Genomic DNA, 55,987 nt, shown 5'->3' with positions numbered 1-55,987 from the left:
GCGTCCAGATCCTCGGCGCTGCCCATCCGGGTGCCGTGCGGATCGGCGGGCCGCAGCGCCCGGGCCAGCCGGGTACGGGTGTCGGCCTCGATCCCGCCGGTGAAGGTGCCGGGCACGCTGATCACATAGGTCGTCATGAGACGGTCCTTTCCTCGGGCGTCCCCTCGTCTACCCCGATTCCCCGTCTTCGCACGGCCCCGCTTCGTCACGGCCGCCGTCCCGCGGTTCGCGCCGGCTCCGTACGACCGTGCGCCGTCGCCCGGACGGCGCACGTGCCCGTGTCGGCTCCGGGGCCGGACGGGGCGGAAGTGGCACATTACGGGTGCGGCGCCGGTCCCCCGCTCCCCTGGCTCCGGCCGGCGCTTCGCACAGCCCTGTCCGCCGTCACCCTGTGCGCCCGTCTCCCCGTCCGCCACCCGCCTCATCCACCCGTCTCCGCGTCCACCTGTCTCCGTATCCGTCCCCTCCCCACCCGCCCCTCTCCGTATCCGAAGGACATGCCCATGCGCCTGCGTCGTCCGCTCGCCGCCGTGCTCGGCGGCCTCGCTCTTCTCCTGACCACCACCACGGGTTCCGCGTACGCCGCCGACGGCACGTTCGTCTGGATCGGGCCCAAGGGCAAGGCGTACGCCCTGGAGAACCCGCCGGACCACAAGTGCCTCGACATGGCCCAGGAGGCGCGCGGCGCCCGTAACGGGACCAAGAAGCCGCTCGTCGTCTACACGAAGAAGAAGTGCAAGGGATCGGCGCGGCGGCTGGCTCCCGGCCGGTCGGCGCCGAGCGGCGCCCGCTTCGCGAGCGTGGTCTTCAACCCGCGCTGACCGTCCCGGCCGAGATCCGGGTTCCCCACCCGCCGATCGCCCGCCACCCGGGAAAACCGGGTGGCGGGCGATCGGGTCCGCGCGTTAGCGTGCCGGGCATGTCCAGCCCCGAGGCGTCCAGACGCTAGCCACCGGCCGTCCGGTGGCTGCTGCGCCGTACGCACGCGGGTGCGTACGCCACCACCGGGCTGCCGTCCCGCGGGTTCCGGACCGGCACGCACCTCTTCCCTTCCGTGCCTCCACCCTGTCCGTGTGACGCGCCGCCCCCGTCCGGGCGGCGGTGCCGGCCGGACCCGTGCGCTCGCTTCCCGTACGCGACACGGTGTGTGGAGTCTGGATGCCTTTCGCTCTCTATCTGCTCGGGCTGGCGGTCTTCGCCCAGGGCACGTCCGAATTCATGCTGGCCGGCCTGGTGCCGGACATCGCCCGGGACCTCGGGGTCCCGGTTTCCACAGCGGGGACGCTCACCTCCGCCTTCGCCGTCGGCATGGTGGTGGGCGCGCCGCTGACGGCGCTGCTCGCCCGGCGCCGGCCGGGCCGGCGGTCGCTGCTGGTGTTCCTCGGTGTGTTCCTGGTGGTGCATGTCGCCGGGGCGCTGACCGCCGACTTCTCCGTCCTGCTGGTGACCCGGGTGCTCGCGGCCCTGGCCAACGCCGGTTTCCTGGCCGTCGCCCTGTCGGCGGCGGCCGGCATGGTGGCGCCGGACGCCAAGGGCCGGGCCACCGCCGTGCTGCTCGGCGGCACCACGCTCGCCTGTGTGGCGGGCGTGCCGGCGGGTGCCGTCCTGGGGCACCTGCTCGGCTGGCGCGCGGCGTTCTGGGCGGTGGCCCTGGTGTCCGCGCCGGCGCTCGCCGCGATCGCCCGGTCGGTGCCGGGCGGTCCGGCGGCCGAGGGTCCGGGGCCGCGCGCCGCCCGGGAACTGCGGGCGCTGCGCCGCCCCCGGCTGCTGTCGGTGCTCTGCCTGGCCGCACTGGTCAACGGCGCCACCTTCTGTACGTTCACCTACCTGGCGCCGCTGGTCACGGAGGTGGGCGGGCTCGGCGCCGGATGGGTGCCGGCCGTGCTGGCCCTGTTCGGCGCGGGCGCGTTCGCCGGGGTGACGGCGGCGGGCCGGCTGGCGGACCGCGTCCGGGCCACGGCGCTCCGGGCCGGCCGGGAGCGCGGCCGGCCGGCGGATCGCGTGGCGCGGTCGGTGCTGCCGGCCGCCGGGGCCGCGCTGCTCGCCGGCTGGGCCGCGCTGGCCCTGGCCGCCGGGGAGCCGGCCGTGGCCGTCGCCCTGGTGCCGGTGCTGGGTCTGCTGGCCTTCGGTGTCGGCTCGACGCTGGTCATGCGGGTGCTGTACGAGGCGGTGGACGCGCCGGTTCTCGGCGGCGCGTTCGCGACGGCGGCGCTGAACGTGGGTGCCGCGCTCGGACCGCTCCTGGGCGGTGCCGCGCTCGACGGCGGGTTCGGCCTCCGCTCCCCGGTGTGGATCAGCGCGCTGCTGATGGCCGTCGCGGGTCTGGTCGCCCGCTGCCGGACGCGCCGGCCGGCCCGGCTCGCGTGAGCACGGCGGTGGCTCACAGCGGGGAGTGGGACACCGCCGTCACATAGGCGCCGAACAACAGCGAGACGAGGACGAGGGCGCCGTAGACGACCAGCGCCCGGGCCCGGTGCGGCCGCCAGGCGCGGACGAGCGCGCGGGCCATCGGGATGAGCAGCGGGAAGGCCGGCAGCAGGAACCGCGGCTTGGAGGAGAAGGAGCCCGAGCCCCCGACCACCAGCAGGACCAGGACACCGGAGAAGACCAGCAGGGCCAGCGGGACGCGTTCCAGGCACAGCAGCGCGAAGAGCAGCAGGCCGGCCGCGACGATGAGCAGGGCCGCCGGGTAGACGACGTTCCCGCCGTGCAGGAGCAGGCCCTTGAGGAACCGGAGCGAGCCGGCGCCGAGGTCGAAGCGGGAGTCCCAGGCGCTCTGGACCGTGAAGTAGCCGTTGAGGACGTCGCCCGTCCGCGCGCCCACCCACAGCACATAGCCGAGCCAGCCCAGCGGGGCCACGACGGCGCCGGCCCACAGCCGTGCCGGGACCCGGCCGCGCCCGCGCCACGCCTCGTACCCGGCGGCGGCGCAGACGGCGGCCGCCACGGCGCAGCCGGTGGGCCGGGTCAGGCCCGCCGCCGCGGCCAGCGTCCCGGCCCACAGCCAGCGGCCGGTGAGCACGCAGTACAGCGACCAGGCGGCGAGCGCGGCGAACAGCGACTCGGTGTAGGCGACGGTGAGTTCGACCGCCTGCGGTACGGCGGCCCACAGGGCGACCAGCGCGGTGGCGACCGCCCGCCCGTACAGGTGGCGGCCGACGCGGTGGACGCCGTACGCGGCGACGCCCGCGGCCGTCCAGGCGAGGAGCAGCGCGGCCTGGCCCGGGGTGAGCGGCAGGGCGGTGGTCAGGACGCGGATCAGCGCCGGGTAGAGCGGGAAGAACGCCCAGTCGGTCTGGACGGTGCCCTGCGGGCTGATCCAGATGAGGTGGCCGTAGCCGTGTGCGGCGATGTGCAGGTACCAGCGCGAGTCCCAGGAGTGGGCGAGGCCGCGCACCAGCGGCTTGTCCGCGAGGGCGTTGGTGAGGACGACCGCGAGGAGTCCCGCGAGCCGGACGGCCGCGAACAGGGCGAGGGCCGGCAGGGCGTCCCGCGGCGCCCCGGTGCCGGGCGGCCGGACGCGCAGCGGGGGTCCGGCGGGAGCGGCCGGCCGGGACCGGGCGAGGGAGCGGATGCGCACGTACCCGACCTTGGGCACGGCCGGACGGGCACGCAATCGCCGACCCGGGTTTCGCGTCCGCTTCCACCCTGATTCAGGAACGCGGGGGACCGTTCGCGTACGCCGGAGGGGGGCCACGACCCCGCCAAAACAGTGTGGTTATCATATGAGCGCTGCCTAGCTCGAAAGATGGATCTGTGACTGTCAACGACGACTCGTTCACCAATTGGAAGATCCGCGAGGAGATCGCGGAGTCGATGATCCCGCTCATCGGGAAGCTGCACCGCGAGCGGGACGTGACCGTCCTGCTGCACAGCCGCTCCCTGGTGAACAAGTCGGTGGTCAGCATCCTCAAGACGCACCGCTTCGCCCGGCAGATCGCCGGCGCCGAGCTGTCCGTCACCGAGACCATGCCCTTCCTCCAGGCCCTGGCCGCCCTCGACGTCGGGCCCTCCCAGATCGACCTCGGCATGCTGGCCACCCTGTACAAGGCCGACGACCGCGGCCTGAGCGTGGCGGAGTTCACCGCCGAGGCGGTCGCCGGCGCCACCGGCCCGGACCGGATCGAGCGCCGCGAGCCGCGCGACGTCGTCCTCTACGGTTTCGGCCGCATCGGCCGCCTCGTCGCCCGGCTGCTGATCGAGAAGGCCGGCTCCGGCAACGGCCTGCGGCTGCGCGCCATCGTGGTGCGCGGCGGCGGCGCGCAGGACATCGTCAAGCGCGCCTCGCTGCTGCGCCGCGACTCCATCCACGGTCAGTTCCAGGGCACCATCACCGTGGACGAGGACAACAGCACGATCGTCGCCAACGGCAACGCGATCAAGGTCATTCACGCCGACGACCCGGCGTCCGTGGACTACACCGCGTACGGCATCCGGGACGCCATCCTCATCGACAACACCGGCAGGTGGCGCGACCGCGAGGGCCTCTCCCAGCACCTGCGCCCGGGCATCGGGAAGGTCGTGCTGACCGCGCCGGGCAAGGGCGACGTCCCGAACATCGTGCACGGCGTCAACCACGACACGATCAAGCCGGACGAGCGGATCCTGTCCTGCGCCTCCTGCACCACCAACGCGATCGTCCCGCCGCTGAAGGCGATGGACGACCAGTACGGCGTGCTGCGCGGCCATGTGGAGACCGTCCACTCGTTCACCAACGACCAGAACCTGCTGGACAATTACCACAAGTCCGACCGCCGTGGCCGCTCCGCGGCGCTCAACATGGTCATCACCGAGACCGGTGCCGCCTCCGCGGTCGCCAAGGCGCTGCCCGACCTCAAGGCGAAGATCAGCGGCAGCTCGATCCGGGTGCCGGTGCCGGACGTCTCGATCGCGATCCTCAACCTCCAGCTGGCCCGCGAGGCCACCCGCGAGGAGGTCCACGACTACCTGCGCGAGGTGTCGCTGACCTCGCCGCTCAAGCGCCAGATCGACTTCATCACGGCGCCCGACGCGGTCTCCAGCGACTTCATCGGCTCGCGCCACGCCTCGATCGTGGACGCCGGCGCGCTCAAGGTCGACGGCGACAACGCGATCCTCTACCTGTGGTACGACAACGAGTTCGGCTACTCCTGCCAGGTGGTCCGGGTCGTCCAGCACGTGTCGGGCGTGGAGTACCCGACGTTCCCGGTCCCGGCGGTCTGACCGCGCGGGCCCGGGTACGGGCAGGGCCGCCGGCCGGGGTTCCGGCCGGCGGCCGTCCGCGCCGGCGCGCGTGCGGTCAGACCGCGGCGGGCCGGGCGCAGCCGCCCGCGGCGCACGCCGTGAGCCACTGGTCGAAGTCGGCGTCGTAACGGGTGCCGATGCCGTCGTGGTACACGGCGTAGCCGCCGGTGTAGTCACCGGTGCGGAAGCGGGCGAGCATGCGCCGTACGTCGTCGGGGTGCCGTTCGGACATGTAGCGCACGGCGAGGTAGCCCCAGGGGTAGGTGCGGGTCACGTCGCTGTTGTCGTAGGTGCTCTCGAACAGGGTGCTCAGCCGGTACGTGTGCCGGCCGGCCTCCCGGACCGCCTGGTCGTAGCCGAGGCCGCGGTAGCCGTAGGAGACGTACTCGGCGACGCCCTCGATCCACCACACGTCCGGCACCGAGATCTGCCGGCCGAAGTCGCCCGCCAGGTCGTCGCGGGCGTCCAGGAAGTGCGTGTACTCGTGGTTGAGGTTCCAGATCCGGGCCGGGAAGCCGTCGTCGCCGTCCTTCTGGTACATGACCGACATCGGCTGGTTGGCGGGGTCCGAGGGGTCGCCGCCCAGCGTCATGCCGCCGTTGTCGGTGCCGATGCCGTACATCGCGCCGGCGTAGGTCTGGTAGTCGGCGCGGCCGGCGAAGACCACCAGCCGCAGGGTGGAGGCGTACTGGCCGGGTATCGGGCCGGCGGCGCCCACCGCCGAGCGGAAGTAGGCGTCCTGGCGGAGCACGCTCGCGCAGGCGGCGTCCAGGTCGGCGGCGGTCAGCGCCTGGGCGCGGACGGTGATGTGCGCGTCGCAGTGGCGCGTGACGGGCAGGACGGCCCGGTCGAGTCTGGCCGGCAGGTCGCAGACGTCGTAGTACGCGCAGCCGGCGGTGTCGTACGCGGCGGTCTGGGCGGCCACCGCCACCCACAGCCCGGCCGTCGGGCCGGTGATCGCGGTGTGCTCCAGCAGGTCCTTGGCCAACGGCCGTACCGTTTCCCGCAGTTCCGGGTGCCCGACGTGACGGGCCAGGGTCGTCCCGGCGTTGGAGTCCAGGAAGCCCCGGCCGGTGCCGAGCAGGCCGGTGTGGGCCAGCGCGAAGTCGTGCAGGGTGCCGAGGATCCGCGGGTCGGCCTGGACGGCCCGCACGTACGCCGGGTTCCAGTTGCCGCGCCACAGCGGGGTGTGGACGTCGTTGACGGCCCTGACCATGCTGTCGACGGTGTCGTAGGAGCTGTCGTAGTCGTCCAGCAGCCGCCGGTAGACGTCGAGATAGCGGTCCTGCCGGTCGGCGCTGTCGGTGAGGATCACGCTCTCGCCGAGGATGTCGCCGTTGGCGGCCGTGACGTCACGGGAGTGCGGGCGGGCGAAGAAGGCGTCCAGGCCGCTCGTGACGGCGCCGGTGAGCCGGGAGGTGTACGTGCCCACGTCCGCCGGGTGGTTGAACTGAACGTAGTATCCGGCGCGCAGGAACAGGACCAGTTGCAGCAGGCTGCCGGAGTTGTCGCCGCGGTACTGCCCGGCGGTGTCGCGGAACGCGTGCGCCACCGTCAGCATCTGGGCCTGTCGGAAGACGGCCCCCGCGTCGGCACCGTTGACCGCGAACAGGGTGTCGACGCAGTCCGGGGTGGCCGCCTCGACGTAGGCGACGAGCGCGGAACCGGTGCGGCTGCCGAAGTCGGCCGGCACGCAGGAGGCGGCCCGCGCGGCGGGACCGGCCGTCCGGCGCAACTCGCCGTGCAGCGGCGGGAGCTGGGCCGGACTGAGCGGCCTGTCCTGGGTCGCGGGACGCTCGGCCGCCGTAGCGGTGGACGCGGCGGCTGGTGACGGCACCGGGAGGCGGGCGGCGGCGGGGGCCGGCACGGGGAGGCGTGCGGCGGCCGGGGACGGGTGCGGCCGGGGTGCCGCCGGCGCGGGCGTGGACAGCAGACCGGTCAGGACGGCGCAGACGGCGGCGACACCGGCGACACGGCCGGCCCTGCCTCTCGGCGCGCGCCGGTGCGGCGCGAAGCGGTAGCGCATCGGGATTCCTCCACGAACGGGTGCGCCTCTGTGGGGTGTCGAGGCGTGGGAGGACTGTCTCAGCGTGCCGCCCGTCCAACAATGGTGTGTGACATAGCACATGACACCGGTCGCCCATAACACCGGCTGCCAGGGTGTCTCCGGTCCTGCCGGGGCGGAGGGACGTGACACATGCCCCGCCCCGGCAGGACCGGGGTGTCAGCCGGCTAGCCGCGCCACGGCCCGGTCACCGCGAACGTGGTGCCGGGCGTATAGCAGTTGACGAACATCGTCTCCCCGTCCGGGGCGAAGGTGACCCCGGCGAACTCGCCCCACGCCGGCTTGTCCGCCGTGCCGATGTTCTGCCGGCCCCGGGCCATCGCGTAGACCTCGCCCGTGCGGGTCAGCCCGAAGACGTGCTGCGCGCCGTCGCCGTCCTCGCAGACCATCAGACCGCCGCTGGGCGCGAGGCAGATGTTGTCCGGGGACTCGCCGGGCAGCCGGACGTCGGTGTCCGGGCCGAACACGACGACCAGGGTCAGCCGGCGGCGTCCCGGGTCGTAGCGCCAGATCTGGCCGTAGTGGTCGGCCCCGGAGCCGTCGGCGCTGCGCGCGAAGGACGACACGAAGTACACGCTGCCGCCGCCCCAGTAGCAGCCCTCCAGCTTCTGCGCGTGGGTGATGCCCCGCGGGCCGTAGTCCTGCAGCCGGGTGGGGGTGGCGGCGGCCAGCGGATCGGGTACGTCGACCCACTCGACGCCGTCGAACCGGGCCCCGGTCTCCTGGATCGTCGACAGGTCCGGCACGCCGGGCACCCGCATCGCCTGGAGCCGGCCGCCCGCGCGCAGCGAACCGACGCCGCCGAGCGGCTTGGCGGGCAGGAAGCGGTAGAAGAGCCCGAAGGGCTTGACGAAGGCGTCCTCCGTCTCGTAGACGACGCCGTGGCGCGGGTCGATCGCGATCGCCTCGTGCGGGAAGCGGCCCATCGCGGTCAGCGGGACCGCGCCGGTGCGGTGCGGATCGGTGGGGTGGACCTCGAAGATGAAGCCGTGGTCCTTGGTGTAGCCGTTGGTGCCCGCGGTGTCCTCGGTCTCCTCGCAGGTCAGCCAGGTGCCCCAGGGAGTCGGGCCGCCGGCGCAGTTGACGGCCGTACCGGCGATGGCGACCCGTTCGGAGAGCACGTGGTGGTGCCGGTCGAGCGTCAGGGCCGTGCAGCCGCCCTTGCCCGCCGGGTCGTAGGTGAGGCCCTCGACGGTCGGGACCGCGACCTGTGCGGTCACCCGGTTCTCGTGGTTGCGGACGAGGTGGGTACGGCCCCCTCGGCCGGCGAAGGCGGCCATGCCGTCGTGGTGGGAGGGCACCGGGCCCTCGCCCGAGCGGAGCTGGTCGCCCTCGCGGGAGAGCACGGTGTAGCGGAAACCTTTCGGCAGGTCGAGCAGGCCGTGCGGATCGGGAACGAGCGGGCCGTAGCCGGTGTGGCCCGCGCTCTGGGCGGCGGCGGTGCCGGCGAAGACCTCGGACAGGGCCCCGGTGAAGGCGATGCCCGCTCCCAGGGCACCCGCTGCGGACAGGACCTGACGGCGTGTTGCAGACATGGGACGGTGACCTTCCTGCTGGCGGACAGGAACTGTGACCCCGCCGTGTCTATCACCTGCTGCGGGCCGCGGGAACCACGCCGACCGCACGTGTCACCCCGCGCCGGAAAGGCGTCCGCGCGCACCGGACCCGGCGGTGCCGCGCCCGTGTGGCGCGGATGCGACGGCCCGGCACCGCGGGACGCTGTGTCCGCCGGCCGGCGGACACAGCGCCGCGAACGGGTCCGGCGGCCGTGCTACGTCCCGGCGGCGCTCCAGGTCCGCGAGGCCCAGGTGCGCAGGTGCGGGGCCTGCGCGACGAGGTCGCGGTAGGCGTCCGTGGCGGACCGCACCACCGTCTCCACGAGGTCGTCGGCGACGGTGTCCGGCCGCCAGGCCAGCACATAGCGGCACCACAGCGGGGAGCCCGCCAGTGGCTTGACCACGACGTGCGGGGTCGGCCGCAGCGTCGGCTGCACGAGGGACACCCCGAGACCGTCGGCGATCATGCTCTGCAACTGGGTCTGGTCGCCGAGCCACTCGTGCACGGTGCGCGGCGCGAACCCGGCCGCCGCGCAGGCGTCGTAGAACACGCCCGGCCAGCCGGCACCGTCGTCCGGGGTCACGAACCAAGCGTCCTCGGCGAGGTCGGCGAGCTGCACCTGCGGGCTCTGCCGCAGCCGGTGCCGGGCGGGCAGGGCGACGAAGGTGGGCTCGGTCACGATCCCGCGGTGCCGTACGGCGGCCGAGTGCCGCAGCTCCTTGCCCGGGTAGTCGGCGGCGATGGCCGCGTCCACCGCGCCCTCCTCCAGCAGTTCCACGATCCGCGAGGAGGCGTAGACGCTGGTGACCGCCACCGTCAGCTCCGGCAGGCGGGCGCGGACCCGGGAGAGGGTGCCGGACAGCACGGGCGAGTTGGTCGCGGCCAGCCGCAGGGTACGGCGCGAGCGCGCGGCGGCCGGGCGGTGCCCGATCGCGGCGGCCCGCGCGAGGACGTCCCGGGCCTGCTCGACGACCTCGGCACCGTACCGGGTGGGCCGCACGCCGCTCGGCCCGCGCTCGAAGAGCGGCTCGCCGAAATGGCGTTCGATGCGGCGGAGCTGGGTGCTCACGGCGGGCTGCGAGTAGCCCAGCTGAGCGGCGGCGCGGCCGACACCGCCCGCGTCGGCGATCGCGCACAGCACCCGCAGATGCCGCAGCTCCAGCTCCATCGGTCCACTCCCGCTCGCTCCTGCGGCGCCGCCCCGGTCCCACGGCACCGCCCGGTCCTACGGCACCGCTCGTCCCCGGGGCCGCGCTCCTTCCCGGGCCGTCACCCGTTCCCAGGGCCCGTCCGGCGTCCCGGTCCGGTGCCGGGCGGGCCCGGCGCGGCGCCGGTTCCACCGGTACGGCGGGCACCGCCCGCGCCGGCCGTGGCCGCGACCGGCGGACCGAAGCGTTCCACGGCGTCCCGCACGGCACAAGTCGCAGGTCCGCCAGGGCACGCGCCCGGCTGGGCGGGTGCGGGACCGGGCCATGTGCCGGCGCCCCCGCTGTTCGGGGGTATGGCGCGTACGGGACCGGTCCATGGGCCGGTGCCCCCGCTGTTCGGGGGTACGGCGCGTACGGGACCGGCCCATATGCCGGCGCCCCCGCCCTTCGCGGGTACGGCGCGGCCGGGCGCGTGCGGGACAGCGCGCCGGTCTTGATGGCGTGGGCGCGGAGGGCACGGCCTGGCGGGGCGCATGCGGGACGAGCGGAGGGGCGTGGGGCGCGCGAAGGGGCGTGCGGGACGCGCGCAGGCGATGCGGGGCAAGCGGAAGGACGCGCTGCGAGACGCACGCGGGCGCTGCGGGGCGAGCGGAAGGACGCTGCGAGACGCGCGCAGGCGCTGCGGGGCGAGCGGAAGGACGCGCTGTGAGACACACGCGGGCGCTGCGAGACGCGCAGAGGCGCGCGCGGGACGAGCAGAAGGGAGCGTGGAGCGAGCGGAAGGACGCGCGGGACGTGCGCGGGCGCGTGCGGGACGAGCTGTGTGCGGGGCGGTGCCAGTTGCGTGCCGGGCGCGGGCCGGTGCCGACTGCGTGCCGGGCGCGGGGCGGTGTCGGCTGCGTGCGGGACGCGGGCGGTGCGGCGTCGAAGTCGGAGGGCGCGGCGAGCGAGCAGCATCGCTCCCCGCACCCCCCGGCTCAGCCGCGTCCCAGTATCTCCACCACCCGCATGAACCCGTCCGTGCCGTGGCCGAGGCCGATGACGCGGCGGGCCAGGCCCTCCACCGACCGCATCACGCCCGCGTCGATGCCGTGGGACTCGGATACGTCGACGACGTGGGCCATGGTGGAGGCGGCCGAGGTGATGGGGTTGATCTCACCGGAGTAGGTGCCGCTGTCGGTGTCCCGCGCGAACTCCTCGAACAGCGGCGGCAGGATCGCGGCGATGCCCTGGGCGAAGGGTGCCAGTTCCCCGGCGGTGACGCCCTCCGCCCGGGCGATCGCCACGGCGTGGGCGTAGCCCGCCATCGCGGTCCAGAAGAGGTCGAGCAGCGCGAGGTCGAAGGTGGCGGCGCGGCCGATCTCCTCGCCCAGGTGGGTGTGTGTCCCGCCGAGCAGTTCCAGCACCGGCCGGTGCCGGTCGTAGAGGTCGCGCGGACCGCTGTGCAGGAACACGGCCTCCGGTGTGCCGATGCTGGGGGCCGGCGTCATGATCGCGCCGTCCAGATAGCCGATGCCGTGCGCCGCCGCCCACCGGGCGGTGTCCCGGGCGCGTTCCGGGGTGTCCGCGGTCAGACTGACGACGGTACGGCCCGCCAGTGCGCGGGCGACGTCGTCACGGCGCAGGATCGCGTCGACGGCGTGGTGGTTGACCACGCAGACGACGGTCAAGTCCGAGGCGGCGACGGCCTCTTCGGCCGTCGCGGCTCCGTGCGCGCCCCGCTCGGTCAGTTCCCGGTCCCTGCCGGGTGTGCGGTTCCAGACCGTGGTCCGCAGGCCCGCGCCGAGGAAGGCACCGGCCAACGAGCGGCCCATGGGGCCGAGTCCGAGCGCGGTGACGGCAGGAAGATCCGTGGTGGTGGACATGTTGCAACTCCCGTACGTGTGAAGTGTGCTGACGGCCGGATCGGCCGTGATGATGTGAAGAGGAAGCCGATGACGCGCAGCCGTGCCCAGGACCCGAACGTCTGCGGAGTGACCGCCGCGATCGCCGTGATCGACGGCAAGTGGAAGACGTCCCTGTTGTGGCTGCTGGAGTCCGGCCCGCACCGGCCCGGCGAACTGCGGCGCAGCCTGGCCGGGTTGAGCGAGAAGGTGCTGACCCAGGCGCTGCGCGAGATGGAACAGGACGGCCTGGTGCACCGGGAGGTGCACGAGGTGCTGCCGCCGAAGACCGTGTACTCGCTGACCGCGTTCGGCCGTGAGCTGGCCGGGGCGCTGGGTCCCCTGGCCGAGTGGGGCCACCGCCGTCTGGACCTGCTCCGCGCGAGCGGAGCGGCGTCCTGACGCGCCGCGGCGGTCACCTCCTGTTCGTGCTCCGGCAGCCCCTGACCTCGTGAAACAGCCTCTCCCGGGCGGATGCGGGCTGCCAAGTACCCACAAAAAAGTGGGTGTCGGACCCCCGCCGGCCGTCCGCGATGCCACCGGAGGCTGCCCCTGAGCCTCCACGGCAGACTGTCCCTAAACCTTTATGGCGTTTGCCTAAAACCTATAGGAAGTCGCATACTCCTCTTGGACGAGAGGGGAAACGACGATGGCGCGTGCCGGACTGACCACCGAACGCCTGGTCCAGGCCGGGGCGGAACTGGCCGACGAGGTCGGCTTCGACCAGGTGACGGTCTCCGCGCTGGCCCGGCGGTTCGACGTCAAGGCCGCGAGCCTGTACTCGCACCTGCGCAACTCCCAGGACCTGAAGACGCGGATCGCGCTGCTCGCGCTGGAGGAGCTGGCCGGCCGGGCCGCCGAGGCGCTCGCGGGCCGGTCCGGCAAGGACGCCCTCGCCGCGTTCGCGCAGGTCTACCGGGAGTACGCCCAGGCCCACCCCGGCCGCTACGCCGCGGCCCGCCACCCGCTGGACTCCGCGACGGCGGCCGGCAGCGCCGGCGTCCGCATCGCGCAGCTGACCCGGGCCGTCCTGCGCGGCTACGACCTGTCCGAGCCGGACCAGACCCACGCCGTACGCCTCCTCGGCAGCGTCTTCCACGGCTACCTCAGCCTGGAGGCGGCCGGCGGCTTCAGCCACAGCGCGCCCGCTTCCGAGGAGTCGTGGACACGGATCCTGGACGCCCTCGACTCCCTGCTGCGCACCTGGCCCGCCCGCCCCTGACCTCCCGAGAACCGCAGGCAGACACCATGCACACCATCCCCCTCACCGCCGACCTGCTCCGCGGCGCCCTCGACCTGGAGCGCACCGCGCGCGGCCTGCTGCCGCACCGGCTGCCCGCCCGGGCCCGCGCCCAGAACACCGACCCGCAGCTGAGCATGGCGGAGTCCCAGCCCTCCGGCGTACGGCTGGCCTTGCGCACCCGCGCCACCGCCGTCGAGCTGGACACCCTGCCGACCAAGCGCGTCTACCCCGGCACACCGCCGCGCCCGGACGGTCTGTACGACCTGGTGGTGGACGGCCGCCCGGCCGGCAGCGCCCGCCTGACCGAGGGCGACACCCTCACCGTCGACCTGGCCACCGGCACCGTCGAGCACCGGCCCGGCCCGGTCGGCACCGTGCGCTTCGCCGGGCTGCCGGACACCGTCAAGGACGTGGAGATCTGGCTGCCGCACAACGAGACGACGGAACTCGTCGCGCTGCGCGCCGACGCCCCCGTCGAGCCCGTACCGGCGACGGGCCGCCGGGTGTGGCTGCACCACGGCAGTTCGCTCAGCCACGGTTCCGACGCGGTGAGCCCCACCGCCACCTGGCCCGCGCTCGCCGCGTTCCTGGGCGGAGCGGAACTGATCAACCTCGGGCTGGGCGGCGGCGCGCTGCTCGACCCGTTCACCGCCCGGGCGCTCCGCGACACGCCCGCCGACCTGGTCAGCGTCAAGCTGGGCCTCAACGTGGTCAACACCGACCTGATGCGGCTGCGTGCCTTCGGGCCGGCCGTGCACGGCTTCCTCGACACCATCCGCGAGGGCCACCCCGACGTCCCGCTGCTCGTCGTCTCGCCGGTCCTGTGCCCGATGCACGAGGACACCCCCGGGCCGACCCTCATGGACCTGTCGGCGCTCGGCGAGGGGCGCGTGGCCTTCCGGGCCGCCGGCGATCCCGCCGAGCGGGCGGCCGGGAAACTCACGCTGGAGGCCGTCCGGGAGGAGCTGGCCCGGATCGTGCGCGAACGGGCGGCTTACGACCCGGCCCTGCACTACCTCGACGGCCGGGACCTGTACGGCGAGGCCGACTTCGCCGAACTGCCGCTGCCCGACGGCCTCCACCCGGACACCGCCGGCCACCGCCGGATCGGCGAACGGTTCGCGCAGCTGGCGTTCGCCCCGGGCGGCCCCTTCGCGCCCGCGCCGGCTGACCGCGCCCACTGACCGGACCGGCCGACCGCGCCGGCCGACCGGGCGGGCGGCTCACTCCAGGTGGGCGAAGACGACCAGGTTGTCGGTGTAGTCCCGCACCGTGTGGTCGTAGTCCCCGGCGCAGGTGATGAGCCGGACCTCGGGGCGGTCGGCGTCCGCGTACACCCGCTCGCTGGGGAAGTCGTCCTTCGCGAAGGTGTCGGCGTCGTCCACGACGAAGTCCGCGGTGCGCCCGTCGGCCCGCTCCACGGAGAACCGGTCACCGGGCTCCAGCCGGTCCAGGTAGGCGAAGACGGCCGCCGAGGTCGCCGTGTCGACGTGCCCGGCGATGATCGCGGTGCCCTTCTCGCCGGGCGAGACGCCTCCGGAGTACCAGCCGACGAGGTTGGTGTCGGCCGCGGGCGGAGGCTGGAGCTGGCCCGAGTCGGCCAGGGTCAGCGTGGTGAAGGGCGCGTCCACGGAGATCTTCGGGATGCGCAGGCGGGTCGGCGCGGACCGGGGCAGTGCCTCGCCGGGCTGCCGGGGACCGGCCGACACGGCGGCGCCGGAGCCTGCGCCCGGCGGCCTGGGCGGCCCGGACGCGTCGTCCGGGTGGTGGTGGCCGCCGAACAGGCTGACGGCGAAGAAGGCCACCGCCACGCCCCACAGCGTCAGCCGCCCGCCGGCAGCGGGCTGCCGGTCGTCCGGCGCCGGTACCGGCGCCACGGAGGTCGAGGAGGATTCTGCTGCCATCGGACACCACCTCACTCGGGTACGGCAGCGCGGGGATCGGGGCGGGGAGGGGACGGGTGGGAGAGACGGGTGGCGGAAGGGCGGCACGGGGACCAGGAGGGAGGAGCCGGGCCGGGTGTGACCTTGGCGGAAAGCCGGTGCCGGGACAGAGGGATCGATGGCCTGGGCGGGATACGGCAGGCACGGCGGCCTTCTCGCGGCGCGCGGCGTGACGGCCCGGGCGTGGCACGGCGGGCGACGGCTTCTCGCGCACGGGCGGGGCGGCCCGGGCACTCAGCGAAACCCGGAGCACCGAACCCGGAACCCGAAGCCCGGAACAGCCGCCTGGGCACGGCCAGACAGGAGCGGCCCGAGCACGGCGCCGGGTGGGGCCGGCGTCCGGAGCGGCAGCCGGGACGCGGCGCGGGCAGGCGACAACCTGCCGGCGACGCCGAGCGGCAGCCCGGAGCCGGAAGCCCGCGGCCGGGGCCCGGGAACGCGCAGGCTGAGCGCGGCGGGGGGAGCCGCCGCCTGGGCTCGGAGCCCGCAGCGGTGACCTGAGCGGGGCGCGGAAGCCGCAAGCCCGAAGCCCCGAGTGGCAACCGGGGCATGGCACGGGAAGCCGCGGAGCCGGACCGGCGTCCGCGAGGGCCCGGAGCCGGGAGTCCCCGGAGCCCCGTGCCCGGAGCGGCGGGGTGCGCGCGGCACGGGGAGTCCTCGTCTCGGCCCGGGGCCGGGGTCGGGCGGCCGGGGCGGCGCAGGGGGCGCGGGCCGCCGGCACCTGTGGTGCGCCGGCGGTGTCCGCAGCCCCTGGCGCCCTGCGGCCGTCACGACGCCGGTGTGGCGGCCTTCTTGCGACGCAGCGCGTACGCGCCGGTGGCGGCTACGCCCAGCACGGCGAGACCGCCCGCGGTGACACCGGGCGAGGCGAGCGCGCCGCCGCCGGTGTGCATGCCACCGCGCGGCTTGTCGTGCTCGTCGTCGCCCCACTCGCTCTTGCCGCCCTTGCCGCCGCCCTTCTCTCCCTTCTCCTCGCCGCCGTCGTCCCCGCCGCCCTTGCCGCGGTAGCCCTCGGAGTCGGACCCGCTGTCCTCACCCGAGCCCCAGCCGCCGCGCACCGCCGCGAGTGCGCCGCCGCCCGTGTGCACGCCGCCGCGCGGGCCGTCGTGCTCGCCACCGCCGCCGCGCTTGTTGCCCTGATCGTCGTCGCTGTCTTCGTCGTCGCCGGAGCCGCCGCCGCGCTTGTTGCCGCGGTCGCTGTCGTCGTTGTCGCCCTTGTTGCCGCGGTCGCTGTCCTCGTCGCCGGAGCCGCCACCGCTCTTGTTGCCGCGGTCGCTGTCGTCGTTGTTGCCGCTGTCGCTGCCGGAGCCGTCGTCGCTGTCACGGCCGGAGTCGCTGTCGTGCTCCTTGCTGTACGAGGAGTCGTCACGATCGCTGACATGACCGGCCGGAACGGCGAACGCGGCCCCGGGCGTCGCGAAGCCGAGGGCGGCCGTGACGGCCGCCGTCGCCAGGAGCATGCGGGCAGAGCGCATAGTGATGTCCTTCCGCCGTGACCGGGCAGCGGATACCGCATCAGCTGGAAGGACCCGGTCTCGACATGAACCACCGTCAGCGAGGCCACCGGCTCCCACCATCCGGGCCGTCCAGCCGTGTCAGCACGCCACCCGTCTGCCCCAGCGCGCCCGCTCGTGAGCCCCTCGTCCGGGCCAGTCGCCGCCGCGGCCGTACGCCTGCGCCGTGAGCGGAGCGCCGGACGGCCCGGCCCCCTTGTTATGACCGCCGTCATAAAGCAGGCTGGTGCCCACAGCACGGCAGGACGAGGCGGCGGGAGGAAACAGTGGCGGACGCGATGGCCCGGGCCCTGTGGGAGCGGTACGAGCCGGTGCACGACCTCGTGTACTTCGCACCGGAGGCGCACCAGGCGGCGGACTCGCTCGGGATGCGCGGGTACTGGATGGGCTACTTCGCGCTGCGCGCCGCCCCGCTCGGCCCGGTGCCGCCGTCCGTGGTGACGAGCTGCTTCTACGTCTTCCACCCCTCGCGCGTGGCCCGGGCGCTGCCGGACGCCTGGTCGTACGCGTCCCCCGAGGACGTGGTGGCGGCCCGGCTGGAGGCGATGGACGCGGCGCTGACCCGGCTGCTCGGGGCGGACACCACCGGCACCGCCGCGTTCACGGAGGCCGCCGACCTGGCCTGGGAGGCGGCCGCCGCGGCGGACACCACGGGCAGGATGCTGGGCGCCGCGAACCAGGCGCTGCCACGTCCGGACCGCCCGGCCGCCCGGCTCTGGCAGGCGCTGACGACCCTGCGCGAGCACCGGGGCGACTCCCATATGGCGGCCCTGGTCACCCTGGGTCTCGGGCCCGTCGAGGCGATGCTGCTCAAGGCGGCGGCCGGCGAGTCCGACGAGGACTTCCTGCGCGAGTCCCGGAAGTGGCCGGAGCCGGACTGGGCGGCGGCCGTGGCGCGGCTGCGGGCGGACGGGCGGCTCGCGGCGGACGGTTCGCTCACGCCGGCGGGCGCGGCGCTGCGCGCGGAGGCCGAGGCGCTGACCGACGCGGCGGCCGAGCGGCCGTGGACCGTGCTGGGCGCGGAGCGCGCCGGCCGTCTGGCCGCGCTGCTGGAGCCGCTGGCCCGCGCGGTGGAGGAGTCCGGTCTGCTGCCGCCCGGGAATCCGGTGGGACTGAGCCGGAACACGGAATCCGCCGGGCGCTGAGGGCGCCCGCCGGGCCACGGCCGTACCGGGCCGGGGCCCGGGTTTCGTCCGGAATCAGTCGTATCTTTCGTTGAACCACCCGGCGAGGAGCCCTGGTTCGGAGCCGTACCCTGGGGCCGTGGTCAACGCAGAAGAGGATGCGGGGCAGGTGGCGGCCCGGCTCACCGGGCGTCCTGTCACCGGGGCCCGGCCGGCGTCGGGCTCGCCCGCCGAAGTCCTGCTGGACGACGGCACCGCGGTGATGGTCAAGCGCGGCGACGGTCCGGGCGCGGTGCGCGCCGAGGTGGCCGGGCTGCGCTGGCTGGCCGCCGCGGAGGCGGTCCGGGTGCCGGCGGTGCTCGGGCACGACGCGCACTGGATGGTGACCGAGCGGGTGCCGGCCGGGTCCCCGAGCCCCGGGGCGGCGCTGCGTTTCGGCCAGGCCCTGGCCGCGCTGCACGCGGCCGGCGCGCCGCACTTCGGCGCGCCGCCGCCCGGCGGGCCCGAGGACGCCTTCATCGGCCGCGCTCCCCTGCGCAACCTGCGCACCGCGCCGGGCACCGACTGGCCCCGCTGGTATGCGGAGCACCGGGTGCTGCCGTATGTGCGCGGGGCGGTCGACCGGGGCACGCTCCGCCCGGGCGAGGCGGCCGTGTTCGAACGGGTCTGCGCCCGGCTGCCGGAGCTGGCGGGCCCGGCCGAGCCGCCCGCCCGGCTGCACGGCGATCTGTGGAACGGCAATGTGCTGTGGGGGGCGGACGGCGAGGTCCGGCTCATCGACCCGGCCGCGCACGGCGGACACCGGGAGACCGACCTGGCGATGCTGAGCCTGTTCGGCTGTCCTCATCTGGAGCGGGTATTCGACGGTTACCGGCGAACGGCGCCCCTGGCCGACGGCTGGCAGCGGCGGGTGGGCCTGCACCAGCTCTTCCCGCTGCTGGTGCACGCGGTGCTGTTCGGACGCGGGTACGCCGAACAGGCGCTGGCGGCGGCGCGGGGCGCGCTCGCACAGTAGGACTCCACGGGCACCGCGGCATCATCCCGAGCCGTGCTCACGGAGAGTAAGGAAACCAATCACCCGTTCGATTCGTATAAGGACGTGAAAGCCTAATCAGGGAGAGACCATGCAACCGTTCACGCTCAACTACGCGCGCCCCGCTGTGCAGTTGGACGTCACCACACCGTACGTGTACGACTCCGGACTGCAGTTGAACGTCCTCCCGGACGGGCGGATCGCCGCCACCGACCACGCGACCCTGAGAGCGCTCGGCACCACCACCTCGACCGCCGGTTCCAAGACCCACTTCGACGACTGAAGCGCGGACCTCCACAGATGACCGTGCTCATCCTGACCAGCGAGGAAGACGTGACGGCGGACATGGTGGTCCTCCGGCTGGGCGAGGCCGGCGTGCCCGTCGTCCGGCTCGACCCCGCCGATCTCACCCACGGGGTCGCGCTGTCGGGCGAGTACGTGCGGGGCGTCCGCCGCGGGCAGTTGTCCGTCGGCGGACGCCTGGTGAGCATGGACGGTCTGCGCTCCGTCTGGGTGCGCAGACCGGGAGTCCCGGCCGCCCGCGCCGCCCAGCCGTCCGCCTGGCTGACGGAGGAGTCCGCGCAGGCGCTGTACGGCATGCTGCGGTGCACCGACGCCCGCTGGATGAACCACCCGGACGCCGCCCGGCGCGCCCGGCACAAGCCCTGGCAGCTCGGGCTGGCCCAGCGCTGCGGCCTCGAGGTGCCGGCCACCCTCATCACGACGTTCCCGCAGGCGGCGCGGGAGTTCGCGGCGCGCTTCCCGGACCTGGTGGTCAAGCCGGTCTCCGGCGCGCATCCGCAGGAGCCGCCGCGGGCCGTGCCGACCAGCCGGGTCGCGCCGGACGCCGACTTCACCGCGGTGGCCTTCGGCCCGACCCTGCTGCAACAGCGCATCGCCAAGCGGGCCGACCTCCGGCTGACCGCCGTGGGCGGCACGCTGCTGGCCGCGCGCAAGCCCGCCGACCCGGACGCCCACCCGGACGACGTGGACGTCCGTTTCGCCCCGTCGGCCTCTCCCTGGCTGCCCGCGGACGTGCCCCCGCGCGTCGCCGAGGGCGTGCTGCGCTACCTGGCGGCGGCGGAACTGGCGTACGGCGCCTTCGACTTCGCCGAGGACGCCGACGGCAACTGGTGGTTCCTGGAGTGCAACCAGTCCGGCCAGTTCGGCTTCGTCGAGATGGACACCGGCCAGCCGATCGCCGCGACCATCGCCGCGTGGCTCGCCGGGCCCGGGGACTCGGACCGCGAGGTGTGGGCAGGGTGATCAAGGCGCACCGTAGTGAAAGTGCGGGGAGCGGCTCGGAGAAAGGAACACGACATGCGGATCGGACTGCTGGGGACGGGTCCGTGGGCGCGGGCGACATACGCTCCCGCTCTCGCCGGGCACCCCGGCCTGGAGTTCGCCGGGGTGTGGGGGCGCCGTCCGGAGGCGGCCACGGCGCTGGCGGAGCGGTACGACGTCACGCCGTACGCGGACGTGGACGCGCTGCTGGCCGACGTGGACGCGGTCGCGGTGGCCCTGCCGCCGTCCGTGCAGGCCGAGTTGGCGGTGCGGGCGGCCGGCGCGGGCCGTCATCTGCTGCTGGACAAGCCGCTGGCGGTGACGGCCGCCGAGGGGCGGGCCGTGGTGGAGGCGGTGGAGCGGGCCGGGGTGGCGTCGGTGGTGTTCTTCACCACGCGGTTCCAGCATGAGCCGGACGCCTGGATCGAGGAAAAGGCCGCCGTGGCGGGCTGGTTCACCGCGCGGGCGCAGTGGCTGGGCGCGGTGTTCACCAGCGACAGCCCGTTCGCGGCCTCACCGTGGCGGCGGGAGAAGGGCGCGCTGTGGGACGTGGGACCGCACGCCCTGTCGGTCCTGCTGCCGGTCCTCGGCGACGTACGGCGGGTCGCGGCGGCGGCGCACGGTCCGGCGGACACCGTCCACCTGGTGCTCGACCACACCACCGGGGCGTCGAGCACGCTCACGCTGAGCCTGACGGCTCCGCCGGCGGCGGCCGGGGCCGAGGTGGAACTCCGGGGCGAGGCGGGCGTGTCGGTCATGCCCGGGAGTTCCGAGGGGGCGGTGTCCGCGCTGGCGCGCGCCGCGGACGCGCTGGCGCGGGCGGCGCGCACGGGCCGCCCGCACGCCTGCGACGCCGCGTTCGGCCTCCGGGTCACCGAGATCCTGGCCGCGGCGGAGGCCCGGCTGTCGGACGCCCGGGAGTAGCCGGCCCCCCGCCGCCGGGCGGCGCGGCCCCGGTCCCCGGTTAGGGCTGCGGGCTGCGGGCTGCGGGCTGCGGGCTGCGCGGCCCCTCTCCCGGCCCGCTCCGGTCACCGTGCAGCCGGTGCCGTCAGCGCCTCACTCCGCGCCGGCCCCGGCGTCGGTCCAGTAGGCGACGCGTTCGCGTACGACCGGATAGCCGGCCTTGGCGAAGTGCGCGGCCATCGGGAAGTTGCCCTGGTCGGTGGCGGCGGCGATGAATGCGGCGCCCTGGCCGGCCAGGAAGTGGGTGCACTCGGCGAGCAGGTCGTAGGCGTAGCCGTGGCCGCGCTGTTCGGGCACCACGCCGATGAAGCCGACGCACGGCCCGGCCGGGTTGCGGGCCGGGATGTGGATGCCGACCGGCTCGCCCGCCGGGGTGCGGGCCAGCCGCCACCAGTCCCGGGGTGACGGGAACCAGCGGAAGACGTCCAGTTCCCGCCGGGCCGCCAGGTCCACACCGCCCTCCTCGATGGCCCGGCGGGCGTGCGCGTCCAGGGTGACGGAGTGGATGCGGCGCAGGATGTCGTGGAAGACCCGGTCGTCGGGTTCGGCGGTGCAGACGAGCCGTCCGGGCCGCTCGGGCAGGCCCCGGTCCGGGGTCCAGCGGTAGAGGAAGCGCTCCACCAGGGGTGCGTAGCCGGCCCGGCCCGCGGCAGCGGCACGGGTGCCGGCCGCGGCCCGCAGGCGCGGGTCGTCCCGCCAGCCGCCGGGCAGGTCGAGTTCCAGCTCGGGGACCTGCCAGGGAGCGGTCCGCAGCAGTGCGGCGCCCGCCTCCTCCTCGCCCTCGGCGACGTCGAACCAGTTGACGAGCAGCGGTTCGGGGTCCTCGGGCCGGCCCCACCAGGCGGCGCGCGCCACGGTGCGGCCCGCGCGCAGGGCGACGCGCTGCCACTCGGGGCGGTAGCGGGTGTCCCGGTGCCGCTCGCCCAGGGTCAGCGGGTCGGGCATGGTGTGGAAAAGACGGGCACTGCTCTCGTCGAGCGTGCGGATGACCAGACCGGTCAAGGATTCCTCCGGGGTGCGTACGTGGATGACGCTCCCGGTCGGCTCAGACGTGACACGCCCGCGGCACGGGGAGGGGGGAGCGCCGGCTGCTGGCTCGCATGACACTCGCCTCCTTTTTCCGTACGGCTCGGGCGTGACGGCCCACGCTAGGCGGGCGGCCGGGCGGGCGTCCACCGGTTTTCCGCGGGGCGCGGCCGGGTCGTACACGGGGCGCGGGCTTCCGCGGGGTGCGGGCGGTTTTCCGGGAGGCGCGGGCTTCCGCGGGGCGCGCGGCCGGTTTTCCGCGGGGCGCCGGGCCGCGGCGTAGCTTGGGCATGTGGGATCGGTGCGCGTCCGGTGGACGCGCGGGGACCGGGAGGGCCGCGGCTGGCTGCGGGGCGCGCCGCCGCCGTGGTGGGTGCGCGTGCTGCCCGTCCTGCTGCTGGCGGGCGTCGGCGCGGCCTCGCTGATCACCCCGCACGCGGGCGACCTGGGGTTCCTGCTGGGCGCGATCCCCCCGCTGGCCGTCCTGTCGTACGGCCCGCTGACCACCGCTGCCCTCGGGGCGGGCGTGGTCGCGGTGCTGAACATCCCGGCCACGCATCTGAACCGGCCGGGCGACACCGATCTGCTCACCGTCGTCTTCGTGGCCGCGCTGAGCGTGTTCGTGTCCTATGTGCGCAGCCACCGGGACGCCCAGCTCGACACGGAGCGGGCGATCGGCGAGGCGGTGCAGCGGGCCGTGCTGCCGCCGCTGCCGGACCGGGTCGGGCGGGTGGGGTGCGCGACGTACTACCGGGCCGCGCAGGACGGCACGCTGGTGGGCGGGGACTTCTTCGACGTGCGGGCGGGGCCGTACGGGGTGCGCGCGGTGCTGGGGGACGTGCAGGGGCACGGGCTGGCGGCGGTCGCCACGGTGGTGTCGCTGCTGGGCGCGTTCCGGGAGGCCGCCCTGGACCAGCCGGACCTGGAGTCGGTGGCGGCGCGGATGGACCGCCGGTTGGCGGTGGACTCGGCGGACGTCCGGCACCCGGAGCTGTTCGCCACGGCCCTGCTGGTGGAGTTCGCCGCCGGTACGGCCGCGGTGCGGGTGGTGGCCTGCGGGCACCCGGCGCCCGTGCTGCTGGGCGCGGGACCGGCCCGGGAGGTGGCGGTCGCGCCCGGTCCGCCGCTGGGCATCGGGCTCGTCGGCGTCGATCCGCCGCAGCGGACCGTCGTGCCGCTCGGCCCCGGCGACCGGCTGTTCCTGGCGTCGGACGGCGTGTGGGAGGCGCGGGACGCCACCGGCGGCTTCTATCCGCTGGTGACCGGGCTGACCGCGCTGGCCGGCACCCCGTCCGCCGGACTGCCCGAGGCGGTGTGGGCGGACCTGGTGCGCCGGGGTTACCGGGTCCGCGACGACGCCACCATGCTGGTGCTGACGCCGGATTCCGGCCGGCCCGCCCCCCGGTGACAAGCCGAATCCCTACGATTACCGGCCAGATCGGACGGCAACCGTATGCAGGCGGACGGTCACGCGGTGTACTGGGAGCCGGGACCGCCTCAGGAAAGGCCGGCCAGTCTGGAGACAGTCGTGACCGTCACCGACCGCATCGCCCTCGACCCCTTCGGCTCCGACATCCCGGCGGAGAGCGCCCGGCTGCGCGCCCTCGGCCCCGTCGTGCCCGTGGAACTGCCCGGCTCCATCCCCGCCTGGGCCCCCACCCGCTACGACACCCTCAAGGCCCTCATCCTCGATCCCCGCGTCAGCAAGGACGCGCGCCGGCACTGGCGGCTGTGGCCGCGGCTGGGCGACCATCCGGCCTGGGGCTGGATGGCGAACTGGGTGGGCGTGGTCAACATGCTCTCCACCTACGGCGCCGACCACACCCGGCTGCGCAGACTGGTGGCGCCCAGCTTCACCCACCGGCGCACCGAGGCGATGCGGCCCCGGGTGGCCGCGCTGACGGCCGGGCTGCTGGACGCGCTGGAGGCGGCGGGGGCCGGCGGCGGCGTGGTCGACCTGCGCGACGGGCTCGCGCATCCGCTGCCGGTGCGGATGATCGGCGACCTGCTCGGCGTCCCGGAGGAGCTGCGGCCCGACGCCGCCCGCCTCATCGCCGACTTCATGGACACCTCCGATCCGAGCCCCGAGTTCGCGGCCTCCGTGCGCGCACGCGTCGGCTCGGTGCTCGGCGCGCTGATCGCGTACCGGCGGGCCCTGCCGGGCGACGACATCACCACGGAGCTGATCCGGGTGCGCGACGAGGACGGCAGCCGGCTCTCGGACGAGGAGCTGCTGCACACGCTGCTGCTGATCGTCGGCGCCGGGTTCGAGACCACCGTCAATCTGATCGGCAACGCGGTGGTCGCCCTGCTGTCGGACCCGGCGCAGCTCGCGGCGGTGCGGGCGGGGAAGACGGACTGGAGCGCGGTGGTCGACGAGACGCTGCGGGTGCACCCGTCCGTCGCCGCGCTGCCGCTGCGGTTCGCGGTGGAGGAGCTGACGGTCGCGGGCGTGACGATCCCGGCCGGGGACGCGATCCTCACGACGTACGCCGCCGCGAACCTGGACCCGGCGCGCTACGGCCCGGACGCGGCCGTGTTCGACGCGGCGCGGGCGACCGAGGACCACCTGGCCTTCGGGGTCGGCGTGCACCGCTGCATCGGCGCTCCGCTGGCCCGGCTGGAGGCCCTGACCGCGCTGCCCGCCCTGTTCGCCCGCTTCCCGGCCCTGCGTCTGGCGCTCCCGCCCGGCGAACTGCGCCATGTGCCGTCATTCATCGCCCACGGCTGGCAGGAGATCCCGGTCCGCCTGGGGAACTGAGCGGGGGCGGCCCTGCGGTGTCCCGGAAGGAAGCCGCCCGGCCGCGGACATGGCTCCGCCGGCGGCCCGGGGGGGATGGGACGCCGGCGGAGATGCCACGCCCGGGGCGGGGGGAGGCCCCGGGCGGCTCGGTGTTCACTTGCCCCGGAATCCGGGACGTAGACCGGCGCTTTCCGGACGACGGGGAGACGTGGCTCACACCCCCGGAACGGGCCGGCCATCGGCGAGGCCGGGAACAGCCGGTCACTCCCAGGTCTCACGCCGCCGTACGGCCGCCCCGTTCACCTGACCCGAACCGCCGCGCCCGGCGCGGCCGGCGCCCCGCCGTCCCGTTCACTCGGTCTCGGCGCTCGTCCCGGCGCGCATTCCGGCTGCCGCGAGGGCCGCGCCCAGCAGGCAGAGCACGCCGGTGACCACCGCGGAGGCGTGCAGGCCGTTCATGAAGGCCCGGGAGCTGCCCTCGGTCACGGCCGCCCGGAGCGTGTCCGGCATGGCCGGGGACACCGGCGCGACGCCCATGGCCACCGCGTCCTTCGCCTCGGCCAGCTTCCCGGCCAGCGCCTGCGGGACACCCGCGCCGGTCAGTTCGCCGCGCAGGGTGGCGCCGACGCGGGCGCTGATGACGGAGACCAGCACCGACGTGCCGAGGGCGCCGCCGATCTGGAGCGTGGTGGCCTGCAGACCGCCCGCCACGCCACCGTCCCGTACCGGCGCGTTGCCGACGATCGCGTCGGACGAGGCGGAGAGCACCATGCCGACGCCGAGCCCGAGCGCGACGAACGGCGGCCACATGGTGGCGTACGAGGAGTCGCCGGACCAGGACAGCAGGGCGAAGCAGGCCCCGCCCTGGAGCAGCATCCCGAGCGGCATGCAGAGGCGGGCGCCGAACCGTGCGGTCAGGGCGGCGCCGAGCGGGGAGGCGACGAGCGAGGCGAGGCTCAGCGGCAGGGTGCGCACGCCCGCCTGGACCGGCGTCAGGCCCCGCACGTTCTGCAGGTAGAGCATGATGAAGAAGATCGCGCCCAGCATGACGAAGAAGTTCAGGGCGGTGATGACCGTGCCGATCGTCAGCGCGCGGCTGCGGAAGAGCCGCATAGGCAGCAGCGGATGCTCCACGCGGGTCTCGTGGCGGCCGAACAGGGCGAGCAGCAGCAGGCCGGCGAGGATCGCGCCCCAGGTGCCGGCGGACGTCCAGCCCCAGGTCTCGCCCTTGACGACGCCGAAGACGACGCTCAGCAGGCCGAGCGCGAGCAGGACCACGCCGGTGATGTCGAAACGGTGCCGTCCGTCCGAGTTGCTGGACCGGGGCAGCACGAACGCGCTGAAGGCACAGGCGAGGACGCCGATGGGCAGGTTGATGTAGAAGACGGACTCCCAGCTGACGTTCTCCACCAGCAGGCCGCCGACGATCGGACCCAGGGCGGTGGACACGGCTGAGACCATCGCCCAGATGCCGACGGCCATGCCGAACTTGCGGGGCGGGAACACCGCCCGCAGCAGACCGAGGGTGTTGGGCATCAGCAGGCCGCCGAAGATCCCCTGGAGCGCGCGGAAGGCGACGACGCCCGTGATGGACCCGGACAGGCCGATGGCGACGGAGGACAGCGCGAACCCGGCGACACCGGCGAGGTAGAAGGTGCGCCGGCCGAACCGGTCGCCCAGCTTGCCGCCGAGGATCAGGGTGGCGGCCAGGGCCAGCAGGTAGGCGTTGGTCACCCACTGCAACTGGGCGGTGGAAGCGTGCAGTTCGCGGCCGATCGCGGGGTTGGCGATCGCGACGACGGAGCCGTCGAGCTGCACCATGAACAGGCCGAAGGCGACGGCGCTGAGGGTGAGCCAGGGGTTGGCGCGCCGCCGGGCGGCGGCGGTGGCCGGCACCGCGGGGGACGCGGGCGCGGCGGAGTGATCCACGGAGGTGGACGGCATGGCGAAGCCTCGTCTGGTACGGGGTGGGAAAAGGATGCGGAAGGCGGCAGGAGGCGGGCGCACCCGCACGGCCGGACCTGCGCGAATAGCCGGATATACCCGTGTGCATGCCCGGATGGGCGGACGTGCCGGCATGACCGGGCGCGCCCGGGCGCGCCCGGGCGTCCCGGACGGCAGGGCGCGCAGGACGTACGGGCGGCGGGGTCAGTCCCCGGCCGGGTGCAGCCCGCGCGTCAGCGACTCCAGCGCGCCCAGGGCGGAGCCGAGCGCGTCCAGCTCGCCCTCGGTCAGCGACAGCAGGGCCTCGGTGAGGTGGGAGACCTGGAGCGCGTGCACCTCGGCGAGGCGCCGTCGGGCGACGGGCATGAGGTGCAGCCGTACGACCCGCCGGTCGGCGCTGTCGGGCCGGCGTTCCAGCAGGCCCTGCCCGGCGAGCTGGGAGACCAGCGCGCTGACGTTGTTGGGCTTCATCAGCAGGGCGCCGGCGGCCTCCCGGACCGTGGCGCCCTCGTGCTCGGCGACGTACCGCAGCAGGCCGAGGTGTCCCTCGGGCGGCTTGGGGGGGGCGAAGTCGCGGGCGACCCGCCGGTCCAGGGCCCGGTGCAGCGCGGGCAGGGCACCGGCGAGCGCCGAGGCGACGCTGTCGACGTCCCGCTGGGGAGCACTGGATCCGGGCATGACCCCAGGATAGGTATGACGCCATACCCACGTCAAACAGGTATGGCCTCATAGGTATCCGGCCCGGTTTCCGCGGCACGGGGCGGGCGGGTGCGCGAGCGGCCTCCGGGACGGCATAAGCTCGACGGGTGGCGAAGTACTTCGACGTGCACCCCGACAACCCGCAGCCGCGCAGCATCGCACAGATCGCTGACGCGGTGCGCTCGGAAGCACTCATCGCATATCCGACCGACTCCTGTTACGCGCTCGGCTGCCGGCTGGGCAGCCGGGACGGCATGGACCGGATCCGCGCTATCCGCCGGCTGGACGACCGGCACCACTTCACCCTGATGTGCCGGGACTTCGCGCAGCTCGGCCAGTTCGTCCGGGTGGACAACGACGTCTTCCGGGCCGTGAAGGCGTCCACGCCCGGCAGCTACACCTTCATTCTCCCGGCCACCCGCGAGGTGCCGCGCAAGCTGCTGCACCCGAAGAAGAAGACCGTGGGCGTGCGCATCCCCGACCATGTGGTCACCCAGGCGCTGCTGGCGGAGCTGGGCGAGCCGCTGCTGTCCAGCACGCTGCTGCTGCCGGACGAGGCGGAGCCGCTCACCCAGGGCTGGGAGATCAAGGACCGGCTCGACCACGTGGTGGACGCGGTGGTCGATTCCGGCGAGTGCGGCACCGAGCCGACGACGGTGGTCGACTTCTCCGGCGGCGAGGCGGAGATCGTCCGGCGGGGCGCGGGAGACCCGAGCCGCTTCGAGTGAGGGCGGCGCACCGCGGGCACGGCGTCGATCTTGCGTGACAGCATGGTGGCCGTCATGGCGCCGGGGGCCGTCGGCTCCCGGCGCCCGTTCCGCCGAGGGAGGACCTGCCCACCATGACCGAGGTCCAGGGAAACGACGTCGAGATCCCGACCGGGGACGGCGTCGCCGACGCCTATCTCGTCCGTCCCGCCGACGGCCGTCCGCGCCCGGGCGTGCTGTTCTACCAGGACGCCTACGGCCCGCGGCCGCACTTGAAGGCGATGGCCGACCGGCTGGCCGCGGCCGGCTACACCGTGCTGCTGCCGAACGTGTTCTACCGGCTGGGCCGGGCCCCGGTCGTGGACCTGCCCGAGTTCATCGACCCGGGCGCCGACCCGACCATCTGGGAGCGGCTGGGCCCGATGCTGGCCGGGCTCACCCCGGAGCTGGCCAAGCGGGACGCGGGCGCCTATCTGGACTGGCTCGCCGACAGCCCGCTGGTGGCCGACGGCCCGGTCGCGCTGACCGGTTACTGCATGGGCGCCCGGCTGGCGCTGTGGACCGCGGGCGCCTACCCGGACCGGGTCGCGGCGGCGGCCGGCTTCCACGGCGGGGCCCTGGCCACCGACGCCCCGGACAGCCCGCACCGGGAGGCCCCGCGCATCACCGCGGAGCTGTACTTCGGGCACGCCGACGCCGACCCGTCGCTGCCCGCGGAGCAGATCGCCCGCTTCGAGGAGGCGCTGTCCGACGCCGGCGTGCGGCACACCTGCGAGGTCTACGCCGGGGCCGGGCACGGCTACACCCAGGAGGACACCCCGGCCTACGACCGGCAGGCCGCGGAGCGCCACTGGACCGCGCTGCTCGACCTGCTCCAGCGCACGTTCTGACACTGGAGCGCCGGCGCCCGCCGACCGGCGGGCGCCGGACCCGGACTCGAACCCGGACCAGACCCGGGCCAGACCGGACCGGGCACGGATCGGACCCGGCCCCCCAGCCCCAGCCCCAGCCCCAGCCCCAGCCCCAGCCCCAGCCGTGCCGATTCCTGTCCGCGCCATTGACATGCACCCGTCCCGGAGGGAAATCTGAGAGCGCTCTCAACAGGTACGGACCAACTCCGTACGACGACCCCGACCCCACACGGAGGTGGAGAGTTGCCGCACACACTCACCCGGGGCGCGCTGCCCCTGGCCGCCGCCACGGCGCTGCTCGGCGGACTGCTCGCGCTCGGCGCGCCGGGCCGGGCCGACGCCGCCGTCCCCGACACCATCCCCCTGAAGATCACCAACAACTCGGGCCGCTCCGAGCCGGTCTACGTCTACGACCTCGGCACCCAGCTGTCCTCGGGACGCCAGGGCTGGGCCGACGAGAGCGGCGCCTTCCACGCCTGGCCGGCCGGCGGCAACCCGCCGACTCCCGCGCCGGACGCGGCGATACCCGGCCCGGCCGCCGGCCAGTCCAAGACGATCCGCATCCCGAAGTTCTCCGGCCGGATCTACTTCTCCTACGGCCGGAAGCTGGACTTCCGGCTCACCACCGGCGGCCTGGTGCAGCCGGCCGTGCAGAACCCCTCCGACCCCAACCGGGACATCCTCTTCAACTGGTCGGAGTACACGCTCAACGACTCCGGGCTGTGGCTCAACAGCACGCAGGTGGACATGTTCTCCGCGCCGTACGCGGTCGGGGTGCAGCGGGCCGACGGCAGCGTCGGCACCACCGGGCACCTGAAGTCCGGCGGCTGGAACGGGTTCTTCAGCGCGCTGCGCGGCCGGCCGGGCGGCTGGGCGGGCCTGGTGCAGACCCGCTCCGACGGCACCGTGCTGCGCGCGCTGTCCCCGCTGTACGGCGTGGAGACCGGGGCCCTGCCGGCGAACGTGCTGGACGACTACGTCAACCGGGTCTGGCAGAAGTACACGACGTCGACGCTCACCGTCACGCCGTTCGCGGACCAGCCGGGCACCAAGTACTACGGCCGGGTCTCGGGCAACGTCATGAACTTCACCAACTCCGCCGGCACGGTCGTCACCAGCTTCCAGAAGCCGGACGCGTCCAGCGTCTTCGGCTGCCACAAGCTGCTGGACGCGCCGAACGACGCCGTCCGCGGGCCCATCTCCCGCACCCTGTGCGCCGGTTTCAACCGGTCGACCCTGCTGGTCAACCCCAACCAGCCGGACACCACGACGGCCGGCTTCTACCAGGACGCGGTGACCAACCAGTACGCGCGCGCGGTGCACGAGCAGATGGCCGACGGGAAGGCGTACGCGTTCGCCTTCGACGACGTCGGCAACCAGGAGTCGCTGGTGCACGACGGCAGCCCGCAGCAGGCGTACCTGACGCTGGACCCGATGAGCTGACACGCCACGGTCCCGCACCCCGGCGCACGGGATGCGGGACCGCTGGTCGGCGGGTGCCGGGTCAGCCGGTCGTCAGGGCGGTGTCGTCCACGACGAAGCTGGTCTGCAGGGAGGCGTCCTCCACGCCGTTGAACTTCAGCGTGACCGTGGAACCCGCCAGCGAGGACAGGTCGAAGGTCTTCTGGCTGTAGCCGGAGGCCGCGTTGGCGTTCGAGTAGCTGGCGAGGGTCTTCGAACCGGCGGTCACCGTCAGCGTGTCGTACACGGTGCTGCCGGTCTCCGCGGTGTCGATGTGCAGGTAGAAGGTCAGGGTCGCCTTGCAGCCCGCGGGGATCGTCACCGACTGCGACAGGGTGTCGGTGTGGGTGGAGCCGTAGCCGTTGAGCCACGCCTTGTAGGTGCCGCCGTGGGCCGCCTCACCGGTGTCGGTGGTGATGACGCCGCTGGACGAGGTCCAGCCGGTGGCGCCGGACTCGAAGCCGGGGTTGCTCAGCAGCTGCGTCGCGGAGCAGCCGCCGCCGGTGGTGCCGACCGTCCAGGCGAAGGTGGCCGTGCCGGTCGCGCCGGTGGAGTCCTTCACCGTGACGGTGGTGTTGTAGGTGCCCGCCGCGGTGGGCGTGCCGGAGATCAGACCGGTGGAGCCGTTGACCGACAGACCGGTCGGCAGGCCGGTGGCGCTGTAGGTCAGCGCGCCGCTGTTGGTGCTGCTCGCCTGGATCTGGAGGCTGACCGCGGTGCCGACGGTCGCGGACTGGCTGCCCGGGTTGGTGACCGTCACGCCGCTGCTCGGCGGGTTGATGTGGCTGCCGACGGCGATGCCCGCGAAGGCGTTGCCCACTCCGGCGTACTGCGTGGAGTTGGTGCCGTACAGCGCGGCGGCGGCGTTCAGCGCGGCGGTGCGGGCGCCGGCGTAGTTGGTGCTGGACGTCATGTACGTCGTCAGCGCCTTGTACCAGATCTTCAGCGCGGCGTCGCGGCCGATCCCGGCGACGGCGACGCCGTCGGAGGTCGGGCTGTTGTACGTCACGCCGTTGATGACCTTGGTGCCGCTGCCCTCGGACAGCAGGTAGAACATGTGGTTCGCGGGGCCGGACGAGTAGTGGACGTCCAGACCGCCGAGGCCGGAGTACCAGCTGTCCTTGGAGCCGCCGTCCTTGCTCGGCTTGTCCATGTAGCGCAGCGGGGTGCCGTCGCCGTTGATGTCGATCTTCTCGCCGATGAGGTAGTCACCGACGTCGGAGGAGTTGTTGGCGTAGAACTCCACACCGGTGCCGAAGATGTCGGAGGTGGCCTCGTTCAGGCCGCCCGACTCGCCGCTGTACTCCAGGCCCGCGGTGTTGGAGGTGACGCCGTGGCTCATCTCGTGGCCGGCCACGTCCAGCGAGGTCAGGGCGTGGGTGTTGCCGCTGCCGTCGCCGTAGGTCATGCAGAAGCAGCTGTCGTCCCAGAAGGCGTTGACGTACCCGCTGCTGTAGTGGACGCGGCTGTAGGCGGCGACGCCGTCGTTGCGGATGCCGCTGCGCCCGAAGGTGTTCTTGTAGAAGTCCCACGTCTCCGCCGCGCCGTAGGCGGCGTCGGCGCCCGCGGTCTGGGTGTTGGAGCCGGTGCCGTCACCCCAGACGTCGTCCGCGTCGGTCAGCAGGGTGCCGGTGCCGGAGGTGGCCCGGTTGAGGTTGTACGTCTTGTGACCGCCGCGCGTGCCGTCGGTGAGCTGGTACGTCGAACCCGACAGCGTGGTGTTCAGGCTGACGGTGCCGCTGTACTGGGTGTTGCCGGTGCCGGTCTGGATGCCCTGGAACCGGTACAGCTCCTTGCCGGTGGTGGCGTCGGTGACGACGTGCAGCTTGCTGGGCGTGCCGTCGTCCTGGAAGCCGCCGATCACCGTCTCCCAGGCCAGCTTCGGCGTGCCGTTCCCGGCCCAGATCACCTTGCGGGCGCTGTCCGTGGTGGACTTCGCGGAGTGCAGCGCCTTGGCGGCCTTGAGCGCCTTGGTCGCGGCGGCGGCCTTGCTCACGGTCGCCGTGGTGGAGGCCACCTTGATGGTGCGCTTGCTGTTGAAGGTGGTGCTCACGGTCCCCTTGGCCAGCGAGGCCGGCGGGGTGTGCACGACGAGGTCGCCGCCGAGGACGGGCAGACCGGCGTACGTCCGCTCGTACCGCGTGTGCAGGGTGCCGTCGTTGTCCTTCACGACGTCCTTGACGACCAGCTTCTCCTGCGCGCCGAGGCCCAGGGTGCGGGCCGTGCCGGCGGTCTGCTGCCGGGCGCTCTTGATCAGCGCCTGGTGCTGGGCCGGGCTGAGCCTGGCCTCCAGACCGCCGGTGCGCAGCGGGCTGGGGTGGGCAGTGGCCGGCGCGGCGGTCGCCGGGACCGCCTGGAGGCCGACGGCGAGGAACGCCGCGGTGGAGAGCAGGGCGGCGCCGACCGTGGCGCGCTTGTGGGGAAGGGGTCTGTGGGGTCTCACTCGTACTCCTCCTGCTGCGGCCGCGGGTCGGCGGCCGGTGACAGACGGGCAGAGGGGTCTGCTGCCCGGATGAGCTGAGCTGTGCGGGGCCGCGTGATCCGAGAACCGGTGGGGTGGATCAGCGTGCGCAGGGAGGATGACAGCATTGACCGAGCCATGTCACCCAAGGGCTGGTCAATCGAGGGTTTTCCCTATCGCCGCGACGGCGGGCGGCCGGGGCCGGTTTCCATAAGGTTCCCCAGTCACCGAAAAGTGCGTTCTTCCAGGTCAGACGTGATGCGCCTACGGTTTTCGAGACACCGCCGAAGACAGGGGAGACCTGCTCGTGAACATCCTGAAGACCTACGCGCGCCTGTGGAGCGACGACCTCGACCACGCGCTGCCGCTGCTGCGGCGGCTCACCGGCCGCGAGCCGGATCTGCGGCTGCGGTTCCACGCCGTCGAACTGGCCGCCATCGGCGACTTCCTGGTCATCGCGGGCCCGGCCGCGGAACGCGCCACGTACGCGCACGCCTCCGCGACCGTGGTGGTCGACGACCTCGACGCCCTGGAGACGGGCCTGCGGTCCGCCGGCGCCACCGTCACCACTCCCCTGACCCCGGGCCCGACGGGCCGGTTCCTCTACGCCCGCCACGCCGACGGAGCGGAGGTCGAGTACGTCGAGTGGACCCCGGACCTGGTGCGCCGCATCCTGGGCCGCTGACGCGCGGCACCGCCGGCCGCCGCTGCCCGGCGGCCCTCGCGGCACGGACCACGGCACGGTCCCGCCGTATCCGATCACACGGTTGTCACACTCGGCTGCGAGAATCGGGACGGAGCCGACACCCGATCGCTGGAGGACCCGTGCCGTCCGTCTCCCGTCCCCTGCGCAAGCTGGGTTTCCTGACCATCGGCCTGTTCGACGCGGCGGACCCGGCGCGGGGCCACGAGACCACGCTGGAGATCATCGAACTGGGCGAGAGGCTGGGCTTCGACAGCGCCTGGGTCCGGCACCGGCATCTGCAGTACGGCATCTCCTCACCGGTCGCCGTCCTGGCCGCCGCCTCGCAGCGCACCCGCCGTATCCAACTGGGCACCGCGGTGACCCCGCTCGGCTGGGAGAACCCGCTGCGGCTCGCCGAGGACTGGGCGACCGTCGACGTGCTGTCCGGCGGCCGGCTGAACCCGGGCGTCAGCGTGGGACCGCCGATGCACTACGAACAGGTCAAGGACGCGCTCTACCCGGACACGGCCGACGCCGAGGACTTCGGCTTCGAGCGGGTACGGCGGCTGCTGGACCTGGTGCGCGGCAAGCCCGCCACCGGCTTCAGCGGGGCGCGCGGGTTCGAGGTCTTCTCCGACGTCGTGCAGCCGCACTCCCCCGGGCTCGGCCGGCGGCTGTGGTACGGCGGCGGCAGCCTGCGGTCGGCGCGCTGGGCGGGTGAGCACGGCATGAACTTCCTGACCAGCAGCGTGGTCAAGGTGGAGGACGGTGACGGCGCGGACGGACCGCCGGACTTCGCCGCGATCCAGGCGTCCCACATCCGGGAGTTCCGGGCCCGCCATCCGGACGGGGAGGCGGCCCGGGTCTCGCAGGGGCTGGTGGTGATCCCGACCGACTCCGCGAGCCCGGCCCAGCGCGCCAAGTACGCGCGGTACGCGGCCGACCGGCTGCCCCGCACGACCGCTCCGCAGGGCCCGGCCCGGCTGCTGTTCGCGCCGGACCTGGTGGGCACGTCGGCGGAACTGGCCGGACGGCTGCACGCGCACGCCGCCTTCCGCGAGGTGGACGAGGTGGCGTTCGCGCTGCCGTTCTCCTTCGAGCACGAGGACTACGTGCAGATCCTGACGGACATGGCGACGAAGCTGGGTCCGGCGCTGGGCTGGCGGCCCGCCGGATGACACCCGCCCGGGTGAGCCCGGGGCACGGCTCCCCGGCGGCCGGGCCGGGCGGTGCCGCGGGCTGAGCGGGCGGGGCCGGGGTACCCGGGGCGGGTGAGGCGGACGGCGGAAGGAGCCGCACGTGGCGGCGGAGGACCGGCTTGGGACGTACCGCGGCAAGCGTGACTTCGAGCGGACCCGCGAACCGTCGGGACAGGCGTCCCGGCCCGGCGGCGCGCCGCGTTTCGTGGTGCAGATCCACGACGCGCGCCGGATGCACTTCGACTTCCGGCTCCAGGTCGGCGACGTGCTGAGGTCCTGGTCGGTGCCCAGGGGCCCGTCGTCCGACCCGGCGGACAAACGGCTGGCGGTGCCGACCGAGGACCATCCGCTGGAGTACGAGGACTTCGAGGGCGTCATCCCCAAGGGCGAGTACGGCGGCGGCACCGTGATCGTGTGGGACCGGGGGACGTACGAGCCGCTCAGCCACGACCGCCGGGGCCGCCCGGTGGACTTCGCACGGTCCCTGGAGCAGGGGCACGCCACCTTCCGGCTGCACGGCAGCAAGCTGCGCGGCGCGTACGCCCTCACCCGCTTCCGGAGCGGCCCGGACGAGGACGAGGCCTGGCTGCTGGTGCGCAAGGGACCGGCGCGGCCGGCCGGGCGGGGCACGCCCGATCCCCGGCGGGCCCGCTCGGTGCGCACCGGGCGCACGCTGGCCCAGGTCGCCGCCGGCACCGGCCGCCGGTGACGCCGTGGCGCGGCCCCCTGCCCCCACGCATCCGGATCAGCGGATTCCGCCTCCGGCGCACACGCCGGTCCTCTAGGGTCGCGGCGGTATCCGCCCGCGTCCCCGGAGGTCCGCATGCGCACCGCACTCCGCACCGTCGTCACCGGCGTGGTGACCGCCGCCGCCCTCCTGGCCTGCGGCTCCGCCGGGGCCACGCCGGCGGGACCCGGCGTCTCGGGCCGCGTCCTGGCCCGGACCACCGTCGGCGGCACCGACTACATCCTGCGGGAGGTCACCGTCCCGCCCGGCCAGAGCACCGGCTGGCACTACCACGACGGTCCGGTGCGCGCCGTCGTACGGCAGGGCACCCTCAGCCACTTCGACTCCACCTGCCGCCCGGACGGCGTGTACGGCGCCGGCACGTCGATCCAGGAGCCGGACGGCCCCGGCTACGTCCACATCGGCCGCAACCTGGGCGACACACCGCTCGTCCTGGAGGCGCTGTACGCGCTGCCGCACGGGTCCCCGTTCGCCGAGGACGCGCCGAACCCGGGGTGCCCCTTCGAGTGATCAGGCGCCGGGCAGCGGCTGTTCGGCCCAGATGGTCTTGCCCGCGCCGGTCTGCCGGCTGCCCCAGCGCCGGGTGAGCTGGGCGACGAGCAGCAGGCCCCGGCCGCCCTCGTCGTAGACCTGCGCCCGGCGCAGGTGCGGTGAGGTGGAACTGGCGTCGGACACCTCGCAGATGAGGGCCCGGTCACGGATCAGGCGGAGCTGCACGGGCGGTTCGCCGTAGCGGATGGCGTTGGTGACGAGTTCGCTGACGACGAGTTCGGTGACGAACGCGGTCTCCGCCAGCCCCCAGGCGGTCAACTGCTCGGTGGCCGCCTGCCGGACGACCGCGACCCGCGCGGGGTCCGGCGGGACGTCCCAGGTGGCGACGCGGTCGGCGCCGAGGGCCCGGGTGCGGGCGAGCAGCAGCGCCACGTCGTCGCAGGGCTGGTCGGACAGGACGGCCTTCAGGACCTCGTCGCAGCGGGCTTCGAGGGTGCCTGCGGGCACGTCGAAGGCCTTGAGCAGGGCGTCGTCGCGGTGGTGCGGGTCCCGGCCGCGGTAGTCGGTCAGACCGTCGGTGAAGAGCGCGACGACGGAGCCCTCGGGCAGTTCCCGCTCCGTCGCCTCGAACGGCAGCCCGCCGACGCCGAGCGGCGGCCCGGCGGTCACGGGCAGGAACCGGGCGGCGGCGCCGGGCAGGATGACGACCGGGCCCGGATGGCCGGCGGAGGCCAGCGACAGCCGCCGCGAGACGGGGTCGTAGACGGCGTACACGCAGGTCGCGCCGAGTTCGGCGACCTCCGCGCCGCTGCCGTCGCCGGCCAGGTGGGCGACCAGGTCGTCGAGGTGGGTGAGGAGTTCGTCCGGCGGCAGGTCGACGTCGGCGAGGGTGCGCACGGCGGTCCGCAGCCGGCCCATGGTGGCCGAGGACTGGATGCCGTGGCCCACGACGTCGCCCACGACCAGGGCGACCCGGCCGCCGGAGAGCGGGATGACGTCGAACCAGTCGCCGCCGACGCCGGCCAGCGAGCCGCACGGCAGATAGCGGTGGGCCACCTCGACCGCCGCCTGTCCGGGCAGTCCGCGCGGGAGCAGGCTGTGCTGGAGGGCGAGGGCGGTGGAGCGTTCGCGGGCGAAGCGGCGGGCGTTGTCGAGGCAGACGGCGGCCCGGCTGGCGAGTTCCGCCACGAAGACGGCGTCGTCCGGGCCGTAGGCGTCCGGGTGGGCCAGGCGGACGCAGACCGCGACGCCCAGGGTGGTGCCGCGGGCCCGGAGCGGCACCGCGAGCAGGGAGTGGACGCCCCGCCGGTGGCGGCTTCCCCCGGGGGCGAGGGTGTCGCGGCCGGCGAGCCACCGGACGAACTCCGGTTCGCCGGCCTGGCAGAGCACGGTCCGGCCCTCGTGCAGGGCGCGGGCGGGCGGGGAGTCCGGGTCGTAGACCTCGGTGTCGCCGAGCCCGAGGGCCGCCCCGGGGTTGCCGGGTCGGGTGGAGCCGTGGGCGACGCGGCGCACCTCGACGCCGCCGTCCGGAAGGTCCGGCGGCTCCTCGGCGCCGAGCACCCAGTCGAGCAGGTCGACGCTGGCGAAGTCGGCGTAGCCCGGGACGAGGGTCTCGATGAACTCCTCGGCGGTGCGGACGACGTCCAGGGTGGTGCCGATGCCGGCGCCGGCCTTGTTCAGCAGGGCGAGGCGGCGCCGGGCCCAGTACTGCTCGGTGTTGTCGAAGGCGGCCATGGCGACCGCCGTCGGGGCGCCGTCGCCGGCGCGCAGCGGCCACATCTCGATGCTCCACAGGTGCTCCCGGTTCAGGGCGGGCGCACCGGCGAAGCTCTCGTAGCGCACGGGCCGGGCGGTCCGGGCGACCTGGCGGAGGTGGCGCAGGAAGCCCCGGTTGTCCTCGACGTCCTCGACGGTGTCCGGGAAGAACCGGCCGGTCAGCTCCGTCTCGCGGACGCCCAGCACCTTGCAGGCGGCGTCGTTGACGCGCAGGTAGCGCTGCTGGAGGTCGAAGACCGACATGGACATGGAGGCCTGCTCGAAGGCGTCGGCGGCCCAGGCGCGGCCGGGCGGGCCGGCCGTGACGACATAGCCGGCGGGTGCGCCGGCGGGGCCGGCGAGCGGGCAGGCGGTGACGGCCAGCTCGATCCGGTGGCCGTCGCGGTGGCGCAGGGCGACGGTCGCGGAGCCGGCGGCCTGCACGCCGCCGGGCAGGCCGTCCGCGAGCAGGTCCGCCGCCGGCCGGCCCACGACCTCGGCGGCCGGACGGCCGGTGAGCAGCCGTGCGCCCTCGCTCCACCCGGTCACCCGGCCCAGTGTGTCGACGACCGCCACGGCGGCGACAGACTCCATATGCACCAGCATGTTCCGATTGACCCGCCGCATCAAGCGGCGGGCCCCGCGCCTCACGCCCGGCGGGCGCGCAGCGCGGCGAGGGCCCGGTCGGCGTGGGTGTTCATGCGCAGTTCGCTGCGGACGATCTCCAGGACGGTGCGGTCCTCGGCGATCACGAAGGTGACGCGCCTGGTCGGGGCCAGGGCGAAGCCGCGCCTGACGCCGAACCGCTCGCGGACCGTGCCGTCGGTGTCGGAGAGCAGCGGCATGCCGAGGCGGTGCCGGCCGGCGAACTCCTGCTGCTTGTCCACGGGATCCCCGCTGATGCCCACGGGCCGGGCGCCGGCGGCGGCGAACTCCGCGGCGAGGTCCCGGAAGTGGCAGGCCTCGGCGGTGCAGCCGGGGGTGAGGGCGGCGGGATAGAAGAACAGGACGACGGGGCCGTCGGCCAGGAACCCGGTGAGCCGGCGGGTGGTGCCGGTCTCGTCGGGCAGGGCGAAGTCCTCGGCCCGGTCGCCGACGGCCAGGGGCCGGGTCACGGCCGCGCCTTCGCGCGGCGGGACACCGAGCGCGCCCAGAGCACCAGGGGCACCTGGAGGGGCAGCCGGGCCAGGGCGGCCGACCTGAGCGGGGCCGGCCGGTGCCGCCAGTCCACGGCCATCTGGACGTTCGCCGGGAACACGCCGACGAAGAAGGCGGCCGCCGCCTTCGCGGCCGTCGCGCGGGTGCGGGGCGCCGCGATCCCGGCGGCCAGGGCCAGCTCGACGGCTCCGCTGCCGTAGGTCCAGGCCCGGGGCGGTCCCGGCAGCGGTTCCGGGACGATCGCGTCGAACTGCCGGGGTACGGCGAAGTGGGCGACCCCGGCGACGGCCAGCAGACCGGCGAGCAGCAGGGACGAGCGTTCGGACCGGGACACGGTTCCTCCTCTGGTGGCCTGCCGCCGGATATTACTGGACGGTAGGGGCACGGGGCGACGGGCGGAGGGCTTGGATCACTGGCCGGATCACCGGAACCGGCCGGATCACCGGACCGGGCGACGGGGGGCAAGCCCGAGGCGCCGGGCCGCCCCGGGACCTCGGCCTTGCCTCCGTCCGGCCTTGCCCCCGTCCGGTGCCCACGGCAGCCTGGTGCTATGGCCGCTCGGGAAGGCCCCACCCTCATCACGTCCGTGCAGCGGGCGCTCCGCCTGCTGGAGGCGGTGGGCGCGCACGAGAACGGTGCGCCGGCCAAGCAGCTGGCGCGCGAGACGGGGCTGCCGCTGGCCACCGCCTACCACCTGCTGCGCACCCTGCTGCACGACGGATACGTGCGGAAACTGGACGACGGCGGTTTCGTGCTGGGCGACCGGCTGGTCTCCCTGCACGCGGCGGGCCTCCCGCAGACGCTGCTCAGCCGGGTGCGCCCGGCGCTGGCCGCCCTGCGGGACGAGCTGTCCACCGCCGCCTACCTCACGTTCTACGAGGACGGCGAGATCAGGATCGCCGAGATCGTGGACGGCCCGCGGACGCCACGGGTGGATCTCTGGGTGGGCTTCGAGGACGCCGGACACGCCACCGCGCTCGGCAAGACCGTGCTGCGCGAGCTGGACGAGGGCGCCCGCAAGGAGTACCTGACCCGGCACCACCTCGCCGATCTCACCCCGCGGACGGTCACCAGCCTCCCGGAGCTGCTGCGCAGGCTCGACGCCCCGCCCCTGGCACCGGCCGTCACGGACCTGGAGGAGTACGCGCTCGGCACCGTGTGCGTCGCCGTGCCCGTCTACCGCGGGAACACGCCCGGCTCGCTCGGCATCTCGCTGCCGGTGGACCGCAAGGACCGGCTCCAGGAACTGCGGGCCCGGCTGCTCCCGATCGCGAGCCGCGTGACCCGGGGCCTGTCGCTCACACCATGACCCGGAGCCGTGCGGCACGCGACCGTTCACGCGCCCAGCGGGCCGCTCCCCACGCGACCGCTCACATGCCCAGCGGGCCGCTCCCCACGCGCCCGTTCACGTGCCCCGGAGCCGCTTCCCGCGCTGCCGTCCGCGTGCCCCGCGGCCGCTCGTTCACTATCTGAAAATCGGCTTCTTGTGGCCGGCCGCCCCCGGCCCGTTTGCTTGAGGGTATGAGCCAGGTCGGACACGTTGACGGTGGCCCCACGCCGACACGGCGGTTCGGGGAACGGGTGGCGGACGCCGTCGCACCGGGCCGCCGGCGTACCGCGGGGCAGCCGGCCACGGGACGGCCCCTGCTGCCGGCCGTCGTCATCGCCGCCGTCGTCCTGGTCGACCTCGCGGGCGGCACGGGAGCGGTCTGGCTGCCGCTGCTGGCCGCCGGGCCCGCGCTGGCGGCCACCACCAACGGCCCGCGCGGCGTCCTCGGCGCCGGTCTCCTCGCCGCGGTGACGGGCGTCGCCCTGGGCGCCGGGCACGGGATGTCCGCGCACGCGGTGGCGGCCGTCCTGTGCGCGCTGCCGGCCGTCACCGCGGCGAGTGTCCTGGCCAGCGCGCTGCGCCACCGCCGGGAACGGGTGCTCGCGGCCGTCCGCTCGGTCGCCGAGGCCGCCCAGCAGGCGCTGCTCCAGCCCGTCCCGGAGACCGTCGGCCCCTTCCAGGTGGCCGTCCGCTACAGCGCCGCCGCGGCGGAGGCCCGGATCGGCGGGGATCTGTACGCCCTGGTGCCCACCCCGCACGGCATCCGGCTGATCGTCGGGGACGTGCGCGGCAAGGGGCTCCCGGCCGTGGGGACCGCCGCGCTCGTGCTCGGGGTGTTCCGCGAGGCCGCGCACGACGAGCCGGACCTGCCGACCGTGGTGGACCGGATCGAGCGGAGCCTTGCCCGCAATCTCGGCCCGGACGACTTCGTCACCGCCGTGGTGGTCGGCTGTCCCCGGCCGGGGGAGCTGGAGATCGTCAACTGCGGGCACGCGCCGCCGCTGCTGCTCTCCGCCGCACACGAGGTCACGGCGGTGGAGCCGGAGCGTCCCGCGCCGCCCCTGGGCCTGCGCGCCCTGACGGGTCAGGCCCCGGACCTGCGGCGGCTGCCGCTGGCACCGGGAGAGCAACTGCTGCTCTACACGGACGGCGTCATCGAGGCCCGCGACCGCACGGGCGCCTTCTATCCGCTGGCCGAGCGAGTGCAGCGCCATGTGTGCGAGGAGCCGGCGCGTACGCTCGGCGCGCTCCACGACGAGCTGCTGGCCCATGTGGGCGGCCGGCTGCACGACGACGCCGCCCTGCTGCTGCTCCGCCGCGAGCCGGTGCGGGAACCGGTCTCCGCGCCCTTGCCCTCCGGGACCGCGCCTCAGGCCGCGGCGAGTTCCGCCCAGCGGGTGACCCGCTCGGGCTGAACCCGTATGCCGTGGCGGGTCGCCAGGGCGCGGACGATCGCCTCACCCCGGCCGTGCTCGTCCGGGTCGATCCCGACGAGTGACTGCCCCGCCGCGAAGTCGGGCCCCGCGTCGGTCACCTCGACCCGCAGCGTGGGCGCGTGGTCGCCGTACACCCAGGACACCCGGAGTTCGGCCGGGGGCCGGGCGTGCACGATCGCGTTGGTGACCAGCTCCGACACCACGAGCAGCGAGTCCTCGACCAGTTCCGCAGACACGCTCCAGTCGGCCAGGAGCGCCGCCACCCGCCGGCGTACGGCGGAGACCGCACCGGCGACGGGCGGCACCGGACACACATGTTCCCGTGCCCCCCGAAGCAGGGTATTGAGCTGTGCCACCATGTTCTCTCCCGATCTGCTGCCGGTCTCGCGCGCTGTCTCGGCGTCTTCCGGGCCTCAAAGCACGTTAGGGAGACATATCGGGCCGGGTCAATGAACAGAGGTCGGCATTACCGAACGCACCGGGTGCCCGGCCGTCCCTCCGTCCCGTGGGGCGAACCGTCCACGGCGGTAATAGGCTCGCTTCATGGCCGGCCCGGTCCAGTCGATCGAACGGGCGGCGGCGATCCTGCGGCTGCTCGCCGGCGGGCCCCGCCGGCTGGGGCTCGGTGAGGTCGCGGCCTCGCTCGGACTGGCGAAGGGCACCGCCCACGGCATCCTGCGCACCCTCCAGCACGTGGACTTCGTGGAGCAGGACGCGGCCACCGGGAAGTACCAGCTCGGGGCCGCCCTGCTGCACCTGGGCACCAGCTATCTGGACGTCAACGAGCTGCGGTCACGCTCCCTGAACTGGGCCGACGCCCTGGCCGCCCGCAGCGGTGAGGCGGTGCGCCTGGGGACGCCCCTGGAGGGCAGGGTCCTCGTCGTCCACCATGTGTTCCGGCCGGACGACACCTTCCAGACCCTGGAGGTGGGCGCGCTGCTGCCCCTGCACGCCTCCTCGCTCGGCAAGGTGCTGCTGGCCTTCGGGACCGCCGCGCCCGGACCGGACGGGGAACGCGGACTGGAGGCGTACACACCGCACACCCTGGTCGATCCGGACCGGCTCGCCCGGGCGCTCGCCACCGTGCGGGAGACCGGATGGGCCGCCGAGATCCAGGAGATGAACATGGGCGAGGCCGGGCTCGCCGTACCGATCCGGGGGCACGGCGGTCTCGTCGTGGGCGCCCTCGGACTGTCGGGCCCGGTCGAGCGGATCTGCGACGCCCGGTGCCAACCCCGGCCCGCTCTGCTCAGCCTGCTCCGTGAGGCCGCACGGGCGATCTCCAGGGATCTGGGCGCCGCCCGCTGGTAGCCCGGGCCCACCGCCCCTCGATCCGTCGGAAGGCAGAACCGATCATGGTGGAACGGTATGTGATGGCCGTCGACCAGGGCACCAACTCCACCCGGTGCATCCTGTTCGACCACCGTGGGCGGCTGGTCTCGGTGGCACAGCGCGAGCACCAGCAGCACTTCCCGCGGCCCGGGTGGGTCGAGCACGACGCCGTGGAGATCTGGCAGAACCTGCGCCGTGTCATGCCCGAGGCGCTGGCCGCGGCCGGGATCGAGCCGGAGCGGGTCGCCGCGATCGGGCTGGCCAACCAGCGCGAGACGACGGTGCTCTGGGACCGGCGGACCGGCGCCCCGCTGGGCCGGGCCATCGTCTGGCAGGACACCCGTACGGAACCGCTGGTCGAGGAGTTGCGCCGGCGCCCCGGGGAGGCGTTCTTCCTGCACCGCTGCGCCCTGCCGCCCTCGACCTATTTCTCGGCGCTGCGGCTGCGGTGGCTGTTCGACCACGTCAAGGGCGTCGAGCAGCGCGCCAAGGAGGGCGAGGTGCTGTTCGGGACGATGGAGAGCTGGCTGATCTGGAACCTCACCGGAGGCGCCGACGGCGGCCTGCACCTCACCGACGCCACCAACGCCAGCCGCACCATGCTGATGAACATCCACACGCTCGCCTGGGACGACGAGCTGCTGGACTTCTTCGGCGTGCCCCGTGCGATGCTGCCCGAGATCCGGCCCTCCGCCGAGCGGTACGGCGAGGCGAGCGCGCTGCTGCCGGGCGTCGCCATCACGGCGGCCCTCGGCGACCAGCAGGCCGCCCTCTTCGGCCAGACCTGCTTCTCCCCCGGCGAGGCCAAGTGCACCTACGGCACGGGCAGCTTCCTGCTGCTCCACACCGGCGGCGACGTCGTGCGCTCCCGGCACGGACTGCTCACCACCGTCGCCTACAAGATCGGCGACGAACCGCCCGCCTACGCCCTGGAGGGGTCGATCGCGGTCACCGGCTCGCTCGTCCAGTGGTTCCGCGACCGGCTGGGCCTGATCAGCAGCGCACCGGAGATCGAGACGCTGGCGCGGACGGTGGAGGACAACGGCGGCTGCTACATCGTCCCCGCCTTCTCGGGCCTGTTCGCGCCCCGCTGGCGCAGCGACGCGCGCGGGGTCGTCGTCGGCCTCACCTCGTACATCACCAAGGGACATCTGGCGCGGGCCGTGCTGGAGGCCACCGGCTGGCAGACCCGGGAGGTCGTCGACGCCATGAACGCCGACTCCGCCGTCCCGCTGCGCGAGCTGAAGGTGGACGGCGGCATGACGGCGAACAACCTGCTCATGCAGTTCGTGGCCGACGTGCTGGACGTGCCCGTGGTGCGGCCCATGGTCGCCGAGACGGTCTCGCTCGGCGCCGCCTACGCGGCCGGGCTCGCCGCCGGCTACTGGCCCGGTCTGGAGGTGCTGCGCCGCAACTGGCACCGGGCCGCGCAGTGGCTGCCCGCCATGGACCCGGAGCGGCGGGAGGCGGAGTACGACGACTGGCAGCGGGCCGTCGAACGGTCGCTGGGCTGGGTCCGGCCGCCGGGCCGCCCCTGACGGTACGGGCCCCCGCCAGGGGCCGCCGGGCCGCCGGCCGGCCCCTGGCCGCCCCGCGCCCGTGGCGCGGAACCCGTTCAGGCGAACCGGGGCGGAAAGGCGCGTGAGCGCGCCGGGGCCGGTCGAGACCTTCTGCCGTGACCGCCGTGACCCTGCCGCTCATCCCGCCGATGCTCGCCACCCCCGGCAGCCTGCCGTCCGCCGCCCAGGACCGGCGGTGGGCGTACGAGACGAAGCAGGACGGCCAGCGGGTGATGGTCTATCTGCCCGGCGACGGCAGCCTGCTGCTGCGCGCCCGGTCCGGCGAGGACATCACCGCGGCCTATCCCGAGCTGGGCGCGCTGGGCACGGCCCTGGGTTCCGCGCCCGCCGTGCTGGACGGCGAGGTGCTGGCCCTGGACGAGCGGGGCCGGGCCGACTTCCAGTTGCTGCAGAGCCGGATGGGGCTCGCGCACGCTCCCGCGCGGGCGGCGCGCCGGGCCGCCGTGGTGCCGGTGCACCTGGTGCTGTTCGACGTGCCGTACCTGGCCGAGCCGCTGGTCCGGCTGCCGTACGCGCGGCGGCGGGCCCGGCTGGAGGAGCTGGGCCTGGCCGGGCCGTACTGGTCGACGCCCGGCGCGGTGACCGGACACGGCGCCGAGGCACTCTCCGCGACCCGGGAGCACGGGCTGGAGGGCCTGGTGTGCAAGCGGCTGGACTCGGTGTACGAGCCCGGGGTCCGCTCCCGCGCCTGGATCAAGATCCGGAACATGCGCGCCGAGGACGTGCTCGTCGGCGGCTGGCTGCCGGGGAAGGGCCGGCTGGCCGGACTGCCCGGAGCGGTGCTGGTCGGCCAGCGGGACGCGGCGGGCCGGCTGCGGTACGTCGGCGGGGTGGGCACCGGATGGAGCGAGGCCGAACGGGCCCGGCTGGCGGAGCTGCTGCGGGCCACGGCGAGCGACCGGTGCCCGTTCGACCCGGTGCCCCGCGTCCCCCGGGCGCACTGGGTGGTGCCCCGGCTGGTGGGCGAGGTCGGCTACAGCACCCGGACCCGGCACGGCATGCTGCGCCAGCCGTCCTGGCTGCGGAGCCGGCCGGACCTCGCCCCGGAGGAGTCCGCGGCGGACCTGCCGGACGAACCGCGGTGAGGGCGGCGGCCGGTGCGTCCGGGCGGACCGGAACCGCACCGGTCGCAGGGTCTATCGTGTCCCCATGTCTGTACCGGAACTGATCCGCATCGTCTCCCGCGACTCCCCCATGGCCCTGGCCCAGGTCGAGCGGGTCCGCGCCGAGCTGGCCGTGCTGCACCCGGGGGTGCGGACCGAGGTCGTGCCGGTGAAGACCACCGGTGACAAGTGGCTGGGCGATCTGTCCGAGGTCGAGGGCAAGGGCGCGTTCACCAAGGAGGTCGACGCGGCCCTGCTGTCCGGTGCGGCGGACCTCGCGGTGCACTGTGTGAAGGACGTGCCAGCCGACCGGCCGCTGCCCGCCGGGACGGTGTTCGCCGCGTTCCTGAAGCGGGACGACATCCGGGACGCGCTGGTGCATCCGGGCGGGCTGACCCTGGACGAGCTGCCCGCCGGCACCCGGATCGGCACCTCCTCCGTCCGCCGGATCGCCCAGTTGGCCGCGACCCATCCGCACCTGGTGTGCGTGCCGTTCCGCGGCAACGCCAACCGGCGGCTGGAGAAGCTGGCCGCGGGCGAGGCGGACGCGCTGCTGCTGGCGGTGTCCGGTCTGGAGCGGATCGGCCGCACCGACGTCATCAGCGAGGTGCTGTCGCCGGAGACGATGATGCCGCCGATCGGCGCGGGCATCCTCGCTTTGCAGTGCCGTCAGGACGACGCCGACCTGATCGACGCGGTCAGCGGGCTCGGCGACCCGGACACCCACCGGGAGGCGACGGCCGAGCGGATGTTCCTGCATGTGCTGCAAGGCCACTGCAACAGCCCGATCTCCGGGTACGCGCGCGTGGACCGCGGCGGTGAACTGTCGCTGCGGGCCTGTGTCTTCACGCCCGACGGCAAGACGCGGCTGAACGCCCACGAGTGGGCGGGCCGGCTGGACCCGGCCACGCTCGGCACCTCGGTGGCGGTCGCGCTGCTGCGGCAGGGCGCGCGGGAGATCATCGACGGCATCCCGCACTGAGCCGCGTACGGCGTGCTCCGCCTGACCCGGGCCGTGCGGCGCCCGGCCCGGGTCAGGCGGAGCCGGGCTCCGTCTGCTCCCGCAGGAAGGCGGCGACCTGGTGGGCCAGGCCGCACTGGGCGGTGCCCGCGGGAGCCGTGGCCGGGGCGGACCCCGGGGTCCCGGCGCCGCCCGTCCACAGCCGTCGGTCGGACCACTCCTCGTCCACCCGCAGCTGCACCTGTACGTCCACGTGACTGAGCGCCGCCTCGGGCGCGGCGGCGTAGAGCACGGCGGTGGCCCGGCGCAGCGGGTAGACGTCGAAGCCCTCGATGAACTGGGAGTTGCGCCAGTCGATGAAGGCGCCCTCGCCGTCCGGGCCGACGCGGACGTCGACCTGGCCGTCCTCCAGGTGGATGCCGTAGTGCCGCGCGCCGCGGTTCTCGACGGTCACCCGGACACTGAAATACGTCAGCCCGGCGGCGGCGTCGTCGCGTCCGCGCGGCGGCTCGGCGGCCTCCAGGCGGTGGACGCGGACCCGCAGACCGGCATGCTCGTCGTACTCCTGCCAGTCCCCGACCAGGTTCGGCTCGTACACAGTGCCCCTCTCGACCTTCGAGAGCTGCTGTCTATCGGTGGCCCGAGCGCACTGTCAAATGCGCGGAATGCGCTGTGGCCTGGGAATTCACCCTCGCTGATCGACGATCAAGCGCTGCCCAGCGAGAACTTGTCCGTGGCACGTTCCAGGCGGATGGGCGGGCGTGCCGCACATCACGTCGGCGGCCGGCTCCCGAGGCCGTCGACCATTCATCCTATTTGTCAGTATGTGTTTTGAAATGCCCGGTAACGGGAATGGGCACAACAAGTGCTTCGGACAGGAGGCACGTCCCGTGGGAGGCGGCATGGCCGACGCCCCGGTGTCCTCTCCATGGTCCGAGCGCACCTCCCGCGGTGTCTGTCCATCCAGCACCTGCCGAGAGAGGTGCGCGCGATGCGTGTCACTGGCAGCACGAAGCCCCATCCCCACGACGACGCCCCGGACACCGGCGAGGCCTTCGCACGGCTCGCCCTCCTGCCCGACGGCCCCGAGCGCCAGGCGCTGAGGGACGAGCTGGTCCGGCTCTGGCTGCCCATGGCCGAGCGGATCGCGGTGCGGTTCCGCGGCCGTGGCGAGGCCCTGGAGGACCTGTACCAGGTCGCCGCGCTGGGCCTGGTCAAGGCCGTCGACCACTACGATCCCGAGCGCGGCCGGGCCTTCGAGGCGTACGCGGTGCCCACCATCACCGGCGAGATCAAGCGCCACTTCCGGGACCACATGTGGACCCTGCACGTGCCCCGCCGGGTGCAGGACCTGCGCAACCGGGTGCGCGCCGCCGTGAAGGACCTGGCGCAGACCACGTCCGGCCGGGCGCCCACCGTCGCCGAGATCGCCGCGTACACCCGGCTCGGCGAGGACGAGGTGCGCACCGGCATGGAGGCGCTGGAGTGCTTCTCCGCGCTGTCCCTGGACGCGGAGGTGGCCGGCACGGACGGCTACGCCCTCGGGGACTCGCTGGGCACCTCGGACCCGGGCTTCGACCTCGTGGTGGACCGGGCAGCGGTCCGGCCCTGCCTGGAGGCGCTGCCCGAACGCGAGCGCACCATCCTCTACCTGCGGTTCTTCGGCGGTATGACGCAGAGCCGGATCGCCGAACAGCTCGGCATCTCCCAGATGCACGTCTCGCGGCTGCTCAGCGGCTGCTTCGACCGGCTGCGCGCGGAACTGCTCGCGGAGATCCGCTGAGCCGTGCCGCCGTGCTCCGTCCTACCGGCCCTCGGTCCCGGGCACCTGCGCGGGACCGTACCGGTCCAGGGCGTCCTCCAGCGCGGCCCGGATGTCCGGCGGGATGTCGCCGCGCCGCCCCCAGACCAGGATCAGCTCCGCGACGTGGCGCAGCTTGACGTTGGTGTGCTGGGAGACCTCCTTGAGGATCTGCCAGCCCTGGTCCGGGGCGACCCGGCCGAGGGCCACCACCATCCCGATCGCCTGGTCCACGACCGCGTGCGAGGCCAGGGCTTCCTTCATCTGGTCGACCTCCGCCTGCAACGCGGCGATCCGGTCCGGCTCGCTCTCTCCCATCCCTCCATCGTGCGCAGGGGCCTGCCCCCCTGCCACCCGGGGTACCCGACAGGCATTCCCACCCGGTCCGGCCGGACACTGGTGTCATACCGGTGGCCGCCCGGCCCCGAGAGCAGGACGCGACTGCCATGAACCACGACAGCCCCGCCGGCGGCGGACCCCGCAGAAAAGACGTCGTCTCCACCCACTCCGTCTTCGGAGCGCCCTGCTGGGTGAGCCTGACCAGCCGCGACCTCCAGGCCACCCAGGACTTCTACACGGCCGTCCTGGGCTGGCGCTGGCGCGGCGCCAAACTGGGCGAGCACTTCCGGATCGCCCTGGTGGACGGGGTGCCGGTCGCCGGGATCGCCGCCGTCGCCTCCATGTGGCAGATGGCGGTCGCCTGGACGCCGTACTTCGCCGTGCCGGACGCCGACCTGGCCGTGTCCCGGGCCCGGGAGCGCGGCGGCACGGCCGCGGTCGGGCCGCTGTCCTTCCCGCCCGGCCGGGCGGCGCTGCTCGCCGACCGGGACGGCGCCACGTTCGGGATCTGGCAGGGCGAACTGGTCACCAACTGGGAGGCGTGGCGGCGGGCCGCCCCGACCTTCGTCCGGCTGCACACCCGGGACGCCTTCGACGCGGCGATGTTCTACGGCGAGATCCTGGACTGGGCGAGCGGGCTGCCGGGCTGCTGCGAGGTGGAGTACGACGGCGACGAGGTGCTGCTGCGCAGCGAGGGCGACGTGGTGGCGCACATCGACTCGGGCGCGGTGGGGGCCGCGCCGGACCCGTCGGTGCGTCCGCACTGGCAGATCCACTTCACGGTGGCCGACGTGCCGGGCTGCGCCCGCGCGGCGGAGAAGCACGGCGGCAGCGTGCTGCGCGAGGACGAGAACGAGGCGATCCTGCGGGACGCCGACGGCGCGCAGTTCACGGTGACGGCGCGCAGCACCCGCCCGCACTGAGCCGGCGGCGCGCCGGAGCAGGTCGCGCTCCGGCGCCGGTCAGCCCGCGGCGCGGGAGGGGCGGGACAGCAGGACAAGACCGCGGGCCTCCACGCGCAGCCGGGTGCCCGCCTTCCGTTCGCGTTCGTCCGGGACGCCCTCCGGGTCGGCGGTGTCGATCAGCGCGGTCCAGCGTTCGCCGAAGGACTCGTCGGGCAGGCGGAAGACGACCGGCTCCCAGTAGCCGTTGACGAGGAGCAGGAAGGAGTCGTCGACCATGCGGCGGCCGTGGGGGTCGCGCTCGGCGATGGCGTCGCCGTTGAGGAACGCGCCGACCGAGTGGGCGTCGTCGCGCTGCCAGTCCCGGTCGGTCATCTCGCGGGCGTCGGGCCGCAGCCACACCAGGTCGGGCAGCGGCTGCCGGGCGTTGGTCGGGGTCTCGCCGCGGAAGAAGCGGCGCCGGCGCAGCACCGGGTGCGCGGCGCGCAGGGCGATCAGGCGCCGGGTGAAGCCGGTGAGCGCGCGCTGCTCCTCGGTCGTCTCCCAGTCCACCCAGGAGATCTCGCTGTCCTGGCAGTAGGCGTTGTTGTTGCCGCGCTGGGTGCGGCCGAGTTCGTCACCGTGGCAGAGCATCGGGATGCCCTGCGAGAGCAGCAGGGTGGCCAGCAGGTTGCGCTGCTGGCGGCCGCGCAGTTCCAGGACGGCCGGGTCGTCCGTGTCGCCTTCGGCCCCGCAGTTCCAGGACCGGTTGTGGCTCTCGCCGTCCCGGTTGTCCTCGCCGTTGGCCTCGTTGTGCTTGTCGTTGTACGACACGAGGTCGCGCAGCGTGAACCCGTCGTGCGCGGTGACGAAGTTGACGCTCGCGCGCGGCCGGCGCCGGTTGTGCTGGTAGATGTCGGAGGAGCCGGTGAGCCGGGAGGCGAACTCGCCGAGCGAACCGGGCTCGGCCCGCCAGAAGTCCCGTACGGCGTCCCGGTACTTGCCGTTCCACTCCGACCACAGCGGCGGGAAGTTGCCCACCTGGTAGCCGCCCTCGCCCACGTCCCACGGCTCGGCGATCAGCTTCACCCGGCTGATCACCGGGTCCTGCTGGATCAGGTCGAAGAACGCCGAGAGCCGGTCCACCTCGTGGAACTGCCGGGCCAGGGTGGCCGCGAGGTCGAAGCGGAAGCCGTCGACGTGCATCTCGGTCACCCAGTACCGCAGCGAGTCCATGATGAGCTGGAGCACGTAGGGGTGCCGCATCAGCAGGCTGTTGCCGGTGCCGGTGGTGTCGTAGTAGTGCGCCCAGTCGCCGTCGACCAGCCGGTAGTAGGAGGCGTTGTCGATGCCGCGGAAGGAGAGCGTGGGGCCCAGCTCGTTGCCCTCGGCGGTGTGGTTGTAGACCACGTCCAGGATGACTTCCAGGCCGGCCGCGTGCAGCGCCTTCACCATGGCCTTGAACTCGTTGACCTGCTGGCCCCGGGTGCCGAAGGCGGCGTAGGCGTTGTGCGGGGCGAAGAAGCCGATGGTGTTGTAGCCCCAGTAGTTGGCCAGTCCGCGGTCCTGGAGGACGCCGTCCTGGACGAACTGGTGCACCGGCATCAGCTCCACCGCGGTCACGCCGAGCGAGGTGAGGTGCTCGGTGACGGCCGGGTGCGCGAGGCCGGCGTAGGTGCCGCGGAGGCGCTCGGGGACCTCGGGGTGGGTGCGGGTGAGGCCGCGGACGTGCGTCTCGTAGATCACCGAGTCGGCGTACGGCGTCCTGGGCGGGCGGTCGTCGCCCCAGTCGAAGAACGGGTCGGTGACCACGCCCAGCATGGAGTGGCCGGCGCTGTCGGATGGGTCGGGGCCGTCCGGGGCGCGCTCGTACAGCGAGGGGTGGTTGTCGATCTGGCCGTCCACGGCGCGGGCGTACGGGTCGAGCAGCAGCTTCGCCGGGTTGCAGCGGTGGCCGAGCGAGGGCTGCCAGGGGCCGTGCACCCGGTAGCCGTAGCGCCGGCCCGGGCCGACGCCGGGCAGATAGGCGTGCCAGACGAAGCCGTCGACCTCCTGCAGCGGGACGGGCGTCTCGGTGCCGGCGTCGTCCACGAGGATCAGTTCGACGCGCTCGGCGACCTCGCTGAACACGGCGAAGTTGGTGCCCTGGCCGTCGAACACGGCGCCCAGCGGATAGGGCTGCCCACTCCAGACAGGCACCTTCTGGCGGCGCTTGCGGGCGGTCACCGGCTGCCCTCCAGGGCGCCGTCGCCGGCGGGCGCGTGCGCGGCCGGCGCGGTGACCGGCTCGGCGCGCGGCACCCTCAGGCCGGTGCGCAGCGTGGGCGCGGGGGCGAGGGGCACCAGCGGGACGCGCTGGCCGGCCCGGGCGCGCTGCGAGAACCAGATGATCTTGCTGCCGGTGGTGGGGGCGCAGCAGCCCCAGCCGTCGCTCATGGCGGCGATGTCCGCCAGGCAGGACCGCAGGTCCTGGTCCGGGCGCAGATCCGGGTCGGCGCCGCCCAGGGCGGTGATGAGGTGCTGGCCGTTCCACCACATCTCGATGGAGGTGCGCTTGTCCCTCGCGTGGGCGTCGATCGCCCGCAGCAGCAGTTCGGCGCCGCGGCGGACGGGCTGCACCAGGTCCTCGAGGTCCCAGTAGCGCAGATGGGCGGCCAGGATGCGGCTGACCTGTCCCACCCGTGCGGGGCTGACTTCCACGTCGAGGTGGTAGTAACAGGGCACTGCGGTCTTCATCGTCGCTTGCTCCTCACCGGCGAAGCTCTCGCTCCCCTCGCCCGTCCGGAAGGGATCCCGGACACACAGCGTGAGCGTTGATCGCTTCAGAGTCATCTCCACGGTGCGGGCGCTACGCCATTCGTGCAACACGAGCCACCGACACCCCCACTCGTTGAAGATCCAACAAGACGCTGCGTCGCCGCGCGTGCACCATAAGTGAAAGCCTCGATCGCCGTAACGGTGCCGTGCCTCCCCGTGCGCGGCCACCACCCGACCGTCGGGAACGCGCCCAGTCGAGAGCGTGGAAGGTGAAGAGGGCCATGCTGCTACCCGCCAAGGCCGAAGTGGCCCGGCAGCTGCGGCGTTACCGGGCGTGGGAGCGCGTGATGCTCGCCTCGCCGTACGACCGCACGGTCCGGGCCACCTTCGAGGACTCGGGGTACACGCTGTGCGTACTGATGGGCGAACGCTGTGCCCGCGAGGCGGCGGACGCGGCAGAGCGCTATCTCCGCACGAACCCGGTCACCTACCTGCGGGAGCAGGACGGACGGCCGCAGCCGCGCCGGACGGCGAGAAGAGCGCCGTCACCGGAGCGGCGTTCCACGGCGCCAAGCCCCTGACCTGGCACCGTACAAGGCGTTCCTTCCGGGACCGGCGCGCGCCGGTCCCGGTCATCGGATCGCGCAGCCGGGCCGGGCGCCCGGCTCCGCGCACGGCGGAGGTGAGATACATGCGCAGGACCCCGGCCATCGGCCGTGTACCGGTACGTGACGTCCGGCCGGCCGTGGAGTGCGGCAGGCGCCCGGCGAAAGCGGTGGCCGGGGAGACCTTCGAGGTGACGGCCACCGTGTTCCGCGAAGGGCACGACGCCGTGGGCGCGAACGTGGTCCTGCGCGATCCCCTGGGCCGCCGCGGCCCCTGGACGCCGATGCGGGAGCTGTCCCCGGGAAGCGACCGCTGGGGAGCGGAGGTCACCCCGGACGTGACGGGCCGCTGGACCTTCCGGGTGGAGGCGTGGAGCCATCCGCTGGCGACCTGGCGGCACACCGCGTCCGTGAAGGTGCCGGCCGGGATCGACACCGGGCTGGTGCTGGAGGAGGGCGCGGAGCTGTACGCGCGGGCCGCCGCCGGAGTGCCCAAGGGGCCCGGACGCGAGCTGGTCCTGGCCGCCGCGCACGCCCTCGGCGACGACACGCTGTCGGTCCACCACCGGCTGCGGGCCGCCCTGTCGCCGGAGGTGGAGGCGGTGCTGGCCCGTCATCCGCTGCGGGAGCTGGTCACCGCGTCCGATCCGATGCCGCTGCTGGTGGAACGCGAACGCGCCCTGTACGGCTCGTGGTACGAGTTCTTCCCCCGTTCCGAGGGCACCGCCGAGCGCCCGCACGGCACGTTCCGCACCGCCGCCCGCCGGCTGCGGCCGATCGCCGAGATGGGCTTCGACGTCGTCTACCTGCCGCCGATCCATCCCATCGGCACCACCTTCCGCAAAGGCCGCAACAACGCCCTGACCGCCGGCCCCGACGACGTCGGCGTGCCCTGGGCCATCGGCTCCCCCGAAGGCGGCCACGACGCCGTCCACCCCGATCTGGGCACCCTGGACGACTTCGACTTCTTCGTCGCCGAAGCACACAAGCAGGGTCTGGAGATCGCGCTCGACTTCGCCCTGCAGTGCTCCCCCGACCACCCCTGGGTGGAGAAACACCCCGAGTGGTTCCACCACCGCCCCGACGGCACGATCGCCTACGCCGAGAACCCGCCGAAGAAGTACCAGGACATCTACCCCCTCGCCTTCGACGCCGACCTGGACGGCCTGGTCGCCGAGACGGTGCGGATCCTGCGGCACTGGATGGACCACGGCGTGCGGATCTTCCGCGTGGACAACCCGCACACCAAACCCGTCGTCTTCTGGGAACGCGTCATCGGGGAGATCAACGGCGCGGACCCGGATGTCATCTTCCTCGCCGAGGCCTTCACCCGGCCCGCGATGATGCACACCCTGGCCCAGATCGGCTTCCAGCAGTCCTACACCTACTTCACCTGGCGCACCGGCAAGGAAGAGCTGACCGAGTACCTGAGCGAGCTGTCGGGCGAGGCGGCGGCCTATATGCGGCCGAACTTCTTCCCCAGCACGCCCGACATCCTGCACGCCTACCTCCAGCACGGCGGCCGGCCCGCCTTCGAGGTCCGCGCCGTCCTGGCCGCCACCCTCTCCCCCTCCTGGGGCATCTACAGCGGCTACGAACTGTGCGAGAACACCCCGCTCAGGGACGGCTCCGAGGAATACCTCGACTCGGAGAAATACCAGCTCAAACCCCGCGACTGGGAAGCCGCCGCACGCGAGGGCCGCACCCTCGCCCCCCTGCTCACCCGCCTCAACACCATCCGACGGCGGCATCCCGCGCTCCAGCGCCTGCGCAATCTCCGCTTCCACCGGACCGACAACGACGCCGTGCTCGCCTACAGCAAGAGCACGGGCCCGGACACGGTCATCGTGGTCGTCAATCTCGACCCGCACCACACCCAGGAGGCCACGCTCTCGTTGGACATGCCGCGACTCGGCCTGGACCACGGCGCCGCCCTGGCCGTGCACGACGAGCTGACGGGCGAGACGTACCACTGGGGCAGGACCAACTACGTGCGGCTCACGCCCGGCCGGGCGCCGGCCCACGTGCTCCACGTCGGGCGTTCGACGCCCCGGATCGGAGGGCCCGCAGCGCCATGACCGTCAACGACCCCGTACCGGACACCTTCGAGGACACCCCCGCCAAGGACCGCGACCCCGAGTGGTTCAAACGAGCCGTCTTCTACGAGGTCCTGGTCCGCTCCTTCCAGGACAGCAACGGCGACGGCGTCGGCGACCTCAAGGGCCTGACCGCCAAGCTGGACTACCTGCAATGGCTCGGCGTGGACTGCCTCTGGCTGCCGCCGTTCTTCAAGTCACCGCTCAAGGACGGCGGGTACGACGTCTCCGACTACACCGCCGTGCTGCCCGAGTTCGGCGACCTCGCCGACTTCGTGGAGTTCGTGGACGCCGCCCACCAGCGCGGCATGCGCGTGATCATCGACTTCGTGATGAACCACACCAGCGACCAGCACCCGTGGTTCCTGGAGTCCCGCAAGAACCCCGAAGGCCCGTACGGGGACTACTACATGTGGGCCGACGACGACAAGCAGTACGAGGACGCGCGGATCATCTTCGTCGACACCGAGGCCTCCAACTGGACCTTCGACCCGGTGCGCGGCCAGTACTACTTCCACCGCTTCTTCTCGCACCAGCCGGACCTCAACTACGAGAACCCGGCCGTGCAGGAGGAGATCCTGGCCGCCCTGCGCTTCTGGCTGGACCTCGGCATCGACGGCTACCGGCTGGACGCGGTGCCCTACCTCTACGCGCAAGAGGGCACCAACTGCGAGAACCTGCCCGCCACCCACCTGTTCCTCAAGCGGGTCCGCCGCGAGATCGACGCGCTCTACCCGGACACCGTGCTGCTGGCCGAGGCGAACCAGTGGCCGGAGGACGTAGTCGACTACTTCGGCG

Annotated in this window: 51 protein-coding genes (2 of these 51 only partly in view); 31 read left to right on the top strand and 20 right to left on the bottom strand. The window is 74.0% G+C overall.

The window, feature by feature from the left end:
* On the bottom strand, nt 1–137 hold the 5' end (the start) of the coding sequence (locus tag ACZ4SV_RS11210) for a hypothetical protein (protein WP_365883887.1). Its footprint begins 184 nt before the window's first position; the window shows 137 of its 321 coding nt (coding positions 1–137); it begins with the start codon at nt 135–137; its stop codon lies beyond the left edge, outside the window.
* A 366-nt stretch (nt 138–503) separates the two neighbouring features.
* On the opposite strand from ACZ4SV_RS11210, the gene ACZ4SV_RS11205 reads away from it, so the two are divergent.
* Nucleotides 504–821, top strand: a complete 318-nt coding sequence (locus ACZ4SV_RS11205; RefSeq protein ID WP_365883888.1) for a hypothetical protein — start codon at nt 504–506, stop codon at nt 819–821.
* A 337-nt stretch (nt 822–1,158) separates the two neighbouring features.
* Nucleotides 1,159–2,367, top strand: a complete 1,209-nt coding sequence (locus ACZ4SV_RS11200) for an MFS transporter (RefSeq protein WP_468003344.1) — start codon at nt 1,159–1,161, stop codon at nt 2,365–2,367.
* A 13-nt stretch (nt 2,368–2,380) separates the two neighbouring features.
* Here the strand turns inward: ACZ4SV_RS11200 and ACZ4SV_RS11195 are convergent, their stop codons facing one another.
* On the bottom strand, nt 2,381–3,574 hold the full coding sequence (locus tag ACZ4SV_RS11195) for a hypothetical protein (RefSeq protein WP_468003408.1): 1,194 nt from the start codon (nt 3,572–3,574) through the stop codon (nt 2,381–2,383).
* Between the two features lie 182 nt (nt 3,575–3,756).
* Between ACZ4SV_RS11195 and ACZ4SV_RS11190 the strand changes: the two genes are divergently transcribed.
* Nucleotides 3,757–5,202 carry a glyceraldehyde-3-phosphate dehydrogenase gene (locus ACZ4SV_RS11190; RefSeq protein WP_468003342.1) on the top strand — a complete coding sequence of 482 codons (1,446 nt, stop codon included), beginning with the start codon at nt 3,757–3,759 and terminating at the stop codon, nt 5,200–5,202.
* A gap of 76 nt (nt 5,203–5,278) precedes the next feature.
* On the opposite strand, the gene ACZ4SV_RS11185 is transcribed toward ACZ4SV_RS11190, so the two are convergent.
* The 4 genes from ACZ4SV_RS11185 to ACZ4SV_RS11170 all read right to left on the bottom strand — a co-directional run bounded on the left by ACZ4SV_RS11185 (nt 5,279) and on the right by ACZ4SV_RS11170 (nt 11,858).
* Nucleotides 5,279–7,249, bottom strand: a complete 1,971-nt coding sequence (locus ACZ4SV_RS11185) for a collagenase (protein ID WP_468003340.1) — start codon at nt 7,247–7,249, stop codon at nt 5,279–5,281.
* 206 nt (nt 7,250–7,455) lie between these two features.
* Nucleotides 7,456–8,823 (bottom strand): alkaline phosphatase PhoX, encoded by a 1,368-nt coding sequence (locus ACZ4SV_RS11180; protein ID WP_365942307.1) that lies wholly within the window; start codon nt 8,821–8,823, stop codon nt 7,456–7,458.
* Between the two features lie 236 nt (nt 8,824–9,059).
* Nucleotides 9,060–10,013 (bottom strand): LysR family transcriptional regulator, encoded by a 954-nt coding sequence (locus ACZ4SV_RS11175; RefSeq protein WP_468003338.1) that lies wholly within the window; start codon nt 10,011–10,013, stop codon nt 9,060–9,062.
* A 957-nt stretch (nt 10,014–10,970) separates the two neighbouring features.
* Complete coding sequence (locus ACZ4SV_RS11170; RefSeq protein WP_468003336.1) at nt 10,971–11,858, bottom strand: NAD(P)-dependent oxidoreductase; 888 nt, start codon at nt 11,856–11,858, stop codon at nt 10,971–10,973.
* 69 nt (nt 11,859–11,927) lie between these two features.
* Between ACZ4SV_RS11170 and ACZ4SV_RS11165 the strand changes: the two genes are divergently transcribed.
* From ACZ4SV_RS11165 to ACZ4SV_RS11155, 3 genes are all read left to right on the top strand, one after another.
* Entirely contained in the window at nt 11,928–12,278 is a 351-nt protein-coding gene (locus tag ACZ4SV_RS11165; RefSeq protein ID WP_468003334.1) for a winged helix-turn-helix transcriptional regulator, read from the top strand.
* 247 nt (nt 12,279–12,525) lie between these two features.
* Nucleotides 12,526–13,098: a TetR/AcrR family transcriptional regulator gene (locus ACZ4SV_RS11160; protein WP_397942185.1), complete on the top strand. Its 573-nt coding sequence runs from the start codon at nt 12,526–12,528 to the stop codon at nt 13,096–13,098.
* A gap of 26 nt (nt 13,099–13,124) precedes the next feature.
* Nucleotides 13,125–14,303 (top strand): GDSL-type esterase/lipase family protein, encoded by a 1,179-nt coding sequence (locus ACZ4SV_RS11155; protein ID WP_468003332.1) that lies wholly within the window; start codon nt 13,125–13,127, stop codon nt 14,301–14,303.
* Between the two features lie 39 nt (nt 14,304–14,342).
* Here the strand turns inward: ACZ4SV_RS11155 and ACZ4SV_RS11150 are convergent, their stop codons facing one another.
* Nucleotides 14,343–15,023: a class F sortase gene (locus ACZ4SV_RS11150; RefSeq protein ID WP_397942189.1), complete on the bottom strand. Its 681-nt coding sequence runs from the start codon at nt 15,021–15,023 to the stop codon at nt 14,343–14,345.
* Between the two features lie 806 nt (nt 15,024–15,829).
* Complete coding sequence (locus tag ACZ4SV_RS11145) at nt 15,830–16,537, bottom strand: hypothetical protein (RefSeq protein ID WP_468003330.1); 708 nt, start codon at nt 16,535–16,537, stop codon at nt 15,830–15,832.
* Nucleotides 16,538–16,842: 305 nt separating this feature from the next.
* Between ACZ4SV_RS11145 and ACZ4SV_RS11140 the strand changes: the two genes are divergently transcribed.
* The 5 genes from ACZ4SV_RS11140 (at nt 16,843) to ACZ4SV_RS11120 (ending at nt 20,941) form a co-directional block, all read left to right on the top strand.
* A complete protein-coding gene (locus ACZ4SV_RS11140; protein ID WP_468003328.1) occupies nt 16,843–17,721 on the top strand; it encodes an SCO6745 family protein in 879 nt (292 codons plus the stop codon).
* Nucleotides 17,722–17,869: 148 nt separating this feature from the next.
* Nucleotides 17,870–18,715 carry a fructosamine kinase family protein gene (locus ACZ4SV_RS11135; RefSeq protein ID WP_468003406.1) on the top strand — a complete coding sequence of 282 codons (846 nt, stop codon included), beginning with the start codon at nt 17,870–17,872 and terminating at the stop codon, nt 18,713–18,715.
* A gap of 109 nt (nt 18,716–18,824) precedes the next feature.
* Complete coding sequence (gene tgmA / locus ACZ4SV_RS11130; protein WP_365883620.1) at nt 18,825–19,016, top strand: putative ATP-grasp-modified RiPP; 192 nt, start codon at nt 18,825–18,827, stop codon at nt 19,014–19,016.
* Between the two features lie 17 nt (nt 19,017–19,033).
* Nucleotides 19,034–19,999 carry an ATP-grasp ribosomal peptide maturase gene (tgmB, locus tag ACZ4SV_RS11125; RefSeq protein WP_468003325.1) on the top strand — a complete coding sequence of 322 codons (966 nt, stop codon included), beginning with the start codon at nt 19,034–19,036 and terminating at the stop codon, nt 19,997–19,999.
* Between the two features lie 54 nt (nt 20,000–20,053).
* Nucleotides 20,054–20,941 carry a Gfo/Idh/MocA family protein gene (locus ACZ4SV_RS11120; RefSeq protein ID WP_468003323.1) on the top strand — a complete coding sequence of 296 codons (888 nt, stop codon included), beginning with the start codon at nt 20,054–20,056 and terminating at the stop codon, nt 20,939–20,941.
* A gap of 132 nt (nt 20,942–21,073) precedes the next feature.
* Here the strand turns inward: ACZ4SV_RS11120 and ACZ4SV_RS11115 are convergent, their stop codons facing one another.
* Nucleotides 21,074–21,982, bottom strand: coding sequence for a GNAT family N-acetyltransferase (locus tag ACZ4SV_RS11115; RefSeq protein WP_468003321.1), 909 nt, complete (start codon nt 21,980–21,982; stop codon nt 21,074–21,076).
* A gap of 316 nt (nt 21,983–22,298) precedes the next feature.
* On the opposite strand from ACZ4SV_RS11115, the gene ACZ4SV_RS11110 reads away from it, so the two are divergent.
* Both ACZ4SV_RS11110 and ACZ4SV_RS11105 read left to right on the top strand, forming a co-directional pair.
* Entirely contained in the window at nt 22,299–23,414 is a 1,116-nt protein-coding gene (locus ACZ4SV_RS11110; RefSeq protein ID WP_468003319.1) for a PP2C family protein-serine/threonine phosphatase, read from the top strand.
* 120 nt (nt 23,415–23,534) lie between these two features.
* The gene (locus tag ACZ4SV_RS11105; protein ID WP_365878357.1) at nt 23,535–24,767 is read left to right on the top strand and encodes a cytochrome P450 family protein; all 1,233 of its coding nucleotides are present in this window, start codon (nt 23,535–23,537) and stop codon (nt 24,765–24,767) included.
* Between the two features lie 333 nt (nt 24,768–25,100).
* On the opposite strand, the gene ACZ4SV_RS11100 is transcribed toward ACZ4SV_RS11105, so the two are convergent.
* Complete coding sequence (locus ACZ4SV_RS11100) at nt 25,101–26,693, bottom strand: MFS transporter (RefSeq protein ID WP_468003318.1); 1,593 nt, start codon at nt 26,691–26,693, stop codon at nt 25,101–25,103.
* A gap of 204 nt (nt 26,694–26,897) precedes the next feature.
* On the bottom strand, nt 26,898–27,371 hold the full coding sequence (locus tag ACZ4SV_RS11095; protein ID WP_468003316.1) for a MarR family winged helix-turn-helix transcriptional regulator: 474 nt from the start codon (nt 27,369–27,371) through the stop codon (nt 26,898–26,900).
* Nucleotides 27,372–27,499: 128 nt separating this feature from the next.
* Here ACZ4SV_RS11095 and ACZ4SV_RS11090 point away from each other — a divergent pair, with 128 nt between their 5' ends.
* The 3 genes from ACZ4SV_RS11090 (at nt 27,500) to ACZ4SV_RS11080 (ending at nt 30,453) form a co-directional block, all read left to right on the top strand.
* Nucleotides 27,500–28,120: an L-threonylcarbamoyladenylate synthase gene (locus ACZ4SV_RS11090; protein ID WP_397942206.1), complete on the top strand. Its 621-nt coding sequence runs from the start codon at nt 27,500–27,502 to the stop codon at nt 28,118–28,120.
* Nucleotides 28,121–28,233: 113 nt separating this feature from the next.
* The gene (locus ACZ4SV_RS11085; RefSeq protein ID WP_468003313.1) at nt 28,234–28,989 is read left to right on the top strand and encodes a dienelactone hydrolase family protein; all 756 of its coding nucleotides are present in this window, start codon (nt 28,234–28,236) and stop codon (nt 28,987–28,989) included.
* 264 nt (nt 28,990–29,253) lie between these two features.
* Entirely contained in the window at nt 29,254–30,453 is a 1,200-nt protein-coding gene (locus tag ACZ4SV_RS11080) for a glycoside hydrolase family 64 protein (RefSeq protein ID WP_468003311.1), read from the top strand.
* Nucleotides 30,454–30,514: 61 nt separating this feature from the next.
* On the opposite strand, the gene ACZ4SV_RS11075 is transcribed toward ACZ4SV_RS11080, so the two are convergent.
* Nucleotides 30,515–32,914: a M4 family metallopeptidase gene (locus ACZ4SV_RS11075; protein WP_468003309.1), complete on the bottom strand. Its 2,400-nt coding sequence runs from the start codon at nt 32,912–32,914 to the stop codon at nt 30,515–30,517.
* 325 nt (nt 32,915–33,239) lie between these two features.
* Between ACZ4SV_RS11075 and ACZ4SV_RS11070 the strand changes: the two genes are divergently transcribed.
* The 4 genes from ACZ4SV_RS11070 (at nt 33,240) to ACZ4SV_RS11055 (ending at nt 36,074) form a co-directional block, all read left to right on the top strand.
* On the top strand, nt 33,240–33,617 hold the full coding sequence (locus tag ACZ4SV_RS11070; protein ID WP_468003307.1) for a VOC family protein: 378 nt from the start codon (nt 33,240–33,242) through the stop codon (nt 33,615–33,617).
* A 140-nt stretch (nt 33,618–33,757) separates the two neighbouring features.
* Nucleotides 33,758–34,795, top strand: coding sequence for an LLM class flavin-dependent oxidoreductase (locus tag ACZ4SV_RS11065; RefSeq protein ID WP_468003304.1), 1,038 nt, complete (start codon nt 33,758–33,760; stop codon nt 34,793–34,795).
* A gap of 121 nt (nt 34,796–34,916) precedes the next feature.
* Complete coding sequence (locus ACZ4SV_RS11060) at nt 34,917–35,525, top strand: DNA polymerase ligase N-terminal domain-containing protein (protein WP_468003302.1); 609 nt, start codon at nt 34,917–34,919, stop codon at nt 35,523–35,525.
* Nucleotides 35,526–35,639: 114 nt separating this feature from the next.
* Nucleotides 35,640–36,074 (top strand): cupin domain-containing protein, encoded by a 435-nt coding sequence (locus tag ACZ4SV_RS11055; protein ID WP_468003300.1) that lies wholly within the window; start codon nt 35,640–35,642, stop codon nt 36,072–36,074.
* Here ACZ4SV_RS11055 and ACZ4SV_RS11050 read toward each other — a convergent pair whose 3' ends face one another.
* From ACZ4SV_RS11050 to ACZ4SV_RS11040, 3 genes are read right to left on the bottom strand one after another with little or no spacing between them, the layout of a single operon-like run.
* Nucleotides 36,075–38,405: a SpoIIE family protein phosphatase gene (locus ACZ4SV_RS11050; RefSeq protein WP_468003298.1), complete on the bottom strand. Its 2,331-nt coding sequence runs from the start codon at nt 38,403–38,405 to the stop codon at nt 36,075–36,077.
* Between the two features lie 53 nt (nt 38,406–38,458).
* Nucleotides 38,459–38,926 carry a peroxiredoxin gene (locus ACZ4SV_RS11045; RefSeq protein ID WP_397942218.1) on the bottom strand — a complete coding sequence of 156 codons (468 nt, stop codon included), beginning with the start codon at nt 38,924–38,926 and terminating at the stop codon, nt 38,459–38,461.
* Nucleotides 38,923–39,303: a DoxX family protein gene (locus ACZ4SV_RS11040; RefSeq protein ID WP_468003295.1), complete on the bottom strand. Its 381-nt coding sequence runs from the start codon at nt 39,301–39,303 to the stop codon at nt 38,923–38,925. The genes ACZ4SV_RS11045 and ACZ4SV_RS11040 overlap by 4 nt, the downstream gene beginning before the upstream one ends.
* A 216-nt stretch (nt 39,304–39,519) precedes the next feature.
* Here ACZ4SV_RS11040 and ACZ4SV_RS11035 point away from each other — a divergent pair, with 216 nt between their 5' ends.
* Nucleotides 39,520–40,278, top strand: a complete 759-nt coding sequence (locus ACZ4SV_RS11035) for an IclR family transcriptional regulator (RefSeq protein WP_365878329.1) — start codon at nt 39,520–39,522, stop codon at nt 40,276–40,278.
* 212 nt (nt 40,279–40,490) lie between these two features.
* Nucleotides 40,491–41,714, top strand: coding sequence for a PP2C family protein-serine/threonine phosphatase (locus tag ACZ4SV_RS11030; RefSeq protein ID WP_468003292.1), 1,224 nt, complete (start codon nt 40,491–40,493; stop codon nt 41,712–41,714).
* Here the strand turns inward: ACZ4SV_RS11030 and ACZ4SV_RS11025 are convergent.
* Nucleotides 41,669–42,040 (bottom strand): ATP-binding protein, encoded by a 372-nt coding sequence (locus tag ACZ4SV_RS11025; RefSeq protein WP_468003290.1) that lies wholly within the window; start codon nt 42,038–42,040, stop codon nt 41,669–41,671. The genes ACZ4SV_RS11030 and ACZ4SV_RS11025 overlap by 46 nt on opposite strands.
* A 238-nt stretch (nt 42,041–42,278) precedes the next feature.
* Here ACZ4SV_RS11025 and ACZ4SV_RS11020 point away from each other — a divergent pair, with 238 nt between their 5' ends.
* From ACZ4SV_RS11020 to hemC, 4 genes are all read left to right on the top strand, one after another.
* Complete coding sequence (locus ACZ4SV_RS11020) at nt 42,279–43,046, top strand: IclR family transcriptional regulator (protein WP_468003288.1); 768 nt, start codon at nt 42,279–42,281, stop codon at nt 43,044–43,046.
* A 44-nt stretch (nt 43,047–43,090) separates the two neighbouring features.
* On the top strand, nt 43,091–44,605 hold the full coding sequence (glpK, locus tag ACZ4SV_RS11015; protein ID WP_397942225.1) for a glycerol kinase GlpK: 1,515 nt from the start codon (nt 43,091–43,093) through the stop codon (nt 44,603–44,605).
* A 146-nt stretch (nt 44,606–44,751) separates the two neighbouring features.
* Nucleotides 44,752–45,732, top strand: coding sequence for an ATP-dependent DNA ligase (locus ACZ4SV_RS11010; protein WP_468003404.1), 981 nt, complete (start codon nt 44,752–44,754; stop codon nt 45,730–45,732).
* Between the two features lie 64 nt (nt 45,733–45,796).
* Nucleotides 45,797–46,732, top strand: a complete 936-nt coding sequence (gene hemC / locus ACZ4SV_RS11005) for a hydroxymethylbilane synthase (RefSeq protein ID WP_365942045.1) — start codon at nt 45,797–45,799, stop codon at nt 46,730–46,732.
* Between the two features lie 52 nt (nt 46,733–46,784).
* On the opposite strand, the gene ACZ4SV_RS11000 is transcribed toward hemC, so the two are convergent.
* Nucleotides 46,785–47,309 (bottom strand): hypothetical protein, encoded by a 525-nt coding sequence (locus ACZ4SV_RS11000; protein WP_365942044.1) that lies wholly within the window; start codon nt 47,307–47,309, stop codon nt 46,785–46,787.
* Nucleotides 47,310–47,702: 393 nt separating this feature from the next.
* Here ACZ4SV_RS11000 and ACZ4SV_RS10995 point away from each other — a divergent pair, with 393 nt between their 5' ends.
* A complete protein-coding gene (locus tag ACZ4SV_RS10995; RefSeq protein ID WP_397942229.1) occupies nt 47,703–48,494 on the top strand; it encodes an RNA polymerase sigma factor SigF in 792 nt (263 codons plus the stop codon).
* Nucleotides 48,495–48,515: 21 nt separating this feature from the next.
* Here the strand turns inward: ACZ4SV_RS10995 and ACZ4SV_RS10990 are convergent, their stop codons facing one another.
* Nucleotides 48,516–48,830, bottom strand: a complete 315-nt coding sequence (locus ACZ4SV_RS10990) for an ANTAR domain-containing protein (protein WP_365883846.1) — start codon at nt 48,828–48,830, stop codon at nt 48,516–48,518.
* 128 nt (nt 48,831–48,958) lie between these two features.
* Here ACZ4SV_RS10990 and ACZ4SV_RS10985 point away from each other — a divergent pair, with 128 nt between their 5' ends.
* On the top strand, nt 48,959–49,774 hold the full coding sequence (locus ACZ4SV_RS10985; RefSeq protein WP_365883847.1) for a VOC family protein: 816 nt from the start codon (nt 48,959–48,961) through the stop codon (nt 49,772–49,774).
* Between the two features lie 39 nt (nt 49,775–49,813).
* Here ACZ4SV_RS10985 and glgX read toward each other — a convergent pair whose 3' ends face one another.
* Both glgX and ACZ4SV_RS10975 read right to left on the bottom strand, forming a co-directional pair.
* Complete coding sequence (glgX, locus tag ACZ4SV_RS10980) at nt 49,814–51,931, bottom strand: glycogen debranching protein GlgX (RefSeq protein ID WP_468003402.1); 2,118 nt, start codon at nt 51,929–51,931, stop codon at nt 49,814–49,816.
* A 23-nt stretch (nt 51,932–51,954) separates the two neighbouring features.
* Nucleotides 51,955–52,467, bottom strand: a complete 513-nt coding sequence (locus ACZ4SV_RS10975) for a pep a2 (RefSeq protein WP_397942233.1) — start codon at nt 52,465–52,467, stop codon at nt 51,955–51,957.
* A 302-nt stretch (nt 52,468–52,769) separates the two neighbouring features.
* Between ACZ4SV_RS10975 and ACZ4SV_RS10970 the strand changes: the two genes are divergently transcribed.
* The 3 genes from ACZ4SV_RS10970 to treS form a co-directional block, all read left to right on the top strand.
* The gene (locus ACZ4SV_RS10970; protein ID WP_365884399.1) at nt 52,770–53,069 is read left to right on the top strand and encodes a DUF5133 domain-containing protein; all 300 of its coding nucleotides are present in this window, start codon (nt 52,770–52,772) and stop codon (nt 53,067–53,069) included.
* A 110-nt stretch (nt 53,070–53,179) separates the two neighbouring features.
* Nucleotides 53,180–55,171, top strand: coding sequence for an alpha-1,4-glucan--maltose-1-phosphate maltosyltransferase (locus ACZ4SV_RS10965; protein ID WP_468003283.1), 1,992 nt, complete (start codon nt 53,180–53,182; stop codon nt 55,169–55,171).
* Nucleotides 55,168–55,987: the 5' portion of a maltose alpha-D-glucosyltransferase gene (gene treS / locus ACZ4SV_RS10960; RefSeq protein ID WP_468003281.1), read on the top strand. 899 nt of this gene lie beyond the right edge of the window; only the first 820 of its 1,719 coding nucleotides appear in the window; its start codon is at nt 55,168–55,170; its stop codon lies off the right edge, out of view. The genes ACZ4SV_RS10965 and treS overlap by 4 nt, the downstream gene beginning before the upstream one ends.

This window comes from Streptomyces sp. NPDC027672 (genome assembly GCF_055566335.1).
The sequence above is the reverse complement of the archived record's forward strand: the minus strand, read 5'-3'. Positions and strand labels throughout refer to the sequence as shown.

Bases quoted from the DNA above. Each gene is read 5' to 3' on its own strand.
- ACZ4SV_RS11145 (WP_468003330.1), bottom strand. From the start codon at position 16,537: ATGCGCTCTGCCCGCATGCTCCTGGCGACGGCGGCCGTCACGGCCGCC.
- ACZ4SV_RS11160 (WP_397942185.1), top strand. From the start codon at position 12,526: ATGGCGCGTGCCGGACTGACCACCGAACGCCTGGTCCAGGCCGGGGCG.
- ACZ4SV_RS10990 (WP_365883846.1), bottom strand. From the start codon at position 48,830: ATGGGAGAGAGCGAGCCGGACCGGATCGCCGCGTTGCAGGCGGAGGTC.
- ACZ4SV_RS10970 (WP_365884399.1), top strand. From the start codon at position 52,770: ATGCTGCTACCCGCCAAGGCCGAAGTGGCCCGGCAGCTGCGGCGTTAC.
- tgmB (WP_468003325.1), top strand. From the start codon at position 19,034: ATGACCGTGCTCATCCTGACCAGCGAGGAAGACGTGACGGCGGACATG.
- hemC (WP_365942045.1), top strand. From the start codon at position 45,797: ATGTCTGTACCGGAACTGATCCGCATCGTCTCCCGCGACTCCCCCATG.
- ACZ4SV_RS11035 (WP_365878329.1), top strand. From the start codon at position 39,520: ATGGCCGCTCGGGAAGGCCCCACCCTCATCACGTCCGTGCAGCGGGCG.
- ACZ4SV_RS11185 (WP_468003340.1), bottom strand. From the start codon at position 7,249: ATGCGCTACCGCTTCGCGCCGCACCGGCGCGCGCCGAGAGGCAGGGCC.
- ACZ4SV_RS11050 (WP_468003298.1), bottom strand. From the start codon at position 38,405: ATGGAGTCTGTCGCCGCCGTGGCGGTCGTCGACACACTGGGCCGGGTG.
- ACZ4SV_RS10975 (WP_397942233.1), bottom strand. From the start codon at position 52,467: ATGAAGACCGCAGTGCCCTGTTACTACCACCTCGACGTGGAAGTCAGC.
- ACZ4SV_RS11100 (WP_468003318.1), bottom strand. From the start codon at position 26,693: ATGCCGTCCACCTCCGTGGATCACTCCGCCGCGCCCGCGTCCCCCGCG.
- ACZ4SV_RS11180 (WP_365942307.1), bottom strand. From the start codon at position 8,823: ATGTCTGCAACACGCCGTCAGGTCCTGTCCGCAGCGGGTGCCCTGGGA.
- tgmA (WP_365883620.1), top strand. From the start codon at position 18,825: ATGCAACCGTTCACGCTCAACTACGCGCGCCCCGCTGTGCAGTTGGAC.
- ACZ4SV_RS11055 (WP_468003300.1), top strand. From the start codon at position 35,640: ATGCGCACCGCACTCCGCACCGTCGTCACCGGCGTGGTGACCGCCGCC.
- ACZ4SV_RS11095 (WP_468003316.1), bottom strand. From the start codon at position 27,371: ATGCCCGGATCCAGTGCTCCCCAGCGGGACGTCGACAGCGTCGCCTCG.
- ACZ4SV_RS11165 (WP_468003334.1), top strand. From the start codon at position 11,928: ATGACGCGCAGCCGTGCCCAGGACCCGAACGTCTGCGGAGTGACCGCC.
- ACZ4SV_RS11175 (WP_468003338.1), bottom strand. From the start codon at position 10,013: ATGGAGCTGGAGCTGCGGCATCTGCGGGTGCTGTGCGCGATCGCCGAC.
- ACZ4SV_RS11200 (WP_468003344.1), top strand. From the start codon at position 1,159: ATGCCTTTCGCTCTCTATCTGCTCGGGCTGGCGGTCTTCGCCCAGGGC.
- ACZ4SV_RS11155 (WP_468003332.1), top strand. From the start codon at position 13,125: ATGCACACCATCCCCCTCACCGCCGACCTGCTCCGCGGCGCCCTCGAC.
- ACZ4SV_RS11120 (WP_468003323.1), top strand. From the start codon at position 20,054: ATGCGGATCGGACTGCTGGGGACGGGTCCGTGGGCGCGGGCGACATAC.
- ACZ4SV_RS10995 (WP_397942229.1), top strand. From the start codon at position 47,703: ATGCGTGTCACTGGCAGCACGAAGCCCCATCCCCACGACGACGCCCCG.
- ACZ4SV_RS11085 (WP_468003313.1), top strand. From the start codon at position 28,234: ATGACCGAGGTCCAGGGAAACGACGTCGAGATCCCGACCGGGGACGGC.
- ACZ4SV_RS10985 (WP_365883847.1), top strand. From the start codon at position 48,959: ATGAACCACGACAGCCCCGCCGGCGGCGGACCCCGCAGAAAAGACGTC.
- glpK (WP_397942225.1), top strand. From the start codon at position 43,091: ATGGTGGAACGGTATGTGATGGCCGTCGACCAGGGCACCAACTCCACC.
- ACZ4SV_RS11020 (WP_468003288.1), top strand. From the start codon at position 42,279: ATGGCCGGCCCGGTCCAGTCGATCGAACGGGCGGCGGCGATCCTGCGG.
- ACZ4SV_RS11205 (WP_365883888.1), top strand. From the start codon at position 504: ATGCGCCTGCGTCGTCCGCTCGCCGCCGTGCTCGGCGGCCTCGCTCTT.
- ACZ4SV_RS10965 (WP_468003283.1), top strand. From the start codon at position 53,180: ATGCGCAGGACCCCGGCCATCGGCCGTGTACCGGTACGTGACGTCCGG.
- ACZ4SV_RS11030 (WP_468003292.1), top strand. From the start codon at position 40,491: ATGAGCCAGGTCGGACACGTTGACGGTGGCCCCACGCCGACACGGCGG.
- ACZ4SV_RS11150 (WP_397942189.1), bottom strand. From the start codon at position 15,023: ATGGCAGCAGAATCCTCCTCGACCTCCGTGGCGCCGGTACCGGCGCCG.
- ACZ4SV_RS11170 (WP_468003336.1), bottom strand. From the start codon at position 11,858: ATGTCCACCACCACGGATCTTCCTGCCGTCACCGCGCTCGGACTCGGC.